General features: G+C 71.4%; 55 protein-coding genes and 1 pseudogene (1 of these 56 cut by a window edge). 34 read left to right on the top strand and 22 right to left on the bottom strand.

All coding sequences use genetic code 11. The features are described from left to right. Positions 1 to 968 (bottom strand): annotated as a pseudogene (coaA, locus tag ASG70_RS02715) (type I pantothenate kinase); the annotation flags it as partial. 99 nt (positions 969 to 1,067) lie between these two features. On the opposite strand from coaA, the gene glmS reads away from it, so the two are divergent. From glmS to tsaD, 9 genes are all read left to right on the top strand, one after another. Beyond that, positions 1,068 to 2,927 (top strand): glutamine--fructose-6-phosphate transaminase (isomerizing), encoded by a 1,860-nt coding sequence (gene glmS / locus ASG70_RS02720; RefSeq protein WP_056882327.1) that lies wholly within the window; start codon positions 1,068 to 1,070, stop codon positions 2,925 to 2,927. 10 nt (positions 2,928 to 2,937) lie between these two features. Then, positions 2,938 to 3,288: a holo-ACP synthase gene (locus tag ASG70_RS02725; protein WP_056882328.1), complete on the top strand. Its 351-nt coding sequence runs from the start codon at positions 2,938 to 2,940 to the stop codon at positions 3,286 to 3,288. 1 nt (position 3,289) lies between these two features. Continuing rightward, positions 3,290 to 4,780, top strand: a complete 1,491-nt coding sequence (locus ASG70_RS02730; protein WP_056882329.1) for a bifunctional ADP-dependent NAD(P)H-hydrate dehydratase/NAD(P)H-hydrate epimerase — start codon at positions 3,290 to 3,292, stop codon at positions 4,778 to 4,780. A gap of 64 nt (positions 4,781 to 4,844) precedes the next feature. Continuing rightward, positions 4,845 to 6,029: an alanine racemase gene (gene alr / locus ASG70_RS02735; RefSeq protein WP_056882330.1), complete on the top strand. Its 1,185-nt coding sequence runs from the start codon at positions 4,845 to 4,847 to the stop codon at positions 6,027 to 6,029. After that, a complete protein-coding gene (locus ASG70_RS02740) occupies positions 6,026 to 7,201 on the top strand; it encodes an alpha/beta fold hydrolase (RefSeq protein ID WP_056882331.1) in 1,176 nt (391 codons plus the stop codon). Before alr ends, ASG70_RS02740 begins: the two co-directional genes overlap by 4 nt. A 34-nt stretch (positions 7,202 to 7,235) precedes the next feature. Beyond that, positions 7,236 to 7,793, top strand: a complete 558-nt coding sequence (tsaE, locus tag ASG70_RS02745; RefSeq protein WP_200949189.1) for a tRNA (adenosine(37)-N6)-threonylcarbamoyltransferase complex ATPase subunit type 1 TsaE — start codon at positions 7,236 to 7,238, stop codon at positions 7,791 to 7,793. Further along, complete coding sequence (gene tsaB, locus ASG70_RS02750) at positions 7,793 to 8,467, top strand: tRNA (adenosine(37)-N6)-threonylcarbamoyltransferase complex dimerization subunit type 1 TsaB (RefSeq protein WP_056882332.1); 675 nt, start codon at positions 7,793 to 7,795, stop codon at positions 8,465 to 8,467. Before tsaE ends, tsaB begins: the two co-directional genes overlap by 1 nt. Beyond that, the gene (gene rimI, locus ASG70_RS02755; RefSeq protein ID WP_056882333.1) at positions 8,464 to 8,913 is read left to right on the top strand and encodes a ribosomal protein S18-alanine N-acetyltransferase; all 450 of its coding nucleotides are present in this window, start codon (positions 8,464 to 8,466) and stop codon (positions 8,911 to 8,913) included. The genes tsaB and rimI overlap by 4 nt, the downstream gene beginning before the upstream one ends. Beyond that, on the top strand, positions 8,910 to 9,959 hold the full coding sequence (gene tsaD, locus ASG70_RS02760; protein ID WP_056882334.1) for a tRNA (adenosine(37)-N6)-threonylcarbamoyltransferase complex transferase subunit TsaD: 1,050 nt from the start codon (positions 8,910 to 8,912) through the stop codon (positions 9,957 to 9,959). The genes rimI and tsaD overlap by 4 nt, the downstream gene beginning before the upstream one ends. A gap of 52 nt (positions 9,960 to 10,011) precedes the next feature. Here the strand turns inward: tsaD and ASG70_RS02765 are convergent, their stop codons facing one another. The 3 genes from ASG70_RS02765 to ASG70_RS02775 are packed head-to-tail and all read right to left on the bottom strand — an operon-like array spanning position 10,012 to position 12,596. Beyond that, positions 10,012 to 11,301, bottom strand: a complete 1,290-nt coding sequence (locus ASG70_RS02765) for a glycoside hydrolase family 3 N-terminal domain-containing protein (protein ID WP_235531309.1) — start codon at positions 11,299 to 11,301, stop codon at positions 10,012 to 10,014. 45 nt (positions 11,302 to 11,346) lie between these two features. Then, positions 11,347 to 11,730, bottom strand: a complete 384-nt coding sequence (locus tag ASG70_RS19795; RefSeq protein WP_056882335.1) for a GntR family transcriptional regulator — start codon at positions 11,728 to 11,730, stop codon at positions 11,347 to 11,349. After that, complete coding sequence (locus ASG70_RS02775; protein ID WP_156399788.1) at positions 11,727 to 12,596, bottom strand: hypothetical protein; 870 nt, start codon at positions 12,594 to 12,596, stop codon at positions 11,727 to 11,729. Before ASG70_RS02775 ends, ASG70_RS19795 begins: the two co-directional genes overlap by 4 nt. Positions 12,597 to 12,661: 65 nt before the next feature. Between ASG70_RS02775 and ASG70_RS02780 the strand changes: the two genes are divergently transcribed. From ASG70_RS02780 to ASG70_RS02795, 4 genes are all read left to right on the top strand, one after another. Beyond that, positions 12,662 to 13,279, top strand: coding sequence for a hypothetical protein (locus ASG70_RS02780; protein WP_156399789.1), 618 nt, complete (start codon positions 12,662 to 12,664; stop codon positions 13,277 to 13,279). A 67-nt stretch (positions 13,280 to 13,346) separates the two neighbouring features. Then, entirely contained in the window at positions 13,347 to 14,321 is a 975-nt protein-coding gene (locus tag ASG70_RS02785) for a nucleoside hydrolase (RefSeq protein ID WP_056882338.1), read from the top strand. Continuing rightward, positions 14,321 to 15,139 carry a PfkB family carbohydrate kinase gene (locus ASG70_RS02790; protein WP_056882339.1) on the top strand — a complete coding sequence of 273 codons (819 nt, stop codon included), beginning with the start codon at positions 14,321 to 14,323 and terminating at the stop codon, positions 15,137 to 15,139. The genes ASG70_RS02785 and ASG70_RS02790 overlap by 1 nt, the downstream gene beginning before the upstream one ends. Positions 15,140 to 15,255: 116 nt before the next feature. Next, entirely contained in the window at positions 15,256 to 16,746 is a 1,491-nt protein-coding gene (locus ASG70_RS02795) for an alkaline phosphatase PhoX (protein ID WP_056882340.1), read from the top strand. Between the two features lie 132 nt (positions 16,747 to 16,878). Here the strand turns inward: ASG70_RS02795 and ASG70_RS02800 are convergent, their stop codons facing one another. After that, positions 16,879 to 18,111 carry a hypothetical protein gene (locus tag ASG70_RS02800; RefSeq protein ID WP_056882703.1) on the bottom strand — a complete coding sequence of 411 codons (1,233 nt, stop codon included), beginning with the start codon at positions 18,109 to 18,111 and terminating at the stop codon, positions 16,879 to 16,881. 101 nt (positions 18,112 to 18,212) lie between these two features. Then, the gene (locus ASG70_RS02805) at positions 18,213 to 19,034 is read right to left on the bottom strand and encodes a GNAT family N-acetyltransferase (RefSeq protein WP_056882341.1); all 822 of its coding nucleotides are present in this window, start codon (positions 19,032 to 19,034) and stop codon (positions 18,213 to 18,215) included. A gap of 281 nt (positions 19,035 to 19,315) precedes the next feature. On the opposite strand from ASG70_RS02805, the gene groES reads away from it, so the two are divergent. The 3 genes from groES to ASG70_RS02820 all read left to right on the top strand — a co-directional run bounded on the left by groES (position 19,316) and on the right by ASG70_RS02820 (position 23,139). Then, positions 19,316 to 19,609, top strand: a complete 294-nt coding sequence (groES, locus tag ASG70_RS02810; protein ID WP_056882342.1) for a co-chaperone GroES — start codon at positions 19,316 to 19,318, stop codon at positions 19,607 to 19,609. A 101-nt stretch (positions 19,610 to 19,710) separates the two neighbouring features. Next, the gene (gene groL / locus ASG70_RS02815) at positions 19,711 to 21,327 is read left to right on the top strand and encodes a chaperonin GroEL (protein ID WP_056882343.1); all 1,617 of its coding nucleotides are present in this window, start codon (positions 19,711 to 19,713) and stop codon (positions 21,325 to 21,327) included. Positions 21,328 to 21,621: 294 nt separating this feature from the next. Beyond that, positions 21,622 to 23,139 carry a hypothetical protein gene (locus ASG70_RS02820; RefSeq protein ID WP_156399790.1) on the top strand — a complete coding sequence of 506 codons (1,518 nt, stop codon included), beginning with the start codon at positions 21,622 to 21,624 and terminating at the stop codon, positions 23,137 to 23,139. Positions 23,140 to 23,223: 84 nt separating this feature from the next. Here the strand turns inward: ASG70_RS02820 and ASG70_RS02825 are convergent, their stop codons facing one another. Further along, entirely contained in the window at positions 23,224 to 23,448 is a 225-nt protein-coding gene (locus tag ASG70_RS02825; protein ID WP_056882345.1) for an RNA-binding S4 domain-containing protein, read from the bottom strand. 19 nt (positions 23,449 to 23,467) lie between these two features. Beyond that, on the bottom strand, positions 23,468 to 23,770 hold the full coding sequence (locus tag ASG70_RS02830; protein ID WP_056882346.1) for a WhiB family transcriptional regulator: 303 nt from the start codon (positions 23,768 to 23,770) through the stop codon (positions 23,468 to 23,470). A 143-nt stretch (positions 23,771 to 23,913) separates the two neighbouring features. Between ASG70_RS02830 and guaB the strand changes: the two genes are divergently transcribed. The 4 genes from guaB (at position 23,914) to ASG70_RS02850 (ending at position 30,209) form a co-directional block, all read left to right on the top strand. Next, positions 23,914 to 25,470: an IMP dehydrogenase gene (guaB, locus tag ASG70_RS02835; protein ID WP_056882347.1), complete on the top strand. Its 1,557-nt coding sequence runs from the start codon at positions 23,914 to 23,916 to the stop codon at positions 25,468 to 25,470. Positions 25,471 to 25,727: 257 nt separating this feature from the next. Then, positions 25,728 to 26,849 (top strand): GuaB3 family IMP dehydrogenase-related protein, encoded by a 1,122-nt coding sequence (locus ASG70_RS02840; protein ID WP_056882348.1) that lies wholly within the window; start codon positions 25,728 to 25,730, stop codon positions 26,847 to 26,849. Positions 26,850 to 26,901: 52 nt separating this feature from the next. After that, positions 26,902 to 28,494 carry a succinic semialdehyde dehydrogenase gene (locus ASG70_RS02845; protein WP_056882349.1) on the top strand — a complete coding sequence of 531 codons (1,593 nt, stop codon included), beginning with the start codon at positions 26,902 to 26,904 and terminating at the stop codon, positions 28,492 to 28,494. Continuing rightward, positions 28,491 to 30,209, top strand: a complete 1,719-nt coding sequence (locus ASG70_RS02850; RefSeq protein ID WP_056882350.1) for a GMC oxidoreductase — start codon at positions 28,491 to 28,493, stop codon at positions 30,207 to 30,209. The genes ASG70_RS02845 and ASG70_RS02850 overlap by 4 nt, the downstream gene beginning before the upstream one ends. Before the next feature lie 161 nt (positions 30,210 to 30,370). On the opposite strand, the gene ASG70_RS02855 is transcribed toward ASG70_RS02850, so the two are convergent. Together ASG70_RS02855 and ASG70_RS02860 are read right to left on the bottom strand one after the other, a co-directional pair. Then, a complete protein-coding gene (locus ASG70_RS02855) occupies positions 30,371 to 32,104 on the bottom strand; it encodes an ABC transporter ATP-binding protein (RefSeq protein ID WP_056882704.1) in 1,734 nt (577 codons plus the stop codon). A 71-nt stretch (positions 32,105 to 32,175) separates the two neighbouring features. After that, entirely contained in the window at positions 32,176 to 33,939 is a 1,764-nt protein-coding gene (locus ASG70_RS02860; protein WP_056882351.1) for an ABC transporter ATP-binding protein, read from the bottom strand. A gap of 78 nt (positions 33,940 to 34,017) precedes the next feature. Between ASG70_RS02860 and ASG70_RS02865 the strand changes: the two genes are divergently transcribed. The 6 genes from ASG70_RS02865 to ASG70_RS02890 all read left to right on the top strand — a co-directional run bounded on the left by ASG70_RS02865 (position 34,018) and on the right by ASG70_RS02890 (position 40,289). After that, complete coding sequence (locus ASG70_RS02865) at positions 34,018 to 35,337, top strand: beta-propeller fold lactonase family protein (protein WP_056882352.1); 1,320 nt, start codon at positions 34,018 to 34,020, stop codon at positions 35,335 to 35,337. Between the two features lie 4 nt (positions 35,338 to 35,341). Then, positions 35,342 to 36,142 (top strand): SURF1 family protein, encoded by an 801-nt coding sequence (locus ASG70_RS02870; protein WP_056882353.1) that lies wholly within the window; start codon positions 35,342 to 35,344, stop codon positions 36,140 to 36,142. Then, a complete protein-coding gene (locus ASG70_RS02875; RefSeq protein ID WP_056882354.1) occupies positions 36,139 to 36,486 on the top strand; it encodes a DUF3817 domain-containing protein in 348 nt (115 codons plus the stop codon). The genes ASG70_RS02870 and ASG70_RS02875 overlap by 4 nt, the downstream gene beginning before the upstream one ends. 136 nt (positions 36,487 to 36,622) lie before the next feature. After that, entirely contained in the window at positions 36,623 to 38,203 is a 1,581-nt protein-coding gene (guaA, locus tag ASG70_RS02880) for a glutamine-hydrolyzing GMP synthase (protein ID WP_304437969.1), read from the top strand. Positions 38,204 to 38,210: 7 nt separating this feature from the next. Next, complete coding sequence (locus tag ASG70_RS02885) at positions 38,211 to 38,945, top strand: 1-acyl-sn-glycerol-3-phosphate acyltransferase (RefSeq protein ID WP_235531310.1); 735 nt, start codon at positions 38,211 to 38,213, stop codon at positions 38,943 to 38,945. Positions 38,946 to 39,188: 243 nt separating this feature from the next. Continuing rightward, positions 39,189 to 40,289 (top strand): serine hydrolase, encoded by a 1,101-nt coding sequence (locus tag ASG70_RS02890; protein WP_156399791.1) that lies wholly within the window; start codon positions 39,189 to 39,191, stop codon positions 40,287 to 40,289. A gap of 689 nt (positions 40,290 to 40,978) precedes the next feature. Here ASG70_RS02890 and ASG70_RS02895 read toward each other — a convergent pair. The 9 genes from ASG70_RS02895 to ASG70_RS02930 all read right to left on the bottom strand — a co-directional run bounded on the left by ASG70_RS02895 (position 40,979) and on the right by ASG70_RS02930 (position 49,008). Then, the gene (locus ASG70_RS02895; RefSeq protein ID WP_056882356.1) at positions 40,979 to 42,151 is read right to left on the bottom strand and encodes a serine hydrolase; all 1,173 of its coding nucleotides are present in this window, start codon (positions 42,149 to 42,151) and stop codon (positions 40,979 to 40,981) included. Between the two features lie 1,605 nt (positions 42,152 to 43,756). Further along, positions 43,757 to 43,987 carry a hypothetical protein gene (locus ASG70_RS02900; RefSeq protein WP_056882357.1) on the bottom strand — a complete coding sequence of 77 codons (231 nt, stop codon included), beginning with the start codon at positions 43,985 to 43,987 and terminating at the stop codon, positions 43,757 to 43,759. Positions 43,988 to 44,174: 187 nt separating this feature from the next. Next, a complete protein-coding gene (locus ASG70_RS18750; RefSeq protein ID WP_082590015.1) occupies positions 44,175 to 44,507 on the bottom strand; it encodes an HNH endonuclease signature motif containing protein in 333 nt (110 codons plus the stop codon). A gap of 202 nt (positions 44,508 to 44,709) precedes the next feature. Further along, the gene (locus tag ASG70_RS02905) at positions 44,710 to 45,294 is read right to left on the bottom strand and encodes a DapH/DapD/GlmU-related protein (protein ID WP_056882358.1); all 585 of its coding nucleotides are present in this window, start codon (positions 45,292 to 45,294) and stop codon (positions 44,710 to 44,712) included. Between the two features lie 34 nt (positions 45,295 to 45,328). Then, positions 45,329 to 46,366 carry an NAD(P)-dependent alcohol dehydrogenase gene (locus ASG70_RS02910; RefSeq protein WP_056882359.1) on the bottom strand — a complete coding sequence of 346 codons (1,038 nt, stop codon included), beginning with the start codon at positions 46,364 to 46,366 and terminating at the stop codon, positions 45,329 to 45,331. Between the two features lie 51 nt (positions 46,367 to 46,417). Further along, positions 46,418 to 46,813 carry a cupin domain-containing protein gene (locus ASG70_RS02915; RefSeq protein ID WP_056882360.1) on the bottom strand — a complete coding sequence of 132 codons (396 nt, stop codon included), beginning with the start codon at positions 46,811 to 46,813 and terminating at the stop codon, positions 46,418 to 46,420. Between the two features lie 116 nt (positions 46,814 to 46,929). Beyond that, positions 46,930 to 47,391 (bottom strand): MerR family transcriptional regulator, encoded by a 462-nt coding sequence (locus ASG70_RS02920; RefSeq protein WP_056882361.1) that lies wholly within the window; start codon positions 47,389 to 47,391, stop codon positions 46,930 to 46,932. Between the two features lie 387 nt (positions 47,392 to 47,778). Beyond that, positions 47,779 to 48,216: a VOC family protein gene (locus ASG70_RS02925; RefSeq protein WP_056882362.1), complete on the bottom strand. Its 438-nt coding sequence runs from the start codon at positions 48,214 to 48,216 to the stop codon at positions 47,779 to 47,781. A gap of 210 nt (positions 48,217 to 48,426) precedes the next feature. After that, on the bottom strand, positions 48,427 to 49,008 hold the full coding sequence (locus ASG70_RS02930) for a TetR/AcrR family transcriptional regulator (protein WP_056882363.1): 582 nt from the start codon (positions 49,006 to 49,008) through the stop codon (positions 48,427 to 48,429). 102 nt (positions 49,009 to 49,110) lie between these two features. Between ASG70_RS02930 and ASG70_RS02935 the strand changes: the two genes are divergently transcribed. From ASG70_RS02935 to ASG70_RS02965, 7 genes are all read left to right on the top strand, one after another. Next, positions 49,111 to 49,341, top strand: coding sequence for a tautomerase family protein (locus tag ASG70_RS02935; RefSeq protein ID WP_056882364.1), 231 nt, complete (start codon positions 49,111 to 49,113; stop codon positions 49,339 to 49,341). Between the two features lie 47 nt (positions 49,342 to 49,388). Then, entirely contained in the window at positions 49,389 to 50,624 is a 1,236-nt protein-coding gene (locus tag ASG70_RS02940) for a glycosyltransferase (RefSeq protein WP_056882365.1), read from the top strand. Further along, positions 50,621 to 51,001 carry a nuclear transport factor 2 family protein gene (locus ASG70_RS02945; RefSeq protein WP_056882366.1) on the top strand — a complete coding sequence of 127 codons (381 nt, stop codon included), beginning with the start codon at positions 50,621 to 50,623 and terminating at the stop codon, positions 50,999 to 51,001. Before ASG70_RS02940 ends, ASG70_RS02945 begins: the two co-directional genes overlap by 4 nt. Further along, a complete protein-coding gene (locus ASG70_RS02950; protein ID WP_056882367.1) occupies positions 50,998 to 51,891 on the top strand; it encodes an alpha/beta fold hydrolase in 894 nt (297 codons plus the stop codon). Before ASG70_RS02945 ends, ASG70_RS02950 begins: the two co-directional genes overlap by 4 nt. 187 nt (positions 51,892 to 52,078) lie before the next feature. Continuing rightward, entirely contained in the window at positions 52,079 to 52,417 is a 339-nt protein-coding gene (locus ASG70_RS02955; protein WP_056882368.1) for a hypothetical protein, read from the top strand. A gap of 363 nt (positions 52,418 to 52,780) precedes the next feature. Then, the gene (locus ASG70_RS02960) at positions 52,781 to 53,113 is read left to right on the top strand and encodes a hypothetical protein (protein WP_056882369.1); all 333 of its coding nucleotides are present in this window, start codon (positions 52,781 to 52,783) and stop codon (positions 53,111 to 53,113) included. A gap of 65 nt (positions 53,114 to 53,178) precedes the next feature. Next, on the top strand, positions 53,179 to 53,745 hold the full coding sequence (locus ASG70_RS02965; RefSeq protein WP_056882370.1) for a GNAT family N-acetyltransferase: 567 nt from the start codon (positions 53,179 to 53,181) through the stop codon (positions 53,743 to 53,745). A gap of 19 nt (positions 53,746 to 53,764) precedes the next feature. On the opposite strand, the gene ASG70_RS19800 is transcribed toward ASG70_RS02965, so the two are convergent. Continuing rightward, on the bottom strand, positions 53,765 to 54,139 hold the full coding sequence (locus ASG70_RS19800; RefSeq protein ID WP_056882371.1) for a DivIVA domain-containing protein: 375 nt from the start codon (positions 54,137 to 54,139) through the stop codon (positions 53,765 to 53,767). A 213-nt stretch (positions 54,140 to 54,352) separates the two neighbouring features. Between ASG70_RS19800 and ASG70_RS02975 the strand changes: the two genes are divergently transcribed. Further along, positions 54,353 to 54,778, top strand: coding sequence for a GNAT family N-acetyltransferase (locus tag ASG70_RS02975; RefSeq protein WP_235531311.1), 426 nt, complete (start codon positions 54,353 to 54,355; stop codon positions 54,776 to 54,778). Between the two features lie 33 nt (positions 54,779 to 54,811). Here the strand turns inward: ASG70_RS02975 and ASG70_RS02980 are convergent, their stop codons facing one another. Together ASG70_RS02980 and ASG70_RS02985 are read right to left on the bottom strand one after the other, a co-directional pair. Further along, positions 54,812 to 55,831, bottom strand: coding sequence for a serine hydrolase (locus tag ASG70_RS02980; RefSeq protein ID WP_056882373.1), 1,020 nt, complete (start codon positions 55,829 to 55,831; stop codon positions 54,812 to 54,814). 118 nt (positions 55,832 to 55,949) lie between these two features. Continuing rightward, a protein-coding gene (locus ASG70_RS02985) for an RNA polymerase sigma factor (RefSeq protein WP_056882374.1) crosses the window boundary here: on the bottom strand, positions 55,950 to 56,211 show its final stretch. Its footprint extends 983 nt past the window's final position; 262 of the gene's 1,245 nt are visible here — the last part of the coding sequence; the start codon falls outside the window, past its right edge; it ends in the stop codon at positions 55,950 to 55,952.

The following is a 56,211-nucleotide window of genomic DNA, read 5'->3' on the forward strand; positions in this document are numbered from 1 at the left end:
AGCTTGCGGAGGCGGAGCCTGCGGACGCTGTGGTCCCTGCCCTTGGACAGCACGAGGGTGGCGCGGCTGCGCGTGGGGAGGACGTTCTCGCGCAGGTTGACCTCGTTGATCTCGGCCCAGATCCGCGCGGCCCGTGCGCGGGCCTCGTCGTCGTAGAGTGCGGCGTAGCGGTGGAAGTAGGAGTCGGGGTCGGCGAAGGCGGTCTCGCGCAGGCGCAGGAACCGCTCGACGTACCAGTGGCGGATGTCGTCGAGGTGGGCGTCGACGTAGACCGAGAAGTCGAAGAAGTCGCTGACCGCCATGCCGGTGCGGCCGTCGTGCTGCAGGCGCGGCGCCTGGAGCACGTTGAGGCCCTCGACGATCAGGACGTCGGGCTGCCGCACCACGGCCTGCTCGCCGGCGACGATGTCGTAGGTGAGGTGGGAGTAGACGGGGGCGGTCACCTCTGCCTTGCCGGCCTTCACCTCGGCGACGAAGCGCAGCAGCGACCGTCGGTCGTAGGACTCGGGAAAGCCCTTGCGCTGCAACAGGTTGCGGCGTTCGAGCTCGGCGTTGGGCCAGAGGAACCCGTCGGTGGTGACGAGCTCGACCCGGGGCGTGCCGGGCCAGCGGGAGAGCAGCTCCTGCAGCAGGCGGGCGGTGGTCGACTTGCCGACCGCGACCGACCCGGCGACGCCGATGATGAACGGGGTCTTGGCCGGGCGCTCGCCGAGGAAGTCACCGGTGATGCGGTGCAGCCGGGCGGTGGCGGCGACGTAGAAGCTGAGCAGCCGCGACAGTGGCAGGTAGACCTCCTCGACCTCGGCGAGGTCGATCCGCTCGCCGAGGCCCTGCAGCCGCGCGAGGTCCGTGGCGTCGAGGCTCAGCGGCTGGTTCTCCCGCAGGCGGGCCCACGCGGCCCGGTCCAGCTCGACGTACGGCGAGGGGAGGGCGGTGTGGTTCGCGGCGGGATGCGTCACGCGCGACATTGTGGACCACGAGCCGTCCCGCCCCGCCGAGGTGCGACACCTCGGCCCGCCGCTCGCCGGATGCCGTGGCCGTGCTGGTGGGCCGTTAGGCTGCTCCGCATGTGTGGAATCGTGGGTTACGTCGGCCCCAACGCGGACGGCAAGGCACTGGACGTCGTCATGGAGGGCCTGGCCCGCCTCGAGTACCGGGGCTATGACTCCGCCGGTGTGGCCCTGGTCACCGAGACCGGCGTCGCGAGCGAGAAGCGGGCGGGCAAGCTGGTCAACCTCCAGGGCGCCCTCGACGCGGACCACCTCCCGGGCGCCACGACGGGCATCGGCCACACCCGCTGGGCCACGCACGGCGGCCCCACCGACCAGAACGCCCACCCGCACCGCGCGGGTGAGGACGGCAAACTGGCCCTGATCCACAACGGCATCATCGAGAACTTCCACTCCCTCAAGAAGAGCCTGCTCGCCGAGGGCGTCGCCTTCGAGAGCGAGACCGACACCGAGGTGGCTGCCCACCTCGTGGCCCAGGCGTATGCCGAGACCGGTGACCTCACCGAGGCGATGAAGGCGGTCGTCAACCGGCTCGAGGGCGCGTTCACCCTGCTGGCCGTCCACGCCGACAGCCCGGGCGTCGTCGTCGGGGCCCGTCGCAACAGCCCGCTCGTCGTCGGCCTCGGCGAGGGCGAGAACTTCCTCGGCTCCGACGTGGCGGCCTTCATCGGCCACACCCGTCAGGCCCTGGAGCTCGGCCAGGACCAGATCGTCACGATCACCCCGGACTCCCACACGGTCATCAACTTCGACGGCACCCCGGCGGAGGGCAAGCCGTACGAGGTGACCTGGGACGCCGCGGCCGCCGAGAAGGGCGGCTACGCCACGTTCATGGAGAAGGAGATCCACGAGCAGCCGCACGCCGTGGGCGACACGCTCCTCGGTCGCACCGACATCGAGGGCCGGCTCGTGCTCGACGACATGTCGATCACCGAGGACCAGCTCAAGGACGTCGACCGCATCATCATCGTCGCCTGTGGCACCGCCGCCTACGCGGGCATGGTCGCGAAGTACGCCATCGAGCACTGGACCCGCATCCCGGTCGAGGTGTCGCTGGCGCACGAGTTCCGCTACAGCGACCCGATCGCCAGCGAGCGCACCCTCGTGGTCAGCATCAGCCAGTCCGGCGAGACCATGGACACGCTGATGGCCGTCAAGCACGCCCGGGAGCTGGGCGCGCTCACCCTCAGCATCTGCAACACCCACGGCTCGACCATCCCGCGAGAGTCCGACGCGGTCCTCTACACCCACGCCGGTCCCGAGATCGCCGTCGCGTCGACCAAGGCCTTCCTGGCGCAGATCACCGCCTGCTACGTCCTCGGCCTCTACCTCGCGCAGCTGCGCGGCGGCACGTTCGCCGACGACGCGCAGTCGGTGATGAAGGAGCTGCACGAGATCCCGGCCAAGCTCGAGGAGCTCCTCGGCCGCATGGACCGCGTCAAGGAGATCGCGCGGTTCATGGCCGACACCCGCTCGGTGCTGTTCCTCGGCCGCAACGTCGGCTACCCGGTGGCGATGGAGGGCGCACTCAAGCTCAAGGAGCTCGCCTACATCCACGCCGAGGGCTTCGCCGCGGGCGAGCTCAAGCACGGCCCGATCGCCCTCATCGACGCCGGCCAGCCGGTCTTCATCGTGGTGCCCGGGCCGGGTACGCCCCACGACCTGCACAAGAAGGTCGTCTCCAACATCCAGGAGATCCGCGCCCGCGGCGCCCGCACCATCGTGGTCGCCGAGGACGGCGACGAGGACGTGGTGCCGTTCGCCGACGAGGTGATCCGCGTGCCCGCGACGTCGCCGCTGCTCGCCCCGCTGCTGACCGTCGTGCCGCTGCAGGTCTTCGCGCTGCACCTGTCGAGCGCCAAGGGCCTCGACGTCGACCAGCCGCGCAACCTGGCCAAGAGCGTCACGGTCGAGTGAGCGTCCGCCGGTGATCGTGGGCGTGGGCATCGACGTCGTCGACGTCGAGCGCTTCGGGCAGAGCCTGGAGCGGACCCCCGGGCTGCTCGAGCGCCTGTTCACCGAGGAGGAGCGCTCACTGCCCCTCAACTCGCTCGCCGCGAGGTTCGCCGCCAAGGAGGCCCTCGCCAAGGCGCTGGGGGCACCGGTCGGCCTGAACTGGCAGGACGCCACCGTGCGCCGGGGCGAGGACGGCCGGCCGCACCTGCACATCACGGGCACCGTCGAGGCACGCGCCGACGACCTCGGGGTCCACGCCTGGCACGTCTCCCTCTCCCACGACGCGGGCATCGCCTCCGCAGTCGTCGTCGCGGAGGGCTGAGGTGCTGCGCGCCTGGTCCGCCGACCGCGTCCGGTCCGCCGAGCAGGAGCTCATGGCGGGGCTCGAGGAGGGCGAGCTCATGGCCCGGGCCGCGCGGGGCCTCGCGGAGGTCTGCTCCGCGCGGCTGCACCAGGGCGGCTGCACCCGCGTGGTGGTGCTCGCCGGACCGGGCAACAACGGCGCCGACGCCCTGTATGCCGCGGCGCACCTCGCCGACGAGGGCTTCGCCTGCGTCGCCGTACGAGGCGACTGGCCCCTGGCCATCGGCGACTCCGACTCGTGGCTCGCAGCCGGGGTGCAGGTGCTCTCCGGCGACGACGACTGGGCGGCCCCGCTCGCGGAGGCCGACCTGGTGCTCGACGGGATCCTCGGGATCGGGGGCCGCCCCGGGCTGCCCGACGAGGCCGTCGCCTGGGTGGATGCCGTGCCGGCCGACGCCTACGTCGTGGCCGTCGACCTGCCCTCGGGACAGGACCCGGCAGGCGAGCAGGCCCGGGACGAGGCGGTGTTCGCGGACGAGACGGTCACCTTCGCCGTCGCCAAGCCTGTCCACGTCCTGCCCGCGACCGAGCCGGCCGTGGGCCGGCTGACGGTCGTCGACATCGGGCTGGAGCTCGAGGGCGCGGCCGACGTGGAGCGGCTCGACTTCGCCGACGTGGCCGAGCTGTGGCCGGTGCCCCGCGCCAGCGACGACAAGTACTCCCGTGGGGTGCTCGGGGTCGTCGCCGGGGGAGAGGACTACACGGGTGCGCCCGTGCTGTGCTGCACCGCCGCGGTGGGCGCCGGCGTCGGCATGCTGCGCTACGTCGGGACCCCGGCACCGACGGGCCTCGTCCGGGCCGCGGTGCCCGAGGTCGTCATCGGCGACGGACGGGTGCAGGCCTGGGTCGTGGGCCCCGGTCTCGACACGACCTCCCGCGCGAAGGGCAGCAAGGCCCAGCTCGACGTCGCCCGCGCCGCCCTTGCCTCCGACCTGCCGGTGCTCGTGGACGCCGGCGGCCTCGACCTCGTGACCGGGCGCCGTGAGGCCCCCACCCTGCTGACGCCCCACGCCGGTGAGCTCGCGCGGCTGCTGAGCCGCCTCGAGGGTGGCGGCGACCGGTGCGCCGGCAGCACCAGTCCCGCCGGCGACGACGAGGTCACCCGCGAGCAGGTCCAGGCCTCTCCACTCGCGCACGCCCGCCGGGCCGCGACGCTGACCGGCGCCACGGTGCTGCTCAAGGGCGCGACGACCCTCGTGGTCCCGCCGGAGGGCACGGTCCGCTCGCAGGCCGACGCTCCTGCCTGGACCGCGACCGCCGGCGCAGGCGACGTCCTCGCCGGTGTCTGCGGGGCCCTGCTGGCCGCCGGACTCTCCCCGCTGGACGCCGGCTCCCTCGGCGCGCTGGTCCACGGGGTGGCCGCCGACCGAGCCAACCCCGGTGGTCCCGTCCGCGCACTGGCGCTGGCTCACGCCGTACCCGGCACGGTCGCCCACCTGCTCACCCGCTGACCTTCGCCGGCGCCACGGACGCCCTCCGAGACCGGCCGGAGCACCCGTGGAAGACTGGAGGGCGATGACCACCGACACGGCGTCCAGCAGCCCCCTCGCCCCGGCCCCGCCGGGGTTTCCCGCGTGCGCCCAGGTCGACCTCGGCGCCATCAGCGCCAACGTCGCCGCCCTGCGCCGCCACGCGCCCACCGCCGAGCTCATGGCCGTGGTCAAGGCCGACGCCTACGGCCACGGGCTCGTCCCCAGTGCCCGCGCGGCGCTGCGCGGCGGCGCGACCTGGCTCGGCGTCGCCCAGCTCGGCGAGGCGCTGGAGCTGCGTCGTGCGGGCGTGACGGCCCCCCTCCTGTCGTGGCTGCACGTGCCGGGACAGGACTTCGCCGGGGCGCTCGAGCAGGACGTCCAGCTCGGGATCTCCACGACCTGGGCGCTCGACCAGGCGGTCGACGCCGCCCGGTCCACCGGCCGCACGGCGCGCATCCACCTCAAGGTCGACACCGGGCTGGGGCGCAACGGTGCCTGGGACGCCGACCTGGTGGCGATCCTCGAGCGGGTCGCGGCGCTGGAGTCCGAGCAGCTCCTCGACGTCGTCGGGATCTTCTCCCACTTCGCCTACGCCGACGCCCCGCAGCACCCCACCGTGCGGGCGCAGCAGGAGCGGTTCGAGGGCATCGTCGAGCAGGCGGCCCGCGCGGGGGTGCGACCCCCGGTGCGCCACCTGGCCAACTCCGCGGCGACCCTGACCAACGCCTCGGCCCACTACGACCTCGTGCGCCCCGGCCTCGCGGTCTACGGCCTCTCCCCGGTGCCCGACCTCGGGTCGCCGGAGGACTTCGGGCTGCGCGAGGCGATGCGCCTGCTGTCGCACCTGTCCAGCGTCAAGGACTGCCCCGCCGGGCAGGGCATCTCCTACGGCCACGTCTACACCACGAGCGAGCAGACCCGGCTCGGCCTCGTGCCCATGGGCTACTCCGACGGCGTACCGCGCCACGCCACCAACGTGGGTCCGGTCCAGGTGGCCGGGCGCCGGCACACGGTGGCCGGCCGCGTCTGCATGGACCAGTTCGTCCTCGACCTCGGCCCCGAGAGCCCGGCCCGGGCCGGTGACGAGGTGGTGCTGTTCGGTGTCGGTGCCGCAGGCGAGCCCACCGCGCAGGACTGGGCGGCGGCCGTCGACACCATCAACTACGAGGTCGTCACCCGGGTGGGTGCCAAGGTGCCGCGGGTCCACCTCGACGAGGTGGCTCCGTGACGCCTCCTCCCAGTCGGGGCCTGGTCGGTCTCGGTATCGGGCTCGCCGCTGCCGGCGTCGCGACCGCGGCCGGTGTCGCGGCGGGCCGGGTCAACCGCGAGCGCACCGCCCGCCTGTCCGTCCTCGCCCCCGCCGGAGCCTACGGCCACGTCGCCGGCCGTGAGCTGGTTGTGGTCGCGGACGACGGCGTGCCGCTGCACGTCGAGGTCGACGAGCCCGCCGACGACGCCGCCCGCGACGGGGCGCCCACCGTCGTGCTCAGCCACGGCTACACGCTGAGCCTGCGCAGCTGGGTGCTCCAGCGCAAGGCGCTCACCCGCGCCGGGTACCGCGTCGTGCTGTGGGACCAGCGCAGCCACGGCCGCTCGGAGGTGGCTGACAGCGAGTCCTGCACCATCGACCAGCTCGGCCGCGACCTGCACCGCGTCATCGAGGAGGTCGTCCCCGAGGGGCCGCTCGCCCTGGTCGGCCACTCCATGGGCGGCATGACGATGATGTCGATGGCGGAGCAGTTCCCCGAGGTGGTGCGCGAGCGCGTGGTCGCCGCGGCGTTCGTCGCCACCAGCGCCGGCGGGACCAACATGATGACGCTGGGGTTCGGGCAGTTCGTGGGCCGGTTCCTGGGCCGGCTGGGGCCCCGGTTCCTCGCCCGCATGAGCACCCAGCAGAAGCTCGTGGACACCGCGCGCCGCCTGGGTCGTGACGTCGAGGACCTCATCGTCGACCACTACAGCTTCGCCTCGCCGGTGGCCCAGCACACCGTCCGCTACACCGGCGACATGATCATGGGGACGCCGCTGCAGGTGATGGCCGACTTCCTGCCGTCGATCAACGTGCACGACAAGCAGGCGGCCCTCGCGCAGTTCCACGGGATCGAGACCCTCGTCGTCAACGGCCAGCAGGACCTGCTCACGCCGCCGGACCACTCCGAGGCGATCGTGCGCCTCGTCCCCGGTGCCGAGCACGTGGTCGTCGAGGACGCCGGGCACATCATCATGCTCGAGCACCCCGAGGTCGTCACCGAGCAGCTGCTCGAGCTCATCGACCGCGGCATGCGGGCGGCCACCGCTCACGTCGACATCGAGCGCAAGCCACGCGTACGCCGCACCGTCACCGACCTGTCGAAGCGCCGACGGGTCGCGAAGGCGCGAAGGAGTGGACGCAGTGCCTGACACCACCCCCGACCCCCGGGAGGTCGCCGGCCCCCTGCTGACGACCTCGGGCCAGACCCGCGCCTGGGGTGCCCGGCTGGCGGCCCTCCTGCGCGCCGGCGACCTCGTCGTGCTGACCGGAGGGCTGGGTGCCGGCAAGACGACGCTCACCCAGGGCATCGGCCAGGGCCTGGGCATCCGCGGGCCCGTCACGTCTCCGACGTTCGTCATCGCCCGGGTCCACCCGTCGCTGGTCGACGGCCCGCCGCTCGTCCACGTCGACGCCTACCGGCTGGGCGGGTTCGCCGAGCTCGACGACCTCGACCTCGATGCCACCCTCGACGACTCGGTCACCATCGTCGAGTGGGGCCACGGCCTCGCCGAGGACCTCACCGACGACCGCCTCGAGGTGCTCCTCGACGGTGAGGACACCCGTACCGTCCGCGTCGTCCCGCACGGCGCCCGGTGGGTGGACGTCGACCTCACGACCCTGACCGAGCCGGTGCCCCTGCCGGTGCTCAGCCCCTTCGACGACGCTCCGGCCGACGACGAACTCTCCGACGACGCTCCGGCCGACGACGCGCCCGCCCACGACTCCACGGAAGAGGCCTGATGCTGATCCTGGCCATCGACACCTCGACCTCCGCGATCACCGTCGCCCTGCGTGGTGACGGGATCGCTTCCAGCGCAACGGTCCTCGACGCCCGAGGCCACTCCGAGCACGTCGCCCCCCTCGTGCGGCGCTGCCTCGAGACGGCCCACCGCGAGCCGTCCGACGTGACCGACGTGGTCGTCGGCAACGGCCCCGGCCCGTTCACCGGGCTGCGCGTCGGCATCGTGACGGGCACGGTCTTCGCCCACGCCCGCGACATACCGGTCCACGGCGTGTGCAGCCTCGACGCCCTGGCCGTCGACGCGGCGGCCCAGGTCGGCGCGGGCGAGTTCCTCGTGGCGACCGACGCCCGCCGCAAGGAGGTGTACTGGGCGCGGTACACCGTCGGCGACGGTGACCTCGCCGGGGCGCCGCGGCCCCGGCGACTCACCGACCCCGCCGTCGACCGCCCGGCCGACCTGCCCGAGGACGTGCGGTCGCTGCCCACCGCGGGCCGCGGGCCGGCGCTGTACCCCGAGCTCTTCCCCCATGCCCTCGGCGCGCACGACGTGCAGGCCGCCTCCCTCGCCCTGCTGGGTGAGGTGCTCCTGGGTGAGGGCGAGTCGCTGCCGGTCGAGCCCCTCTACCTGCGGCGCCCCGACGCGCTCACCACGGCCGAGCGGGCCCGCGCATGAGGGACGTCCACTGGACCGACATCCCCCAGCTGGCTGCCCTGGAGGCCGAGCTGTTCCCCGACGACGCCTGGAGCGAGCCCACGTGGTGGGCCGAGCTGGCCGGCCGTCCCCGACGCGCCTACGTCGTCGAGGAGGAGGCCGGGCAGGTGCTCGGGTACGCCGGGATCGACCTCGGTGGTGAGGTGGCCGACGTCATGACCATGGCTGTCGCTCCCGCCGCGCGCGGACGTGGCCTCGGCCGGCGGCTGCTCGACGAGCTCGTCGCCCGGGCCCGCGAGGACCGCGCCGAGCACCTCATGCTGGAGGTCCGCGCCGACAACGACGTGGCTCGAAACCTGTACGACAGCAACGGCTTCGAGGTGCTGACCGTTCGCCGCCGCTACTACCAGCCGGGCGACGTCGACGCCCACGTCATGCGACTCACCCTCGAAGGAGCACACTCGTGAGTGCCGACCAGCCGCTCGTCCTCGGGCTCGAGACGTCCTGCGACGAGACCGGTGTCGGGATCGTGCGCGGCGAGGAGCTGCTCGTCGACGCGATCGCGAGCAGTGTCGACGAGCACGCGCGGTTCGGCGGCGTCGTGCCCGAGGTGGCCAGCCGTGCGCACCTCGAGGCGATGATCCCCACGATCGAACGGGCCACCCGGCAGGCCGGGGTGCGACTCGACGACCTCGACGCGATCGCCGTCACCTCCGGGCCCGGCCTCGCCGGCACGCTCATGGTCGGCGTGGCCGCTGCCAAGTCGCTGGCCGTGGCGCTCGGCAAGCCCCTGTACGGCGTGAACCACCTCGCCTCCCACGTCGCCGTCGACATCGTCGAGCACGGGCCGCTGCCCGAGCCGACCCTGGCGATGCTCGTCTCGGGCGGCCACTCCTCGCTGCTGCTGGTGCCGGACGTCACCCACGACGTGCGGTCGCTCGGCTCCACCATCGACGACGCCGCGGGCGAGGCGTTCGACAAGGTGGCCCGCGTGCTGGGGCTGCCGTTCCCCGGGGGGCCGCACATCGACCGCGTGGCCCGCGAGGGCGACCGGGTGGCCATCGACTTCCCGCGTGGCCTCACCGCCGGCCGGGACATGGACCGGCACCGGTTCGACTTCTCGTTCTCAGGCCTCAAGACCGCGGTGTCGCGGTGGGTGCAGGCCCGGGAGGCGTCCGGCGAGCCCGTGCCGGTCGCTGACGTCGCCGCGTCGTTCCAGGAGGCGGTCACCGACGTGCTGACGCGCAAGGCGGTCCTCGCCTGCCGCGAGCACGGCGTCGAGCACCTCCAGATCGGGGGCGGCGTGGCCGCGAACTCCCGTCTCCGGGCCATGGCCCAGGAGCGCTGCGACGCCGCGGGCATCACGCTGCGCGTGCCGCGCCCCGGTCTGTGCACCGACAACGGCGCCATGGTGGCAGCCCTCGGCGCGCAGATGGTGCTCAAGGGTCGCGCGCCGTCCGACCTGTCCCTGCCCGCCGACTCCTCGATGCCGGTCACCCTGGTCCAGTCCTGACCGGACCTGACCCGGATGGCTCACCGCCCGGCGGGCAGTCAGAGGTCGGAGGTCAGCCGCAGCGGACGAGGCCGAACGTGGCCTTGAGGTCGAGCACCCGGGCCGCCGCGGCGTCGACCTGGGCCGCGAAGGCCCTGCTCTGGGCGCGCTTCGCCGCGATGGCCGAGAGCATGGTCGAGGCCTGGCCGGCGTCGGCAGTCAGGACGATGTCGCCGCCGGCAGAGATGAACCGGGTCGCCCGCTGGCCCACCGGCACGGCGGCCACCGCGCGGGCGGCACCCACGTCGTCGGTGATGACGACGCCACGGAAGCGAAGGCTGCCGCGCAGCAGGTCGGTCACCACCGCCCTGGAGAACATCGCCTGGTGGTTCGGGTCGATCCGCGGGTACCAGGCCGACGACACCATGACGACCGGGGCTCCGGCGGCGATGCCCGCCTGGAACGGCGCGAGGTAGGGGTCGCCTGCCCTGGTCGTGGGGTCGGTGATGCCGGAGGTGGTGACGTCGGTGTTGCCGGTCACCCTTCCCAGGCCGGGGAAGTGCTTGAGCGTGGGCACCACGCCGCCGGCGACGGAGCCGCGCACGAACGCGGCGACGTACCGGGCGTTGGTGCTCGGTGAGCCGGGCGCGAAGTCTCGGTGGTAGCGCCCGATGGGCTGGTTGGCCGAGCCCAGCGAGGTGGGGACGGTGTCGGCCACCGGGGCGAGGTTGATGGTGACGCCGGCGCGGGCGAGCTGGTGCGACCAGGTGCGGACCGCGGCCTGCTCGGACGTCGTACCCAGCGTGGCCTGGGTGCGCGCGGAGGGCATGGTGTCGAAGCCCGGGCCCTTCAGCTGCTGGACCTCGCCACCCTCCTGGTCGGCGGCCACGAGCAGGCTGCCGTGGGCGGCGTCCTGCAGCCGCGCCGAGATCCGCGCCATCGAGGCGGTGCCGCCGGACCACCCGCCGAGGTAGATGACGCCGCCGAGGTGCTGTGCCCGCACCTGGGCCGCGAGCTGGGTAGAGCTGCCGCTGGGCTGCAGCCCGACCATGAGCAGCTGCCCGGCCCGCTGCGACGGCGTCATGGCGGCCGCGAGCCGCTGGCCGCAGGTGCGTGACGGGGTGGTGGTCGACGAGGTGGAGGTCCTCGAGGAGGTCGCGGGGCGTGACGTCGTGGTCGTCGTCGTCCCCTGCGTCGACGAGCTCGTCGAGGTGCTCGGGGCCGTGCCCGTCCGGGTGCCGGCGCCACCACCCGTCGACGTCGCGGACGGCGCAGGCGAGCCGGTCGAACAGCTGGTGGCGAGCAGGGCCGCGGCGCCGAGGGTGCTGAGCGTCCGCAGGGGTCGCAGGGCTCGTGCACTCACCCGACGAACCTATCCCGCCGGCTCGCGCAGCCGCAGACGTGCAGGTCAGGAGGTGAGCGGCGGGAAGCGTCCCAGCTGCGTGCGCACGGCCCGCAGCGCGTCGTCGTCGGAGAGGCCGAGGTGCCGGGCGACCAGGGCGAAGCTGCGCGCTGCCTCCTCGACCTGGTCGCGGGTGTGGCCCGCGGTGCCGCGTACCGGGGCCACGAGGGTGCCGTGTCGCACGCGGCTGGTGACCAGCCCTTCGCCCTCGAGCTCCCGAAAGGCCCGCGCCACCGTCCCGGGGGCCAGGGCCAGGTCGCTGGCGAGCTGGCGGATGCTCGGCAGCCTGGTGCCGGTCGCGAGCGCGCCCGACCGGATGAGGTCGGCGAGCTGCGCCCGGAGCTGTTCGTACGCCGGGACGGCGCTGTCGGGGTCGACGTCGATGTTCACGGGACTGCCGGGGCGCGGGTGGGCCCGGGCCGGACGGCCCGGCGGGCCGGGCTGGGGCGGACGGCCACGAGCCAGCCGACCACCACAGTGAGGAGGAGGGCCGCGACGCTCGTCCCCGCCCAGGCGCCGGAGCTCCTCTCGAACGTCGTGCCCAGGAGCCCCAGGAGGCTCGCTGCGGGGTACCCGGCGGCGACGACCGCCGAACCCGCGAGGACGTTGGCGCTCCGGGCGCGCAGGGCGTCGTCGGCGGCGAGCAGGTCGCCGTCGACGGCCGGCTGGGGGCGCGAGGCCACGCGGCGCAGGGTGGCGGTGACGGCGGCCAGCCCCGCGGCGGCGGCGGCCAGCCAGAGCGTGGCCTCCCCGCGCAGCCCGGGCGCCCCGGATCCCACGGACCCGGCCCGGGTCACGACGGCGACGTACAGGACCACCAGCGCCAGGCAGGCCAGCCCGAGCAGCACCGCGGCGCCACGCCGCAGGTAGGCGGTGACCGTCCGCCGCGCCAGCGAGGCGGTGCGCCGGCCGGACTCGACCACGAGGCCCGCGAGCCGCCACTCGGCGACCACGGCCCCGACGAACCACCCCAGGAAAGCAGCCGTGAAGTTGAGGGTGAGCCGGTCGTCGCGCAGCGCCCACAGCAGGCCGAGCAGCACGCCGGTGGTGAGCCCGAGCGCGCGCCAGCGTCGCGTGACCGCCAGGGCCCGCACCACGAGCGGACCGTTGGCCTCGGTGACGAGCAGCTCCTGACGGGCAGCAAAGCGGCGCAGGCGGGGCAGCGAGACCGGCGCGGTCGAGACGCCGGCGACGAGCACCATGACCCCCACACCGAGCAGGGCGACGACGAGGAGGACGACGAAGCGGACGGTCATGGCGCCACCCTGCACCTCGAGCAACCCTTGTGTCAATGTAGCAACACAGTGATACATTCACGGCCATGGACGAGCAGCGGGGGAGTGGGGCGCCGACAGCCGAGGGCCCTTCGCAGGTGGCGCGCGGGGCCGGGTACGGCGTGAGCGACGAGGTGTGGCGCGCCATCGAGCCCGAGGCCCGCGCAGCCGCCGTCCGTGAGCGCAGGGCCCTGCTGCGTACGGCGCTCGTCACCGCCCTCGTGGTGCTCCTCGGCGTCGGGGTGGCGTGGTCCGGTGTGTTCTCCCCGCGCCTGTCCGGCGGCGACAACTCCGGCTACGGCAGCGGGACGCCGGGCAGCCGCGGGCACCTGTCGTTCGACCTGCACAACGACGGCGTGGTCACCGAGCACGTGACCCGGTGGGCCATTCCGGTGCCCGGCGTCGAGGTGCAGCCGGTGGCCCCGCAGTCGCTCGACCTGGCGCCGCGGTCGAAGCAGACCGTGCGCCTGGAGTTCCAGGTCACCGACTGCACCGCGGCCACCCGGGTCGCCCGCGCCCTGGCCCGGCAGCACCCGGTCGACGGGCTCGGCGTCCGCATCTGGGCGAGCCGACCCTGGGGCTCCGTCGAGACGACCGTCACCCCACCCGGGTCGGTGACGGACATGGTGCTCATGTCCTGCGGGGTGGACCTCTCCGACGAGTAGCCGCGCGCCGGCCGGACGCTCGACGGGGGCCGGGTCCTGCGGCCACTGCTCTGGCAGGATCGCGGGCATGGCCATCCCCGTCGTGCTCGACGTCGACACCGGCGTGGACGACGCCTGTGCCCTGCTCCTCGCCGCGCTGCACCCTGGTCTCGACCTGCGCGCCGTGACCTGTGTCGGCGGCAATGCGCCGGTGGACGACGTCGTCGCCAACACGCTGACCGTCCTCGACGCGGCCGGGCGCGCGGACGTCGTCGTCGCCCGCGGTGCGGAAAGGCCCCTGCTCGAGGAGGCCGTCGACGCGCGCCACGTCCACGGGGCCGACGGCATGGGCGACCTCGACTGGCCGAAGTCGTCCCGGCAGCCGGACCCGCGGCACGCCGTCGAGGTGCTGCGGGACGTCCTGCGCGAGGCGGCTGCGACCGACGAACCCGTCACCCTCATACCCCTCGCACCCCTGACCAACATCGCCCTGCTGCTGCGCACCTACCCCGAGGTCGCGCGGGGCCTGCGTGAGGTCGTCTTCATGGGTGGGGCGGCCGACGTCGGCAACGCCACCGCGTCGGCCGAGTTCAACGTCTTCCACGACCCGGAGGCGGCGGCCGTCGTCCTCGACGCGTGCGCCGACCTCGGCATCGCCGTGACCATGTACGGCCTCGACGTCTTCTACGCCCCGCACATCGGCCTCGCGCAGGCCGACGCGCTCGTGGCGGTCGGTGGCCGGGGCGCGGCCGAGCTCGCCGGGCGGCTCGTCCGGTTCCAGGCGGAGCGGTTCGGGGCGGGGTCAGCCACGATCGGCGACGCGGGCGCCGTCTGCGCGGTCCTCGACCCGGGGGGCGTGCAGCGCGAGAAGCTCCCGGTCCGCGTCGAGCTCGCGGGCACCTGGTCGCGGGGGCGCACCATCGTCGACCGCCGTGACTGGACCGGCGACCTGTCGCACGACCCGCACGGCCTCGCCCCGACGACCATCGACGTGTGCCTCGAGGTCGACGCCGACCGCTACGCCCGCCTCTGGCTCGACACCGTCGGCGGGGGTTCGCTCTGATGGGCCGCGTCGTCGTCCTCGGGTCGCTCAACGTCGACCTCGTCGCCCATGTCGAGCGGCACCCGCGCCCGGGGGAGACGGTCCTGGCCGACGCCGCCGTGGAGCGGTTCGCCGGCGGCAAGGGCGGCAACCAGGCCGTGGCCGCCGCCGCAGCCGGTGCCGAGGTCGTCATGGTCGGAGCCGTGGGCGACGACGACGGCGGCGCCGCCTACCGCGCCCGCCTCGAGCGGCTCGGTGTCGACGTGTCCGCCGTGGCCGTCGCACCCGCCGCCACCGGCCAGGCGTGGATCGTGGTCGACGACGAGGGGGAGAACTCCATCGTGGTCGTCGCCGGAGCCAACGGCCACGTCACCGCCGACCTGCCGCCGCTCGGGGAGGGGGACGTCCTGCTCGTCCAGCTCGAGGTCCCCGTATCGGTCGTGGCCCGGGCCGCCCGCGCGGCGCACTCCAGGGGAGCGCGCGTGGTGGTCAACGCCGCGCCGTACGCGGCCCTGCCGCACGACGTCGCGCAGCTCGCCGACCCGGTGGTCGTCAACGAGCACGAGGCCATGCAGCTGGCCGACTCCGACGTCGTCGCAGGCTCCCTGCTGGTGACCTTCGGGGCGGCGGGGTGCAGCTGGGACGGTGAGCGGTTCGAGGCGGCGCCGGTCGCAGCGGAGGACGTGGTCGACACCACGGGCGCCGGCGACGCCTTCTGCGGCGCCCTCGCGGCGGCCCTGGCCGGCGGCGCGGACCGGGCTGAGGCCGTGCGCCGGGCAGCGGCGGCGGGGGCGGCTGCGGTCCGCCACCACGGCGCCCAGCCCGACCCGGCCCTGTAGTCGACCGCTCGACGGCGAACCCTCGCCGCGAGTTCGCGTGGAGTTCACCCGGAGCCGGTCGGATGGGGCTGCTGCGCCCCGTGGCGCACCCTTCCTGCTCGAGAACGGACCTGCGCATGCCTCTGTCCCGTCGTTCCCTCCTGACCTCCGGCGCCGCCACCGGCGCCGGCCTCGTCGTCGCCGGCGCCCTGCAGCCGGCCGCCGCCCTCGCAGCCCCGGCCACGCCCGCCCACGGTGGCTCGCGGACCCGGCTCTTCCCGCCGCTCACCCACACCGAGGGTGACCTGCTGGCGCTGCCCCGTGGCTTCTCCGCCACCCCCGTCGCAGTGTCCGGCAGCACCGAGGTGCACGACGGCACCGGCAAGGTCGTCGGCGCCACCCCCGAGCGACCCGACGGCACGCTCGTCGTGGCCGGCCCGCGCGGCTACCGGCTGGTGCAGAACCACGAGGCGTCGCCGGGCAGCGCCGCCCCGGTGCCGTTCGTCGAGGGCACGGTCTACGACCGCGGCGCGCTCGGCGGCGGGTGCACCGTCATCGAGACCACCCGCCAGGGCGCTCGCGTCTCAGAGTGGGTCGGCCTGTCGGGCACCATCAGCAACTGCGCCGGCGGCCCGACGCCGTGGGGCAGCTGGCTCACCTGCGAGGAGACCGAGGCCAAGGCCGGCACCGGTGGCCTCGAGAAGGACCACGGTTACGTCTTCGAGGTGTTCGCCGGCGCCCCGACCGACCAGGTGCCGCGGCCCATCGCCGCCTGGGGCCGTGCGCCCCACGAGGCCGTCGTCGTCGAGCCGAGCCGCCAGCGGGTCTACCTGACCGAGGACGCCAGCAAGCCGACCGGCCTGCTCTACCGCTGGACGGCACCCGCGGGCTACAAGCTCCGCGCCGGCATCGCCGACCACCTCGGCCCGGACGACGGCACGCTCGAGGCGCTCGCCGTGGTGGGTCCCGACGGCGGCATCCTCCCGGACCTCGCCTACGTGACCGCGGGCCAGATCGGCCGTCCCTTCGCGACCCGCTGGGTACGGGTGCCCGACCGCCACGCGCGCGACACCTCCCTGCGCAAGCAGTTCGCCGACGGTGCCGTCACCCACTCCAAGAAGCTCGAGGGCGCGTGGGGTGACCGCCGCGGCATGTACTTCGTGGCCAGCTTCGCCTTCGCGGCCGGTGACCTGCCCGCCGACGCGACGCCGCACGACGGACAGCTCTGGTACTACGAGTACGCCACCTCGACGCTCACGCTGGTCGCCTACTACCCGTACAACCCGCTCCTGCACAGCGAGACGCTGGACCCGGAGACGGGTCTGGGCCGCAGCCTCGACCTGGCCTTCGACGGCCCCGACGGCTGCCACGTCTCGCCCTACGGCAGCCTGGTCCTGTCCGAGGACGGCAACACCGCCAACCACCTGCTCTCGTGGAGCCGCGAGACCGGCGCCCAGGCGATCGCGCGCAACCTCGTCGTCCAGGAGCGCACGGCGGCCGGGGTCCCGGTCTACAGCGAGATGACGGGCCCGTGCTTCTCGCCCGACGGGCGCGTGCTGTTCGGCAACGTCCAGGAGCCCGGGCACGTCTTCGCGATCAACGGCCCCTGGCGCACCTACCTGGGCTGAGGCCCTTCCCGGCCACGGTGACCGACGCGCGCCGCCCCTGGCGCCGTCGTCGAGCCCGTGGCCGACACCGGCCGGCCGCGACCTCGGGGGAGAGTCGCGGCCGGCCGCGTTGTGCCGCGCCGTGTCGTGCTGTCAGCTGGGGCGCACGACGAGGACGACCTGGTTGCTGCGCACCCGGGTCAGGACGATGACGGCCTCGGTGTGCCCCTTCGCGGGCAGGCGCAGCTGGCGGCGCAGGAGGTCGGCGTCGATGCTGACGCCGCGCTTCTTGATGGTGAGGCGGTCGACGCCGTGGTCGCGCAGCCAGCCGCGCAGGGCCTTGACGTTGAAGGGCATCGCCTCGACGACGGCATACCGGCGCGCGTAGGGGACTTCGACGGAGCGGGAGGACCCGACGTAGCCGACTCCGGTGTCGAGCTCCGAGCCGTCAGTGGCCGCGGTGAGGGCTGGTACGAGGCCTGCACGCAGCACCGCGCGGTCGGGCTCGTAGAGCCACGGCCCGACGTCGGCGAGGTTGACCAGGGTGGGCGCCGTGGAGTCGCCGTCGTGCTCGGTGACGTGGACCGGCGACGCGCCCTCGTGCAGCAGCACCGCGGTGCGCCCCGGCGTGCGGGCCAGCGGCCCGAACCACACGGCGCACTCGACGACCTCGCCGTCTACCGAGGTCCACTGCGCCTCTGCGCCGGTGGGGAGGGCCGCGTGGGGGAAGGCCGGGCTCAGCTTCGCCCCGGTCGCAGGCAGGTCGCGGGCGAGCGCCTGCACCGTGTCCCACGAGGGTGACATCTCGTCGAGCCGGAAGAGTCGGCGCGTGCGTCCGCTGACGTCGGCGACCCCGGGGGTGCGCCGCGCCGGGTCCAGCCAGGCGCCGACGCCCCGGGCACCCTCGCCCGCAGGCGGCGTGAACTCCTCGGCCAGCCCCTGCTGGGCCGAGGACTCGGGCCAGTGGCGGAGGTTGACGCCCGCGATCGCGGCGGTCACCTCGTCGGCGTCGACGGCCCGCACCCGCAGGTCGAGGCCGGCCATGGCCATGGCGTCGGCGCCGATGCCACACCCGAGGTCGTGCACGGTGTGGATGTCCGCGGCCCGGAAGCGCTGCGCGTGCTGCGCGGCGACGTTGAGCCGGGTCGCCTGCTCGAGCCCGTCGGAGGTGAAGAGCATGCCCTGGGCGAACTCGCCGAACTTCGCGGTCGCCCGCGCCCGCAGCCGGGCCTGGTTGAGGGCGGCGGCGACGAGGTCGGGCTCGAACCCGGCGTCGCGCAGCCGCTGCTGGAGGCCGAGGGCCCGCGACTCGTCGTAGGGCGGAAGGGACTGCAGCAGCCCCCACCCCTCACCGGTCGTGAGCCGGCGGAGCAGGGGGAGGTCCATGGCGAGCATTCTGGCGTATCCCGCCCGGCCGGTCCGTGGGCCGGTCGGGCGGGATGCGCGGGGGCGTCTGGCCCGGACGGCGTGTGCCTCCCGGTGGTGGGTCAGGCGGGGCGCTTCCACTCGTACGGCGTGGTGGTGGAGACCTTGACCAGCCCGGCCCGCTCGAGGATGGGGCGGGAGAACTCGGTCGAGTCGCTGTTGAGGTAGCGCTTGCCGTGGGCGAGGGCCGAACGGGCGCGAGCGGCCGTCAGCGCGCGGTAGATGCCTCTGCCGCGCCACTGCGGCAGCGTGGCGCCGCCCCAGAGCCCGGCGAACTCGGTGCCCGCGACCGGCTCGAGCCGCCCGGCGCTGACGACCTCGTCATCCGCCTCCGCGACCCACATCTCCATGTCGTCCCGGGTCCGCAGCCGGTGCAGGATCTGCTCGGCCATCTCCGCCTCGCGCTCGGGGGAGTCGCCGAAGACCTCCGCCTGCATCCTCAGCATCGCGCGGACGTCGGCCTCGTCGGTGACCTGTCGCACCCGCACGCCGTCCGGCAGGTCGACGTCGCCGGCGAGCAGGTGCGCGTCGCCGACCATGACCGACTCCGGTTCGTCCGGCACGAACCCGTGGTCGACGAGCGCCTCGTGCAGGCCCGGCGCGTGGTCGTGGCCGCGGGTCTTCCACTCGACCCGGACGATGTCCGGCAGCGCCTCGTAGTGGGCCAGCGCGCCGCGGACGAGCTCACGCACCGAGGCCTCGTCCGCCGGCCGGCCGTCGACGTCAAGGCTGCGGTAGCTGATGAAGCCGCGACCGCCGAGGAAGGTGGCCAGGACCAGCGGGCCGAGCCGGTCGACCACGACCGCGGACGGCACCTCCGCCTCCTCCCTCAGCTGGGAGTCGTAGGCGTGGAGCAGGGCGGCGGCACTGGCGGCATCGGTCACGGCGACGACCCTGCCGGGGTGCGTGGTCCCGTGGCAATCGGGTTTCGCCGACGGCCGCCGCATCCGCCCTCGGCGAACATGGCGTGAACCGTTGGCACTCGAGTTGACCGAGTGCCAACTCCGTCTCTAGATTTGCCGTTGGCACTCAGGTTCGTCGAGTGCTAACGAGCCACCCGGTCGACCCCCGCGACGGCGACCGGACGGCAAGCACTCGGCACCACCCGGCAGTACCCGCACCATCCACCTGTCACTCCGACATTCCCGAAGGGGAGGTCCTCATCGTGTCGGTTTCCATCAAGCCGCTCGAAGACCGCATCGTCGTCAAGTCCGTCGAGGCCGAGCAGACCACTGCGTCCGGTCTCGTCATCCCGGACACCGCGAAGGAGAAGCCCCAGGAGGGCGAGGTCCTCGCGATCGGTCCCGGCCGCATCGACGACAACGGCAACCGTGTCCCGCTCGACGTCACCGTCGGCGACCGGGTCATCTACAGCAAGTACGGCGGCACCGAGATCAAGCACGGCGGCGAGGAGTACCTCATCCTCTCCGCGCGCGACGTCCTCGCCATCGTCGGCTGAGCATTCGCACCTGATGAGTGACGTGCCCTGTATGCCGACTGGTCGGCATACAGGGCACGTTGCCTTCGTTCCCTGATTTTCGCTGCTAGAGAAGGACTTTCATGGCTAAGACGCTGGAGTTCAACGACTCCGCTCGCAAGTCGCTCGAGCGTGGTGTCGACGCGCTCGCGAACGCGGTCAAGGTGACGCTCGGCCCCAAGGGCCGCAACGTCGTCATCGACAAGAAGTGGGGCGCCCCCACGATCACCAACGACGGCGTGACCATCGCCCGTGAGGTGGAGCTCGAGGACCCGTACGAGAACCTCGGCGCCCAGCTCGCCAAGGAGGTCGCGACCAAGACCAACGACGTCGCCGGCGACGGCACCACCACCGCCACCGTGCTCGCCCAGGCCATGGTCAAGGAGGGCCTGCGCAATGTTGCCGCGGGTGCTGCTCCGGCCGGGCTCAAGCGCGGCATCGACCAGGCCGTCGAGGCCGTCTCCGAGCGCCTGCTCGCGACCGCCCGCGAGATCGAGGGCAAGGACGAGATCGCCCAGGTCGCCGCGCTGTCCGCGCAGGACCAGGTCATCGGCTCCACCATCGCCGACGCGTTCGACAAGGTCGGCAAGGACGGCGTCATCACCGTCGAGGAGTCCTCGACCGCGACGACCGAGCTCGAGTTCACCGAGGGCATGCAGTTCGACAAGGGCTACATCTCGCCCTACTTCATCTCCGACGCCGAGCGCATGGAGGCTGTCGTCGAGGACGCCTACATCCTCATCAACCAGGGCAAGATCTCGGCCATCGCCGACGTCCTCCCGGTGCTGGAGAAGGTCGTCAAGAGCGGCAAGCCGCTGCTGATCATCGCCGAGGACATCGACGGCGAGGCGCTGTCGACCCTGGTGGTCAACAAGATCCGCGGCACGTTCAACGTCGTGGCCGTCAAGGCCCCCGGCTTCGGCGACCGCCGCAAGGCGATGCTGCAGGACATGGCCACCCTCACCGGCGGCCAGGTCATCTCCGAGGAGGTCGGGCTCAAGCTCGACCAGGCCGACCTCGACGTGCTGGGCCAGGCCCGCCGCATCGTCGTCACCAAGGACACCACCACGATCATCGACGGCGCCGGCTCGACCGACGACGTCACCGGCCGGGTCAACCAGATCAAGGCCGAGATCGAGCGTACCGACTCCGACTGGGACCGCGAGAAGCTCCAGGAGCGCCTCGCCAAGCTCGCCGGTGGCGTCTGCGTCATCAAGGTCGGTGCCCACACCGAGGTGGAGCTCAAGGAGAAGAAGCACCGCATCGAGGACGCCATCTCGGCGACCCGCGCGGCCATCGAGGAGGGCATCGTCGCCGGCGGCGGCTCCGCCCTCGTCCACGCTGCCTCCGTCATCGACGACCTCGGCCTCGAGGGCGACGAGGCGACCGGCTCGCTGATCGTCAAGAAGGCCGCGGCCGAGCCGCTGCGCTGGATCGCCGAGAACGCCGGCCTCGAGGGCTACGTCGCCGTCTCCAAGGTCTCCGAGCTCGAGCCCGGCAACGGCCTCAACGCGGCGACCGGCGAGTACGTCAACCTGATCAAGGCCGGCGTCATCGACCCGGTCAAGGTCACCCGCTCCGCCCTGCGCAACGCCGCCTCGATCGCGTCGATGGTCCTGACCACCGACACGCTCGTCGTGGAGAAGAAGGAAGAGGAGCCGGAGGCCGTCGGCGGCCACGGCCACGGCCACGGTCACTGACCTCACGCCCAGCCGGGGCTGAGTGCGGTTCGTCCGCGCCGTACCTCGCGAAGGCCCGTCCCCACACCGGGGGCGGGCCTTCGTCGCGTGCTTGGACGCCGCTACCGCGCGGTGGCGCCGCGCCGCGGTCCAGGTCCATTCGCGCCGGATCTGTCCCGAACCGCCCCTGGTGGGCGGTCACGAGGGCGATTGGTGACTGATCCGGCGTGTGTCGCCCCGGCGGCACGACCGGTATGGCGCCTGCGGTGATGCCGGTGCGACGCTGGGGTGGTCGTCCGGCAGAGCGAGGTGGTCGTGGCGCGACAGTGGGCCGAGGCGCCGGGCTTCGACGAGTACGTCATCGCCCGGGGGAGCGACCTGCTGCGGACGGCCTGGCTCCTCACGGGTGACGAGCGGGGCGCGGAGGGACTGGCCCGCGCGACGCTCGACGCGGCCTACCCGCAGTGGTCGCAGCTCGTGGCCCGCGGAGCGGGGTCGTACGACGCCGAGCTGCGCCGCGCCCTCGTCACCACTTACCTGCACCGGTCGCGTCGCCGACGCCCCGACGCGCTGCCGACCTCGTCGCGCACCCCACGACCACCGACCGGCTCGGGTCTGCGGTCGGCGGACGTGTGGCACGCCCTCGACGAGCTGCCGCGCCAGCAGCGGGTCGTCGTCGCCCTCGCGGTCCTCGACGGGCTCGGGGACACCCAGGTCGCGCAGGCGCTCGACGCGGCGACCGGGGACGTGCGGCGGCTCAGGGAGCACGCCGTGTCCGCCCTCGCGCACCGCCTCCACGTCAGGGAGGACCGCGTGGCCGACCTGCTGGACGCGCTCGTCCCCGCCGACCCCCCGGTCGACGCGCTGCTGGCGCGACCGCCGCGCCGCGCCACGTCATGGCGAGCCGTGCGCGACTGGGTCGCCGTGCTCGCGGGCCTGGCGGTCGTGGCCGTGGTCGTGGGGCTCGTCGGACCCCGTGGCGGTGGGGGCGACGTGATACCGCCGCCTCCCCCGCAGACGTTGGAGCCTTTGTCCTGTCGTACCAACGCGCCGCCGCCCTCACCACCCGCGGCCAGCGCGGTCCCGTTGCACACGCGGTACGTCGCGGTCCTGGTCTGCGCCCAGACCGACGAGGGCTCGGTGTGGGAGAACTCCCTGCCGCCCGACGAACCGGTGACCGCGCCGCAGGCGCTCGACGCCCTCGTGCTCGACCAGCGCGGCACGCTCCGGAGCTGCCCGGTCCTCCCCGAGGGTCCTGCGTTCCGGGTGCTCCTGCGTAGCGCCGACGGCAGCCTGACGACGTGGGCCAACGAGGGGCTGGCCTGCAACGGCTGGCCGGCGCTCGCCTTCTACTACCGAGCCCTCGCCGAGCAGGACGCCGGGCCGGCAGTCGACGCCGACGGGTTCCTCGGGTGTCCCTCCACGCTCGGCAGCCCGGGTCGCGCTCGGTCGGCGCCCACGACCAGCGTCGGCGCGAGCCTGGCCCGGGGGACCGTGCTCACCTCGGCGACCGCCTGCCTGCACCCGGCCGTCCTGCTCAAGACCGCGACGCCGCCCAGCTTCCGGGCGGTGCGGGGGGCCGTGCTCGGTGCGCCGGGCCTGGCCCAGCTCAACGCCGACCTCGCGGCGAGCGGATCTCGACGGGGTCCGCGCCTCGCGTGCGGGGCAGGTCCGTGGACCTTTGTGCTGCGGGCCCGCACCAGCAGCGGACGCGTCGTGGAGCTCACGAGTGGCTGTGCCCGGGAGTTCGCGGTCGACGGGCGCTCGCGCGACACCTGGCCGGTGAGCCGGGAGACGACGAGCATGCTGCGCGCCCTCCTCGTGGCCAACTAGGCAAGCCGGGCCCGGCTGGTGAAGAGCGCCCAGCGACGCCCGAACAGGGACGTCCGACCAGCGGGTGCCGACCGCCGTGGGTCCTCAGCCGCCGGCGACGACCCTGATCGCCTGGCCGGCGAAGGTGACGGTCTGCCCGGGGCGGACCTGGGCTCCGCGGCGTACCTCCACCGTGCTGTCGACCGTGACCTCGCCGAGCTCGATCACCGAGCGCGCCATCGCGCCGTCGTCGACGACGCCGGCGAGCTTGAGCAGCTGGCCGAGCCGGATGGACTCGTCGCGGATGGGGACCTCGTGCTCGGCGCTCACCCCGCGAGTCTACGGAGCGTCAGCTGGCGGCCGGCACGGTGTCGGGGCCGCGGCCGGCGTAGTGGGCCTCGCGCTCGTCCTCGGTCATGGCGCCCCACACGCCGTACGGCTCACGCACCCGTAGGGCGTGCTCGCGGCACCGGCGCAGCACGGGGCAGGCGAGGCAGACCTCCTTCGCCTCGGCGTCGCGCGACCGGCGGGCAGGCCCGCGCTCACCCTCGGGGTGGAAGAAGACCTCGGGGTTGACCCGGCGGCAGGAGCCCTCGAGCTGCCAGTCCCACAGGTCTGCGACGGGTCCAGGAAGTCGCGACAGCTCGGCCATGTCCGTCCCCGCTCCTGCGGCACCGTGCCGCTTGACCGCGACGCTACCCGCGCTGACCTGCACCGATACCAACGCGCGGTATGGACTTGTTCAAGCGCAGGCCACGTTCTGGGCGGCGTCGACGGCTGCCTTACGATTGGGCAATGAGCCTTGGGTTTGACGACCGACTCCCCGCCCTCGCCGAGCAGCCGGCCGAGGTCGAGGAGCACGACCCGTTCGGCAAGCTCGGCCTCACCTACGACGACGTCCTCCTGCTGCCGGGTGAGACCGACGTCATCCCCTCCGACGTCGACACGACGGCCAGGCTCACACGGGAGATCTCGCTGCGGATCCCATTGGTGTCGGCCGCGATGGACACCGTGACCGAGTCGCGGATGGCGATCGCCATGGCCCGCCAGGGCGGCCTCGGCGTGCTGCACCGCAACCTCTCGATCGAGGACCAGGCCTACCAGGTCGACCTCGTGAAGCGGACCCAGACGGGGATGATCAGCAACCCCATCACCATCGGCCCCGACGCGACGCTCGAGGAGCTCGACCGCATCTGCGGCGAGTACCGCGTCTCCGGCCTGCCGGTCGTGGCGCCCGACAACACCCTGATCGGCATGATCACCAACCGCGACCTGCGCTTCACCCCCGTTGCGGAGTGGGCGGGCACCCGGGTGCGCGACGTCATGACCCCCATGCCGCTGGTCACCGGCGGCGTCGGTATCTCGCGCGACGACGCGACGGCCCTGCTGCGCCAGCACAAGCGCGAGCGCCTGCCGCTCGTCGACGACCAGGGCCGCCTCGCCGGCCTCATCACCGTCAAGGACTTCGTGAAGTCCGAGCAGTTCCCCCACGCGAGCAAGGACGACCACGGGCGCCTGCTCGTCGGCGCGGCCATCGGGTTCTTCGGCGACGCGTGGGAGCGCGCGACCACGCTCGTCGAGGCCGGCGTCGACGTCCTCGTCGCCGACACCGCCAACGGCCACGCCCGTCTCCTGCTCGACATGATCCGCCGGCTCAAGGCCGACCCGGCCACCCGCCACGTGCAGGTCATCGGCGGCAACGTCGCCACCCGCGCCGGGGCCCAGGCCCTCGTCGACGCAGGGGCTGACGGCGTCAAGGTCGGGGTGGGCCCGGGCTCGATCTGCACCACCCGCGTCGTCGCCGGCGTCGGTGTGCCGCAGGTGACCGCGATCCACGACGCGTCGCTGGCGTGCCGCCGGGCCGGGGTGCCGGTCATCGGCGACGGTGGCCTGCAGTACTCCGGCGACATCGCCAAGGCCCTGGTGGCCGGCGCCGACACCGTCATGCTCGGGTCGCTGCTGGCCGGCTGCGAGGAGTCGCCCGGCGACCTCATCTTCGTCAACGGCAAGCAGTTCAAGTCCTACCGCGGCATGGGCTCGCTCGGCGCGATGGCCTCTCGCGGAAAGAAGTCCTACTCCAAGGACCGCTACTTCCAGGCCGATGTCGCCAGCGACGACAAGATCGTCCCGGAGGGCATCGAGGGCCAGGTCGCCTACCGCGGCCCGCTCGGCAACGTCGTCCACCAGCTCGTGGGCGGCCTCGCGCAGTCCATGTTCTACGTCGGGGCCAACACCGTCCCGGAGTTGCAGACCCGGGGCAAGTTCGTCCGCATCACCTCGGCGGGCCTCAAGGAGAGCCACCCGCACGACATCCAGATGACCGTCGAGGCGCCCAACTACGGCAGCCGCTGACCGACCGACGGCGCAGCGGCGTCGAGAGTCGGTACCAGTCCGGGATACGCAATCTGGGTGAGCCGCCCGGAGCGAGGCGGACCCTAGGCTGACGGCACGACCCAAGCAGAGTCGCAGCAGGGGATGGTCCACACAGATGTCGTCGCGCCGTGCCCTCGGTGGGGAGCGACGATCCCCAGACGCCCCGTCGGCGGTCGCCCCCCTCACCCGTCGACGGGGCGTCGCGGCGCCCGCGGCCGGACCGATAGCCTTGCGCGGTGACTGAGATCGAGATCGGCCGAGGCAAGCGCGGCCGCCGGGCCTACTCCTTCGACGACATCGCCGTCGTCCCCTCGCGTCGCACCCGCGACCCCGAGGAGGTCTCGGTCGGCTGGCAGATCGACGCCTACCACTTCGACATCCCGGTCATCGCGGCGCCGATGGACTCGGTCATGTCGCCGGAGTCGGCCATCGCGTTCGGGCGCCTCGGCGGCCTGCCGGTGCTCGACCTCGAGGGCCTGTGGACCCGCTACGAGGACCCCACGCCGCAGCTCGCGGAGATCGCCACGCTCGACCCGGCGACGGCGACCGCGCGGATGCAGGAGATCTACGCCCCCGAGATCCAGCCCGAGCTCATCGTCGAGCGGCTGCGCCAGGTCCGTGAGGCCGGCGTCACCGTCGCCGGTGCCCTGAGCCCGCAGCGCACGCAGCAGTTCTGGAAGCACGTCGTCGACGCCGGGGTCGACCTGTTCGTCATCCGCGGCACCACGGTCAGCGCCGAGCACGTCTCCGGCCGCGCCGAGCCGCTCAACCTCAAGCGCTTCATCTACGAGCTCGACGTCCCCGTCATCGTCGGCGGCGCCGCGTCGTACACCGCTGCGCTGCACCTCATGCGCACCGGTGCCGCAGGGGTCCTCGTCGGGTTCGGCGGGGGAGCGGCGCACACCACCCGGCGCACCCTCGGCATCCACGCCCCGATGGCCAGCGCCATCGCCGACGTCGCCGCCGCGCGCCGCGACTACCTCGACGAGTCCGGCGGCCGCTACGTGCACGTCATCGCCGACGGCGGCATGGGCGACAGCGGCGACATCGTCAAGGCCGTCGCGTGCGGTGCCGACGCCGTGATGCTCGGGGCGGCGCTCGCCCGCGCCACCGACGCGCCCGGCCGGGGCCTGCACTGGGGCCCCGAGGCCCACCACCAGGAGCTGCCGCGCGGCTCGCGGGTCGAGGTCGGCGCGGTCGCGCCCCTCGAGCAGATCCTCTTCGGGCCGGGCAAGCGGGCCGACGGCACCACCAACCTCGTCGGCGCCCTGCGCCGGGCGATGGCCACGACCGGCTACTCCGACGTCAAGGAGTTCCAGCGCGTCGAGGTCGTCGTCGCGCCCTACCAGGCGACCTGACTCACCTAACTTACTACTGGTAATGACGGGGGCGCCGACCTACGCTGCCCTTATGGCCCCGGACCTCATCGCCGACCCCGAGACCGACCCCACCGCGACGTATGCCGTGGACCCGGCGCTCGTGCGCCGGCTGGTCAGGCGGGTGGTCGCCGCACCGCGGGCAGCACAGCACGTGAGCCACACCCCCATGACCGGCGCGCCGTTGGCATCCCTCCCGTTGTCCACGCGCGAGGACGTCGTGGTCGCCGTCGAGGCGGCTCGCGCGGCCCAGCGGGCCTGGGCGCGCACCCCGATGGAGCTGCGCGAGCGGATCCTGCTGCGCTACCACGACCTCGTGCTCGAACGGCAGGTCGAGCTGCTCGACGTCGTGCAGCTCGAGTCCGGCAAGACGCGGCTCCAGGCGTTCGAGGAGGTCGCCGACGTCGCGCTCGTGGCGCGGCACTATGCCCGCAACGCGGCGTCCTACCTGCGACCGCGGCGACGGGCCGGGCTGTTCCCGGTCCTCACCCAGAGCACCGAGCACCACCACCCCCGCGGCGTCGTCGGCATCGTCAGCCCGTGGAACTACCCGCTGTCGCTGTCGGTCACCGATGCCCTGCCGGCCCTGATGGCGGGCAACGCCGTCGTCCTGCGCCCCGACCTTCAGGCGTCGCTCACCGCGCTGCAGGCCGTGCAGCTGCTCACCGAGGCCGGTCTGCCCGAGTCGGTGCTGCAGGTCTTGCTCGGCGACGGCCCCACCGTCGGGCAGGCGGTCGTCGACCTCACCGACTACGTCTGCTTCACCGGCTCCACCGAGACGGGGCGGCGGGTGGCGGGTTCGGTCGCCACACGCCTCGCCGGGTACTCCCTCGAGCTCGGCGGCAAGAACTCGATGTACGTCGCGGACGACGCCGACCTCGACAAGGCGGTGCAGGGCGCGGTCCGGGCCTGCTTCTCCTCGGCCGGTCAGCTGTGCATCTCGGTCGAGCGGGTGCTGGTCCACGCCTCCGTCGCCGACGAGTTCCGCCGGCGGTTCGTCGCCGCGGTCGAGGCGATGACCCTGGGCCCGGCACTGGCCTATGGCACCGACATGGGCTCGCTCGTGTCGGCGGCCCAGCTCACCAGGGTGGGTGACCACGTCGACGACGCGCGCGCGAAGGGCGCCACGGTCCTCACCGGCGGCCGCGCCCGCCCCGACCTCGGGCCGTACTTCTACGAGCCCACCGTCCTGGAGGGCGTCACGGCGGCGATGGACGTCCGCGACGACGAGACGTTCGGGCCGGTGGTGAGCCTCTACACGGTGCGCGACGACGACGAGGCCGTGCGCGTCGCCAACGACACCGACTACGGGCTCAACGCCAGCGTGTGGACCCGCGACACGGCCCGGGGGCGGAGGGTCGCGACGGCCATCCACGCCGGGACGGTCAACGTCAACGAGGGGTATGCCGCGGCCTGGGGTTCGGTCGCCGCGCCGATGGGCGGCATGAAGCAGTCCGGGGTCGGGCGACGACACGGCAGCGAGGGCATCCTCAAGTACACCGAGTCCCAGAACGTCACGGTGCAGCACGTCCTGCCCATCGCGCCCGTGGCAGGCCTGTCCGACGAGTCGTACGCCCGCGTGATGACCGCCGCGCTGCGCACCCTCAAGGCGGTCGGTCGCCGATGACCGCTAACGCCCCGGTCGACTCCGGCCTGCCCGCAGGCAGCCACGTCGACGTCATCGTCGTCGGCTCTGGCTTCGGCGGCTCGGTCGCCGCCCTTCGACTGGCCGAGAAGGGCTACCGGGTCCACGTCGTCGAGTCCGGCCGCAGGTTCCGCGACGAGGACTTCGCCAGGACGTCGTGGAACGTGCGCCGCTACCTGTGGGCGCCGCGGCTGAAATGCTTTGGGGTGCAACGGATCCACCGCCTGCCCGACGTCGTGGTCCTGGCCGGCGCCGGCGTCGGCGGAGGCTCGCTCAACTACGCCAACACCCTCTACGTCCCGCCGGAGTCGTTCTTCCGCGACCCGCAGTGGAGCGACATCACCGACTGGAAGGCCGAGCTCGAGCAGCACTACGCGACGGCCTCGACCATGCTCGGCGTCGTCACCAACCCGTGCGATGGCATCGTCGAGGAGGTCATGCGCCGCACCGCCGAGGACCTCGGCGTCGGCGACACCTTCCGCAAGACCCCGACCGGCGTCTTCTACGGCATGCCCGGCAAGCGGGTCCCCGACCCGTACTTCGGCGGAGCAGGCCCCGAGCGCACGGGCTGCACCGAGTGCGGCAACTGCATGGTGGGCTGCCGCGTCGGCGCCAAGAACACGCTCGTCAAGAACTACCTCGCCCTCGCCGAGCGGCTCGGGGCCACGGTCGAGCCGCTGCGCACCGTCGTGCGGGTCGCCCCGCGCCGCGGCGGTGGGTATGCAGTGACGCACGAGGCCACCGGCGCGTGGGTCCGCCGCGACCGGCGGACCGTCACGGCCGACCAGGTCGTGTTCGCCGGCGGCACCTGGGGCACCCAGAAGCTGCTGCACACCCTGCGGCAGGGCGGCGTCCTGCCCCGGCTCTCCTCGCGGCTGGGCCACCTGACGCGCACCAACTCCGAGGCGCTGCAGGGCGTGATGCTCGAGAAGGTCCCGCCGGGCGACAACCTCTCGCGCGGGGTCGCCATCACCTCCTCGTTCCACCCCGACGCCGACACCCACGTGGAGAACTGCCGCTACGGTCCCGGCTCCAACCTCATGGGCGCGCTCGCGACGATCATGGTGCCCGGCGACAAGCTGCCCCGGCCGCTGCAGTTCGTCGTCGAGGCCGTCAAGCACCCGGTCGTGTTCGCGCGGTCGCTGTCGCAGTACCGCTGGAGCGAGCGCACCATCATCGGCCTGGTCATGCAGACCCGGGACAACTCGCTGCACGTCAACGGCAAGGCAGGGCTGTTCGGCGGCCGCAGCCTCACCTCGCGGCAGGGGCACGGCGAGCCCAACCCGACATACATCCCAGCCGGGCAGCGCGCGATGAAGGCGCTTGCCGTGCGGCTGTCCGCGGCCACGGGGTTGCGCGCCTTCGCGGGCGGCAGCCTCGGCGAGGTCGCCGACATCCCCATGACCGCGCATTTCCTCGGGGGAGTCGCCATCGGCTCGAGCCCCGAGCGCGGCGTCATCGACGCCTACCACCGCGTCTGGCACTATCCGGGGCTGCACGTCGTCGACGGCTCGGCCATCTCGGCCAACCTCGGCGTGAACCCCTCGCTGTCGATCACGGCCCAGGCCGAGCGCGCGATCGCCCTGTGGCCCAACAAGGGCGACCAGGACCCGCGACCGGAGCAGGGCGACGCCTACGTCGTGCTCGAGCCGGTCAAGGCCGCGAACCCGGCCGTCACGCGGTACGGCGCCGCCTGACGACGACGCTCCCTACGCTGCCCCCCTCAACGGTCGAGGGCGGCAGCTGAGGAAAGCCCCTGCGCCCCCTCAGCTACCGTCCCCGTGGTGCGGCTGGAGATGAGCCGGGGAATGGAACCTCCAGCCGCACCACCCGGACAACGAGGCGGGATGGGGCGGGGTTACGCGTCGTCGAGCGATTTGTCCCGCGAGCCGCCGCCGGTGACGGTGGTGGGGGACTCGTCACGCCACGACGCCCACAGCGCTGCATACGCGCCACCCGCGGCGACCAGCTCGTGGTGGGTGCCGATCTCGCTCACCAGGCCGTCCTCGACCACGGCGACGCGGTCGGCGTCGTGGGCCGTGTGCAGGCGGTGGGCGATGGCCACGACGGTGCGGCCCTGGACGACCGCCGCGAGCGACCGTTCGAGGTGCCGAGCGGCGCGCGGGTCGAGCAGCGACGTGGCCTCGTCGAGCACGAGCGTGTGCGGGTCGGCGAGGACGAGGCGCGCCAGGGCGAGCTGCTGCGACTGCGCCTCGTTGAGGGCGTGCCCACCGCTGCCGACGACGGTGTCGAGGCCGTCGGGGAGGCCGGCGGCCCACCCGAGCGCGTCAACGGCGTCGAGCGCCTGCTCGAGGTCGTCCCGTGACGCGCCCGGGCGGGCGAGCAACAGGTTGTCGGCGAGGGTGCCGACGAACACGTGGTGCTCCTGCGTCACCAGGGCCACCTCGCCGCGCAGCTCGGCGAGCTCGAGGTCGACGAGCGGCACGCCACCGACGTCGATGCGTCCCTCGCGGGGGCCGTCGACACCGGCCATCAGCCGGCCCAGGGTGGACTTGCCCGCGCCCGACGGCCCGACCACGGCCAGGCGCTCCCCGGGACGCAGCCCGAGGCTGACGCCGTGGAGCACGTCGTGGCCGGCGCGGTAGGCGTAGCGGACCTCGTCGACGGTCAGGTCGGAGCCGTCGGGGTGCTCGCCGGTCGCGCTGCGGTCCGGCGGGACCGACCCGACGCCGATGACTCGGGCCAGGGAGGTCGCGCCCACCTGGATCTCGTCGAGCCAGCTGAGCACCTCGTCCAGCGGGCCCACCATCTGGTGCACGTAGAGCGTGACCGCGGTTGCCGCGCCGGCCGTGATGGAGCCGTTGACCGCCAGCCAGCCACCCCAGAGCACCGCGGCCGCGGTCGGCACCGAGTAGCCGAAGACGACCGACGGGAACCACCGCAGGCGCAGGCCGAGGGTGTAGCGCTCGGCGCGGTAGCACTCGGCCAGCGCCTCGTGGAACCTGTTGCGCCGCACCGGGGCCAGCGACAGCGCGTCGATGGTGCGCGCCCCGTCGACCGTCTCCGCGACGACGCCGTTGAGCTCGGCGTAGGTCGCGCGCTCCCAGAGGTAGCCGTCGCCGGCGTAGCGCAGGTAGCGGCGAGTCGAGAACCAGTAGAACGGCAGCCCGGCAAGGATCGCGAGGCTCGCCAGCGGTGAGGTGAGCAACGAGGCGACGCCGGTCATCGCGATCGTCATGCTCGCCACGAACAGCGACGGGATCCCGAACCGCACGACGTGCGACAGGGCCTCCACGTCGTTGGTCGTCCGGGCCACGAGGTCACCGGTGCCGGCGCGCTCGACCGTGGACAGCGGCAGGTTGACCGCGCGCGCCACGAACTGCTCACGCAGCTCGGCGAAGACGGTCTCGCCGAGGATGAACGACAGCCGGCGCGCAGCCCAGGTCAGCCCGGTCTGGGCCACGACCGCGACGGCGAGGCCGACGGCGAGGCGGTCGACGGCGCCGCGGGTGCCGTGCCCGCTGACCTCGTCGACGAGCCGGCCCACGAGCCACGGCCCGGCCAGCGCTGCGAGCGCCGCGAGCGCGTGCAGGCCGAGCACCTGGCCGAGCAGGCGGCGGTGGGTGCCCATCAGCTGGCGCGTGTGCGCCCAGACCGCACGCGAGTCCGCGACGGGAAGGGTCCGCCGGGTGGGGTCGGTGTTCACGTCTCGTCCTCCTCTGCGCGCAGTACGACGTGGCGGTAGCCGGGGTGGTGGTCGATGAGGTCGCGGTGCGTGCCCCGTGCGCTGACCAGGCCGTCCTCAAGCAGGACGACCTCGTCGGCCCGCCCGAGCAGGAGCGGGCTGACCGTGGTGACCACGGTGGTGCGCCCGCGACGGTGCTCGGCGAGCCGGTCGGCCACTCGCGCCTCGGTGTGCGCGTCGACCGCGCTCGTGGGCTCGACCAGCACGAGGACCGGGGCGTCGGTGAGCAGTGCCCGCGCCAGCGCGAGCCGCTGCCGCTGGCCGCCGGAGTAGGAGCGCCCGCGCTCCTCCACGGTGCCGTCCAGGCCGCCGGGCAGGGCGTCGAGCACGTCGAGCGCGCTGGCTGTCTCCAGGGCGGCCAGCACCCGGGCGTCGGCGTCGGCGGAGCGGTCGACGTCGGCGTTGGTGCCGGCGCGGTCGTCACCACGCCGGCCGAGGAGCTGGTCGCGCAGGACCCCGGTGAACAGCCGCGGATCGGGCTCGCTGACGACGACGTGGCGGCGCACGTCGCGGATGGGCAGGTCCTCGAGCCGCGTGCCACCCCAGGTCGTCTGGTGCGGGCCGGGGCCGTGCCTCCCGAGGCGGTCGGCCACGGCGGCCGACTCCTCCGGCCGGGCCGACACCAGGGCGGTGAGCCGCCCACCGCGGACGACGGTCCCGGACAGCGGGTCGACGAGGTCGGCGTCCGCGTCGGGCAGCGGCGCCATCGCGGGCCGTGCCTCGTCGTGGTCCGGCTGGACGGCCAGGACGCGCAGGATCTTGCCCGCGGCGATGTGCGCGCGGATGCCGCGGTCGACGACCTCGATGGCGGTCTGCAGCGGCATGGTGAGGAACGCGGTGTAGCCGTAGAACGCCACCAGCTGTCCCGCGCTCAGCCGTCCGTCGACTGCCTGCCGCGCGCCGAGCCAGGTGACGAGCACGACGAAGACGCCGGGCAGCAGCACCTGGGCCGAGTCGAGCGCGGCCTGGATGCCGGCCACGTGGACGCCGCGGTGACGCACGCGCTGCGACTGCTCCTCGTAACGGCGCAGGAAGGTCTGCTCGCCGCCGATGCCGCGCAGCACCCGCAGCCCCGCGACGGTGTCGGCGCCCAGGGTCGTCAGGCGGCCGGCCTCCTCGCGCTGCAGGGCCTGGCGACGCTGCAGCGGGCGGACGATGAGCGTGAGCCCGGCGAGCATGACCGGGCCGCCACCGAGGACCAGCAGGCCCAGCGGCGGTGACGCGGCGAGCAGGATCGCGCCGACGACGATGTAGCTGACGACCGCCCCCGCCAGCCGGCCCATCGCGTCGTACACCCCACCGAGCCGCATGATGTCGTTGGCGAACACGGTGACGACCTCGCCCGACGGCATGACGCGGGTCAGCGCCGGGCCCGAGCGCTCGACGCCGTCGGCGGCGAGCTGGGCGCCACGGTAGGACGCGTAGAGCCAGTTGTGGACGGCGAAGAAGTGGCGCGCCGCAGCGGTGCCGGCAGCCACGGCGCCGAGGCCGAGCAGCACGAGTGCCCAGCGCACCAGCCCGCCGACGTCACCGGGGACGATGCCCTCGTCGACGCCCCGGCCGAGCGCCGCGGGGATCAGGGCCAGCGACACCATCCACACCATCCCGGCGAGCATCCCCAGCACCTGGGTGCGCCACTGCTCCCGGGCGCCCCAAACCATGAAGCGCAGCGTGCTGCGGGTGTCGGGGCGGCCGGGGTCCGGGAACGGGATCTGGCGCATCAGGGATCCACGGTATGGCGCGGCCGCCCACCGCCGACACCGGTTTTCCCGCGGTGCGCCTCCGCCGAGGACCCGGCCATGGCTGCCTACCATGACGGCGTGTCAGCTCCGGCGCCCACGCGCAAGGCCCGCCTGGAGGCCAAGTACGTGCGCCGCCGCATCGTCGCGGGCACGCTCGCGGTCGGCCTGCTGGGTGCCGCGTCGTTCGGGGTGAGCCAGCTGGCCGGGCTCCTCGGCGGCGACCGGGCGGAGGCAGCATCCACCTCGGCCAAGCCGGCGGCCGCGTCGCACACCACCGCGCCGGACCCCCACGCCGCCCCGCTCGTCAAGGCTCCGCGGCCGAGCCCGGCGACACCGCAGGGCGCGCTGGGGTCGAACTCGGGTGAGACCGCCCTGGTCCGCACGATGCGCCTCACCGGCGACCTGACCCCCAAGTCGGTCGTGGCGTCGCCGAAGGGCGTCGTCGTGGCGCAGAACATGATGTACCGCCACACCGTCTCGGCGTTCCGCGCCGACGGCGCCCTGCTGGCGACCATCGACGACGCCGTCGACCTCGGGTCGTTCGGGATCAAGGGCCACCCCGGCACGACGAAGGGCGCGCCGGTGGAGGCGGCGTTCACGGCCGACGGCCGCCATGCCTGGGTGTCCAACTACTCGATGTTCGGCTCCGGCTACGGGCCCGAGGGGCTCGACAGCTGCGCGGCCGGCGACGGCACCTCGACCAGCACCGTCTACCGCATCGACACCGGCACCTTCGCCATCGACCGCGTGGTCGAGGTGGGTGCCGTGCCCAAGTACGTCGCCGTCACCCCGGACGACAGGACCGTCCTGGTCACCAACTGGTGCAGCTGGGACCTGTCGGTCATCGACGTCGCGAGCAACCGACAGGTCGCGCGCATCCCGCTCGGCGGCCACTACCCGCGTGGCATCGTCGTCTCCCCGGACAGCCGCACCGCGTACGTCGCGCTCATGGGCTCCGACCGCATCGTCACCGTCGACCTGCGCACCCGTCAGGTGCGGCCGTATTCCACCACGGGCGACGGCCCGCGCCACCTCGTCCTCAGCCCGGACGCGAGGTACCTGTACGTCACCAACAACGGGGCCGGCACGGTGAGCAAGCTGGACCGCGCCACCGGCCGCGTGCTCGCCACGACCCGCGTGGGCCAGCAGCCGCGCTCGCTGGCCATCGCGCGCGACGGGCAGGCCCTGTACTCGGTGAACTACGAGTCGTCGTCGGTGAGCAAGCTGCGCACCTCCGACCTGAAGGTGGTGCAGACGGTGCCGACCGACCAGCACCCCATCGGCATCACCTACGAGCCGACCCGCAAGGCGGTCTGGGTCGCCTGCTACGGCGGGAGCATCCTCGTCTTCGACGACTCGAGGCGTCCCGTAACCTGACGAGGTGCTGCGAACCGCCCTCAAGCCTCGCTGGCTGGGCCTGTTCGCCCTGCTGGTGCTCCTGGTCGTGACGTTCGTGCAGCTCGGGTTCTGGCAGCTCCACGTCGCCCAGGACAAGGGCCTCGCCGACGCCCTGCGCCACGCGCGCGACGCCCGGCCCACGGCCATCGACACCGTCGTGGGACCGCACCAGAAGTTCCCCAACCCGCAGTCCAACCGCGCGGTCACCGCCGTCGGCACGTATGCCGCGTCGGAGCAGTTCCTGGTCGGCCCGCGCCGCCTCGACGGCCGCACCGGCTGGTGGGTCGTCACGCCGATCGTGGTCGAGGAGACCGGGGCGCGGCTGGCAGTGGTGCGCGGGTTCGCGACCGACCCTGCCGCCGCGGCCGCCATCCCGGCGGGACGCATCGAGGTCGAGGGCAGCCTGGCGCCGGGGGAGTCGCCCACGCCGGCACCGTCGGGCTCGGCCGCCCGCGCGGGCGGCCTCGAGGTGCTCGGCTCGTTGGACCTGTCGATCCTGGTCAACAGGTGGCCTGGGGACCTCTACAACGCGTTCGTCTTTGCCCAGACCGAGCGCACGCCGACCGGTGCCGGGGTGCCTGCGACTGCGGGCCTGCAGCACGTGCCGCCGCCGGAGGTGACGGGCGGGCTGAAGTGGCGCAACGCGACCTACGCGCTGCAGTGGTGGGTCTTCGCCGGCTTCGCCGTGTTCATGTGGTTCAGGATGGTGCGCGATGATGCGCACCGGGAGCGAGAGGCCCGCGAGCAGCGCGAGCCGACCCGAGTCGAGGAGAGCACCGCGTGAGCGAAACCGTGGGTCAGGTCAAGGACGTCGAGGCGGCTGAGAAGGCGCTGAAGTTCTTCAAGGTGATGGCCTTCGTCGTCGGCATCGGGCTGCTGCTGCTCGTCCTTGAGATCGTGCTGCACTACGGCTTCAGCAACGACGCGCTGGCCTGGTGGCCGCAGCCGCATGGGTTCATCTACATGGTCTACCTCGTGGCGACGGCCAACCTGGGGTTCAAGATGGGCTGGTCGCTGGGACGCATGGTGCTGGTGATGCTCGCCGGCGTCGTGCCGTTCCTGTCGTTCTGGGCCGAGCGCAAGGTCGCCGCCGAGGTCGAGGGTCAGCTCGCCACCGCCCGCCGGTAGCCTTGCCACCGTGAGCGACACCCCTGCCGACAACACGACCGACCTCGTCGTCGATGGCGTCGCCGACCAGGCGACCGACATCACGCAGGCCCAGGACGACGACCGGGTCGAGGCCCCCGAGGGCGACCGCGTGGAGGTGCCGGCGACCCCGCTGCAGGCCAAGCCGGTCCTCGTCGTCGACTTCGGCGCGCAGTACGCGCAGCTCATCGCGCGGCGGGTGCGCGAGGCCAACATCTACAGCGAGGTCGTCCCGCACACCATGGCCGTCGACGAGATGCTCGCCAAGGAGCCGGCCGCGATCGTGCTCTCCGGCGGCCCCTCGTCGGTCTACGCCGAGGGCGCCCCGTCGCTCGACCCGGCGGTGCTCGAGGCAGGCGTTCCCGTGTTCGGCATGTGCTACGGCTTCCAGGCCATGGCGCAGGCGCTCGGCGGCACCGTGGCACACACCGGGCTCGGCGAGTACGGCTCGACCCCGGCCTCCGTCACCGACACCGTCTCAACGCTCTTCAACGGCCAGCCGGGCGACCAGTCGGTGTGGATGAGCCACGGCGACTCCGTCACCGAGGCACCGTCCGGAATGCGGGTCACGGCCTCCACGGCGGGCGCGCCCGTGGCTGCGTTCGAGGACGACGAGCGCCACCTGTACGGCGTGCAGTGGCACCCCGAGGTCATGCACTCGACGTTCGGCCAGCGGGTGCTCGAGAACTTCCTCTACAAGGGCGCCGGGCTCTCCGGCGACTGGACCGCTGCGAACGTCGTCGACGAGCTCGTCGACGCGATCCGCGCCAAGGTCGGCGACTCCCGCGTGCTGTGCGCCCTGTCCGGCGGCGTCGACTCCTCGGTCGCGGCGGCCCTGGTGCAGAAGGCCGTCGGCGACCAGCTCACCTGTGTCTTCGTCGACCACGGCCTGCTGCGCAGCGGTGAGGCCGAGCAGGTGGAGAAGGAGTTCGTCGCGGCGACCGGCGTCGACCTCGTCGTCGTGGACGCTCGCGAGCAGTTCCTGGGCGCGCTCGCCGGGGTGTCCGACCCCGAGGAGAAGCGCAAGATCATCGGGCGCGAGTTCATCCGCGTCTTCGAGCAGGCTGCCCGTGATGTCGTCGGCTCACGCGGGGACTCCGACCACCCGGTGGAGTTCCTCGTCCAGGGCACGCTCTACCCCGACGTGGTGGAGTCCGGTGGCGGCACCGGCGCGGCCAACATCAAGAGCCACCACAACGTCGGCGGCCTGCCCGACGACCTGCAGTTCAAGCTCGTCGAGCCGCTGCGGTCGCTCTTCAAGGACGAGGTCCGCCAGGTCGGGCTCGAGCTCGGGGTGCCCGAGGCCATCGTGTGGCGCCAGCCGTTCCCGGGTCCCGGCCTCGGCATCCGGATCGTGGGGTCGGTGACTGCAGAACGGCTCGAGATCCTGCGGGCCGCCGACGCGATCGCCCGCCACGAGCTGTCGGCAGCCGGTCTCGACCGCGACATCTGGCAGTGCCCTGTGGTGCTGCTCGCCGACGTGCGCTCGGTGGGCGTCCAGGGCGACGGCCGCACCTACGGCCACCCCGTGGTCCTGCGCCCGGTGTCGTCCGAGGACGCCATGACCGCTGACTGGACCCGCGTCCCGTACGACGTGCTCGCCAAGATCTCCACGCGCATCACCAACGAGGTGCGCGAGGTCAACCGCGTCGTCCTCGACGTGACGAGCAAGCCCCCGGGCACCATCGAGTGGGAGTGACGACGGCGTGCGCCTGAGGGGTGACGCCCTCGCGGCGCTGGAGGACAAGGCGAGCCGTGCGGTCATGCGGCACGTCCTGATCGGGCCGCCCCTCAAGCTGTTCACCGGGCTGCACGTCGAGGGACGGTCGAACGTCCCCCGAGAAGGGGCGCTGATCGTCGCCTCCAACCACCTGTCGTTCATCGACTCGATCGTCATCCCGCTCGCCGCCAGGCGGCAGGTGCACTTCCTCGGCAAGGCCGAGTACTTCCAGGGCAGCGGTCTCCGCGGGGCCGCCGTGCGCTGGTTCCACTCGACCGCCGGCACGATCCCGGTGGACCGGTCCGACCCGCGTGCTGCTGCCGCCTCGCTGGAGCTCGCCGAGGAGGTGCTGCGGAGCGGGGAGGGGTTCGGGGTCTACCCCGAAGGCACCCGCTCGCCCGACGGTCGCCTCCACCGCGGCCGGACCGGCGTCGCCCGTATGGCGCTCAGCACCGGGGCTGTCCTGCTTCCGTGTGCGGTCACGGGGACCGACAAGGTGCAGCCGGCGGGGTCGAACGGGTTCCGTCCGGGCAAGGTGACGGTGCGGTTCGGTCGGCCGGTTGATGTGGCTGGGCTGGCTGTCCGCTACCAGAAGGCAGCGCTGCTCCGGGCGGTCACGGACGCGACCATGGACGCCATCGCGGAGTTGTCGGGACAGGAGCGGTCGGGGTTGTACGCCTCAGACGTCAAGGCCGCGCTCGAGTCGACGCAGCAGGACTAGCCGAGTCGAGCTACATCCGGCCCGTGCGGGTGCGCCCACACCGCCGCAAGAACCACCTTTGGTCCTCTCACCATGACGACGTCAGTACTTGGTCCTTCAGTGAGCTGCTCTGGGCAGCACCGGCCCCCAAGCCCCTTGTGCCTCGTTCACGCCGGGGAGGACAGTTGATAAGTGATTTCGGTGCGAGGCCGTCCTCGTTGGGGGTGGTCGGGTGGCCGTAGGGGCCGTCGGTGGGTGGTGTTGGTGGCCGTTCTGGCTCTAGCGATGCCTGGTTGTGACCAGCATCGGCGATCGGGTCAGGCAACCTCATCGATCTCGGCTTCCGCTCGGGTTGCCGCGGCGGTCGAAGCCGACTTCAGCAGGTACGTCGGCGACAACGAGATCAGCGCCATCGTCGTGACGGTCGACGGCCGCCCACTCTTCGAGCGCTACTACGACACAACGGCCGAGGAGTCGCGAAGCGTCTTCGGGATCACTTCTTGCGTTATGGGCACCCTGATCGGTCAAGCGATAGGCGAAGGCCGCCTGCGCCTAGAGGATCGGCTGTCGGACCTGCTGCCCAAGTACGCCACCCAGATGACACCACGGGTGGCCGGCGTGACCCTACGCCAGCTGTTGACGATGACCGGCGGCTTCCCCATCACCAACGATGTGAGCGCATACGCACAGATGGTCCGCTCGAAGGACTGGATCCGGTTCATCCTCGCCCATCAGGACGGGGTGCCCGGCAAAGAGTTCATCTACTCCGACTTTGCCGCGCACCTGCTGTCACCGATCCTGGAGCAGGCCACCGGCCAGCGCGTGCTGGAGTACGCCCGATCGCATCTGTTCGACCCCTTGGGCATACCAAGTAGGCCCGCCGTCCAGCCCGTCGCGACCGGCCGGTACGTGGGTGAGTTCAATCGTGCCCGCTTCGCCTGGCCAACGGACCCGCAAGGGTTCACGTTGGGCTTCACCCACCTGAAGATCACCCCCCGCGACATGGCCAAGCTCGGACAGTTGTATCTGCAACAAGGGCAATGGCGCGGCAAGCAGATCGTTCCCGCAGAGTGGATCCATCAGGCCACCATGGTCCAGGGTTCTGCCGCCCCCACGGGGTACGGCTACTTATGGTCCGTCCGCCTCACCGACGGAACACCCGCCTTCGACGCCAAGGCTCTGGGCGGTCAGATGATCCAAGTCATCCCCCAACGCCGCCTCGTGGTCGTCATCTCGAGCCGTGTCGACCTGACCACATACACATCCGATCTGAGCGCAGGAGACCTGCAACGGCTCGCCGTCACGATCTTTCGAGCGGTCGGGACCTCTACCCGCTCTGCCCGACCCCTGCCCACCACTAGATAGCGACGTGCCTAAGCCAAGCGCTGCAGGCGAAGTCGCCCTACCATCTGCGACCAGCTGACCGAGACATGTCTTTCCAGTCCTCCAGTTTCGAGCGCTACCCAGGCACGCTGACAGCCTGGACACTTCCTCACGAGGGCCGTCGCGCTTCTCTTTGCTTCTGCTTGTCAACGGGCTTGCGCCGCACACCAACGATCGCGCAGGGAGCACGCAGAAGGTGAATGACGCGCTGCGGGACGGCTGCAGTTGCGTGCGCGGACAGCCGAGACTCAACTCGCCCGACAGGTTAAAGGCCGTGCGGTCCTACCGAAGGGGTTCGCCAACCTGACCAGCGTCATCGGCGTCCTCGGCGCACTCGGCGCACTCGGCAACGCCGGCATCCCCCCGGCGGCCGGTGACCTACCGGCCGCGGCTCGCATGGCGCTGAAGGCCTTTGCACCCTTACCGGAGTCGTCTCGTCGCGCCGATGGGCGTAGGCCGCGCCAGTTGGTTCACCGGGATATGTGGCGCGTCAGCGGTTGAGCACCTGGGGGTCCTGCGTGAGGTCGGTCGCGCAGGGCCCGACGCACAGGGGTAGCGACGCCTCTGCCTTTCCTGGGGGGAGGCGTCGCTCTGCCCCGGGCAGCGGGGACGTTCCCGTGCTGTCGAGGCAGAGCAAGGTCGAGCAGACCGAGCATCTGGTCGACGCCGCCCTATGGCTGGGTGAGACCCCCGGCCTTGACGAGGTACTGCACGTACGGAAGCGGTTCGGTTCCGGAGGGCGTCAGGATGGCTACTGAGACGTGCGCATCCCGGAAGACAGCCATGACCGTTTGGTATCCGAGCATCGAGCCGATGTGGCCCACGGCGTCTATGTTCCATCTGGCGAAATACCCGGCGCTGAAGTCAATGGTGCCGAGGCCGTATGGCGCGTCGTCGGGAAAGTCGGTCATCTGTTCAACGGATTTCTTGCGCAGGACGCGGGAGCCGTACAAGTCGTATCCCCAATGTGCGACCGCCTCCGCATCTCCGGCTACAGCCCCAGCCGCGCCAACGACGGTGGCCAGGGCGCGGCAGGGAAGCCACGGTCCCGCGGTTGCGCAGCTCTTGATGTCGCTGCTCGCTGCTGGGTCCGGCGCTGCAGCGGCAAGTGGTGGAGGAAGACTGTGCGCGTCCTGGTAGGCGAGGCGGTCCAGGCCCAGCGGCCCCCACAGGTCAGTCTTGAACGCGTCGGCGAGCGTTCGACCGCTCGCCTTTTCGATGATGAGGCCCAAGAGGATGTAGTTCGTGTTGTCGTCGGCGAAGGTCTTGCCCGGAGGATCCTTCGCCGCCGGGACGTACTTCAGGTACTTCTGGGTCGTCCACCGGGCGTCGCGGTCACCCAGTGGCGCATCCACGGATGCTGCGACACCGCTGCGCTGTGCCAGCAACTGTCGGACCGTGACACCGTTCGACACCTGGGGGAGGTCGATGTACGCCGAGGCGGATCGGTCCAGATCGATCTTGCCCCGCTCGGCGAGCAGCATTACCTCGGCCGCCGTGAACGTCTTGGTGATGCTGCCCAGCGCGAGTCCGGATCCAGGTACCAGCGCGACCCCACGCGCATCGACCCCTGCCGCACCGCCCCACACCCCTTGAGGGGTGGCAACTGCGGCAGTCACCCCTTTCAGCAGCCCCGTCGCCACCCACCGGTTGATCTCGTGTTGCAGCTTGGTGATCCGGTCAGCCGGGAGCGCCGATGTCGGAAGCTGCGACCAGACCGCGCCGGTCGCCGCCGTTGAGGTGGTAGGGGTGCCCGTGACGCTGCCAGCGCCATGCCCCGGGGAGCAGGCCATCAGCAGCCATGACAGCCCGACGACCGCGCCGGCGCGACCCCATGACCTCATGCCGGGACCTCATGAGCGGGTCGCCCGGACACGGGGTAGCTCGGGCACACCACTCTCAGGCACTGGCGTGGGCGCCAAGGCGTCCGAAGGTTCGGGGCCATGTCGCGCTCTTCGTTATGCATCTCGTACCAGCCGTCGTGGCCATCTTCCGCTACAGCGAGCGCAACCGCGCCGCCGCTCTTCCTGTCCGTCCGGGCAGCGCCCCCGGGCGGCCCATCCAGTCTTCACCCCTCAATCTCAGAACTATCAAGCACTTCGACTGTCCTCCGAGCCGCGCCGACGGGCCTCCGCCCAATGGCGTAATGGGAACACCGCGGCCGGGGGGCGAGGAGGCGATCAAGGCTTGGCCGCCTGCAAGAGCCAGGCGTTGCAGGCCCGGTATACGGGACTGGCGCACTCCGAGATCCTTCTCAAACCCAGCCCCTGCCGGCGAGGCGCTCCAATGGGTCCTCAGCGGTCGGTGGATCCTCAACCGACAGCGCGCCGACTCCAGCGGAATGAATACCCCCGGAGGCGGCGGCCCGGGCCCGGACGGCGGCGGCGGGTAACCCGCCGCGCGGCCGCAGCAGGTAGGACAACAATAGAGCGGCGAACGATCCTTGGCGGTGCACGGAAGCGCGATCAGACCTGCACACCGTCATTGCTGACACCTCATGTCACTCACTGCAGGGGGATACTGGCGGTGAACGGGCCCGCGCCCCGGCCCGCCCGGAAGGTAGCGCCCCATGTGGATTTGGTTCTGGATCATCGCAGGAGCGCTACTCGTGGTCCTACTGACTTGGGCCGCGCTCTGGGATCGGCGACACACCCTCGATCGTGACAGGCTGCCCGATCACACGAATGACCCGCCAACGCCCAAGAACGAAGGATGGTAGCTCCGCCATCACGGCCCATAACCGCCTCGCCCGCCGCGTCTTGACACAGGAGGGAGCCACGAGTGGTCGGCCGATCCGCCCTGCTGGCGCACGGCGGGAAGCGCTAGATCTGGCCTCAGGGCGACGAACTATCTGGGACGTCGTGTAGGTCCTGCGTCGCAACATGATGACCCTTGGCATCCCGGCGACCCGATGGGACGATACGGGGAGAGTGGTTGCATGCGCGGCCGGAAGGACCATCGCTATGTGGTTCGGGATCATCGCGGGCATCTTCGTGGTCTTGCTTGTGATTGGCGCTTGGTTGTGGGATCGGGGCCACGGCACGAGCGGAACCAGAATAGAAATCGCTGATCGACGCCCGGACTCAGATCGACCCGGCGTCGGGTGATTGGGCCAGGAGTCCTATTGCCGAACACTTGCGCCACGGCAACAGGGCCACGCCTGGTATGGCCGCTCGGGCGCTGGTGCTGGCTTCCAAGAAGGGCCCTGAGGTTTGCAGGCCGCTCAGATTGAGGGTCGAGACCTCAGGTCCATGAGAAAGGGAGGGCACAGGAGACCCGCTTCGGCGGCGGCTTGTCGGGTGCGTCATTCTGTCGCGAGCCGGGCGGGTGGCACCCGCCGCCTCGTCCTGAGGACACTCCCACATCGCGACCGAGAAGTGTTCGCGGTGATCATCGGTCGGCCCAGCTGCCAAAGCCGTGGTCCCCGGTGCCGGCGGGCTCGCTGCAGGCTATGTCATGAAGTCCTTGAGCCACGCCGGTTGGACGACGGCAAGCGTGATGAGTGCGCAGTCGATCGCCAGCCCCAGCATCAACCGCGCGTCCCAGTACGCGACGATCAGGACAAGCGAGATGGCTCCCGCGAGGACAGCCAGCACCGGCCACGCTGTTGCCAGCCCCGGTGCGCCCCACACGGCCAGAGCCAGCGCTGCGGACGCCACGATCGTGGCCGCAATGAGCACCCCAGCGTGTGCACCAAGCCGTGGGCCAGAAGCAGGATTCCCGCAACGATCCGCACTGCGACCATCATTGACCCTTCATCCCATTCGCTAAGTCCGGTTCACTATCCATCTGACCCGAGGTTCGCCACGCTTATCAGGGTCAAGGGGCCCAGTGAGGGCGCAGGAGGATGGCTGCATCGACCCAGCCTCATCCCACGTTGGTATTTGGTGTCTCGCACGAGGGCACCGCAAACCGAGGTGCGAGCTCGGTTCGGATCTCCACGTGGCGCGCCAGGAAGGCTCGCTCGTCCATCCGCTTCCTTCGAAGCCAGCTGGTGACCTCGGTGTTGCACTTGCTCGCGTTGCACGAGCGACAGGCCGGCACCACGTTGTCGAGCGTGTACCGCCCACCACGGGATATCGGCAGGACGCAGTCACGCTGAAGCGGCTCACCGGTGGCGCCGCAGTAGGCGCATCCTCCCCACTGAGCCTGCAGTATCGTCCACTGGGCCTCGGTCAGATCGTGGCTGGCAAGGCTCATGCGGCGCGTCCGCCTACGGGCCGCCCGAGCCTTGCGAGTTCTGCTCACCGTCACCTCGCCAGCGTAGGCATCAAGGGCTGAATCCTCGGTTACGCATTCCCTGCAGGACGCATGTCGTGGCAGATCGAGTGCGTCACATCGCCGCCTGAGGGCGACGGCTCTTGGCTGCACGAACTGTCGGCTTCGCGACTAGTCGTGCCGACTACTTGGTCTCGGGTCCGAAGCCGGTCATGCGGATCAGCTTGGCCGGTACACCGCCGACGATCGCTCCGGCCGCGACATCCTTGGTGACGACGGCCCCGGCGCCGACGATGGCACCGTCGCCGATGGTCACGCCCGGCACGACTGTCACTGCGGCGCCGAGCCAGACCTGACGGCCGATGACGATGGGAGCTGGCGTCATGTCGGCGCGCTGGCCCGGGTCGACGCTGTGGTTCAGCGTCGTGAGCGTGCTGCCGTGGCCGATGAGGCTGCCGTCGCCGATCGTGATGCCGCCAGTGTCCTGAAAGCGGCAGCCCATGTTGATGAAGACGTCCTTGCCGAGGGCGAGGTTCTTGCCGAACTCGCTGTAGAACGGTGGGAACACGGTCACGGACTCGTCCACCGGCTTGCTGGTGAGCTCTGCCAACAGGAGCCGGACCTCGTCCGGGGTGCGGTAGGCGCCATTCAGCTCGGCCAGGATGCGCAGCGCGTCCTGGGAGGCGGCGTGCATGAACCGGTGGGCAGCCGAGCCGCCCTCGATGAGCGCGCCGCTGTTGACGTGCTCGAGGAACTCGTGCAGCTCCATGGTCAGGCTCCTGTCAGTTGTGGGAGAAGGGTGGTCAGAGCGTCGCGGTGTCAATGACGAACCGGTAGCGGACGTCGGAGGCGAGCACGCGCTCATACGCCTCGTTGATCTCGTCGGCAGCGATGACCTCGATCTCCGCCCCGATCCGGTGCTCGGCGCAGAAGTCGAGCATCTCCTGGGTCAGGGCGATGCCGCCGATCATCGAGCCGGCGAACGAGCGACGCCCGCCGATCAACGAGAACACGTTGACGCTCAACGGGTCTGCGGGCGCACCGACGTTGACCAACGTGCCGTCGACGGCGAGCAGGCCGAGATAGGCGTCGAGGTCGATGGCGGCGCTGACCGTGTTGACGATGAGGTCGAACTGGCCGGGCAGCTGCTCGAAGGTCGACGGGTCGGAGGTGGCGAAGTAGTGGTCCGCGCCGAGGCGCAGCCCGTCCTTCTGCTTCTTCAGCGACTGCGAGAGCACGGTGACCTCTGCGCCGAGGGCGTGGGCGATCTTGACGCCCATGTGGCCGAGGCCCCCGAGCCCCACGATGGCGACCTTCTTCCCGGGGCCGGCGTTCCAGTGCCGGAGCGGGGCGTAGGTGGTGATGCCGGCGCACAGCAGCGGAGCGGCGGCAGCCGGGTCGAGGCCCTCGGGCACGCTCAGGACGAAGTCGGCGTCGACGACGACGTGGGTCGAGTACCCGCCCTGGGTGGTGGTCCCGTCCCGATCGGTCGCGGCGTACGTGCCGACCATGCCCTCGAGGCAGTACTGCTCCTCGCCGCGCGTGCAGCTGGCGCACTCGCCGCACGAGTTGACCATGCAGCCGACACCGACGCGGTCGCCGACCTGGTGGCGGGTGACGTCGGCGCCGACCTCGGTGACGAGGCCGACGATCTCGTGGCCCGGCACGACGGGGAAGGGCTGCGGGCCCCAGTCTCCGTTGACGGTGTGGATGTCGGAGTGGCAGATGCCGGCGTACTCGATCTGGATGAGGACGTCGTTCGCGCCGACCTCACGGCGCTCGATGGTGGTGGGGGCCAGGGGCTGGCCGGCGGACGGTGCTGCATAGGCGTTGACGCGCAAGGGGTTTCCTTTGTGAAGAGTGGTACGGGTGAAAGGGAGGGAGGGTGGGGCTCAGGCGCCGTACTCGGTGTCGGTGACGTGGTCGAGCCAGGTCACGACCTGGCCCTGGTCGTCGGCCTCCTGGATGGCGACGTGCGCCATGAACCGGTCGGCGGTGGCACCGTGCCAGTGCTCCTCGTTCGGCTCGATGTAGACGACGTCGCCGGGACGGATCTCCTGCGGCTCGCCGCCGCGTCGCGCGACGTACCCGATGCCGTCGGTGACATAGAGGGTCTGCCCCTTCGGGTGGCTGTGCCACGCGGTCCGCGCGCCCGGCGTGAACCGGACGTGCGCGCAGCCCACGGTCGACTGCTCGTCGGGGTTGCGGATGCCGTCGATGAAGACGGTGCCGGTGAACCAGTCCGCGGGGCCGGTGGCGCTCTGGCCACCGCTCTTCGTGAACTTCATGGTGGGCTCCTTCGTGGTGCGACGAATGGTCGAAGGCATGCTCGCGCAGCCCGGACCTCGTCCTGGGTAGTGCATGGATGGGTACAGCGCGGGCGCCGGTCGGCGCCCGGGTGCGGCTAGGGCTTACCTGTCCGCTTGAGCTCGTCGGCGAGCGTCCGGGCCTCACCAGAGATGAGCTCGGCGCGGGCGTCGTCACCTGCGGCGACGGCGCTCCAGTAGTCGATCTTCAGCGCGACATACCGCTGTCGCAGGACCAGTTGCTCCGCCTCGCAAACGAGGCGGCGCTGCTGGTGGGTGAGCAGCTCAACCTGCTCACCGGCGGCGGCCGGGCCGACACGGCCGTTCTTGACGTACTGGCGCATGTCGCTCACGGACATGCCAGTCGCAGCGAGGCAGGCGACCCACATGATCTGGTCGAGGTCCTCCTCGTCGTAGACGCGGTGACCGCTGGTCGCGCCCCGACCCACCGGGGCGATGACGCCGATGGACTCGTAGTAGCGCAGCGTGCTGGCCGACAGCCCCGTCAGGGCCGCGGCCTCCTTGATCGTGTACTCGCGCCGGGCGACCAGAGAACTCATGTCAACCACGCTAGGAACTTCAAGTACTTGAAGTCAAAGCCTCTTCCGCGGGGAGAGCGCACTTCGCCAAACACCTCATCAGCGCCCCCGCAAGAGGTGCGTCACTTCGCCGCGAGCCGATCAACGAGTCTTCAGGACCTCGAATAGGGACGGCCTGAGCCCACCCGTCTCCGTCTTCCGGAGTGGCCAGCCCACCACGCCGGTTCGCGCATCGACCGGCGTATCGACCGCTCCGGCATCGTCCCCTTGGGGTCGCGCAGCGGCCATCTCATGAGCCGGGCTCCCGGGACCGCTTGCGGGGACGCAGCGATGCTCAACAGGACGGCTCCGGCGTCGAGGTGTCGGAGAGCGTGCAGGCGCTGATGTCCCCCCGCTCCAGCCCCGGACTCAGCTGTTGTCGAGTTGTTGGGCGAACATCACCAAGATGCCGCTGGGTCCGCGGAGATAGGTGAGCTTGTAGACGTCCTCGTAAGTCGCGACCCCACGGAGCGGGTGGCAACCGTGCCGCGCGGCGATCGCCACCGCCTCGTCGACGTCGTCCACCGTGAACGCGACGCGGTGCATCCCGATCTCGTGGGGTCGGGTGGGTTCCGTCGGGATGGCGTCGGGGTGGATGTACTCGAAGAGCTCAAGGCAGTTGTTGCCGTCCGGCGTCTGGAGCACAGCGATCTTCGCGTGGTTGCCGTCCAGCCCGACGGCGGTGTCGGCCCACTCGCCACTGACGGTGTCGCGGCCGAGGACGCTCAAGCCCAGGTCGGTGAAGAAGGCGATGGTCTCGTCGAGATCGCGCACAGCGATGCCGACGTTCTCGAACTTGATGGGCATGGTTTCTCCTTGAGGTGTTTGGTGCGGACTGGGCACGGCTTGGTAGCGCCCGAAGTGGACGGTTCAGTCGCCTGGGGTTAGCAGGACCAAGGGGATCTGGCGGTCTGTCTTGCGCGCGTAGTCGTCACACAGCGGGAAGATGCGCGCCATCATCGGCCACAGGGTGTCGCGCTCGCGTCGGTCGCGACGCGGGCGCGGGCAGTGAACCGCTCAAGCGTCCCGATGTCGAAGCTCGAGCGCGTCGCCGATGCTGCCGAGGGCCGCGAAGACGTCGTCGGACCAGGAGTCCTCCAGTAGCAGCATCGACTCTCCACCCATGAAGCCCAGGCCGATCAGTGTCGCGACGGTGCGTGGCGTGAACGGGCCGAGGTCCCCGAGCTCGTCGGCTGCTTCGATGACCACCTGCTCGAGGAGCTCGAACCAGGAGCGGAGCAACCGGGTGACCTCGGCGCCGATCGCTTTGTCGCTCCAGCCGGCCGCGATCATCTCCTGCAGCATCCGCACGTAGCCGGAGGCGAGGTCGTCCCTGAGGAAGTCGCAGGCCTGCCCATATCGCAGGTGCAGCGGGACGTCCGCGCCGTACATCGTCTGCTGGCGTTGAAGCAGCTGAGCGTTCTCCTGGGCGAGCAGGGCAAGGATCAGGCCTTGCCGACCGCCAAAGTGGTAATGGATCTGGCTCAACGGCACGCCCGCGCGCTCGGCGACCCTTCGCGTGGAGAGGTTGGCGTGTCCGTCGGCGAGCAGGCATTCCCTTGCCGCGGCGATGAGCTTGTCGCGGGTGTCGGCGGCCATGGAAGGCTCCTCCAAGGTCTTGTCGGTCGGTCGACCGAATGCTAGCCTACCTTGATTCGGTCGATCGACCGAATCAAGGTAGGAGCACACAAGGAGGACGCCATGCCGCTGATCGAGGTCAATGTCATCGAGAACGTGTTCACGCCGGAACAGAAGCGGCAGATCATCACCCGACTCACCGACGCCATGGTCGAGGTCGAGGGCGAGAACATGCGCCCGGTCACCTGGTGTGTCGTCCGTGAGGTGGCCAGCGGGGACTGGGGCATCGCCGGCAACCCCCTGACCACTGCTGACGTGCGCGCCCTGGCGGCCGGCGCCCCCGCCACCGTCTGACGCCTCTGGACGATGACTGCCGGACCCGCCGGGAGGGAGCATGGACCATGACCGTGAAGTGGGCGAGGGCGGCCGGTCGACGGCCACGGGTGCTCTACCTGTCCTCGCCGATCGGTCTGGGACATGCCCGGCGGGACCTGGCCATCGCCCAACAGCTCAGGGTGCTGCGACCTGATGTGCAGTTGGACTGGCTGACGCAACACCCGGTCACCCGGGTCCTGCATGACGCCGGTGAGCGGGTTCACCCGGCCTGCACCTGGCTCGCCAGCGAGTCCGCACACATCGAGGCTGCGTCCGGCGAACACGACCTGCACGTCTTCCAGGCGATCCGCGAGATGGACGAGGTCCTGGTCAACAACTTCATGGTGTTCAACGATGTGGTGGAGCAGACGCCGTACGACCTGGTGGTGGGTGACGAGTCGTGGGACGTGGACTACTTCCTGCACGAGAACCCGGAGCTGAAGCGCTTTTCCTACGTATGGCTGACCGACTTCGTGGGATGGCTGCCGATGCCGGACCGGGGGGAGCGCGAGCCGCTGCTGACGGCGGACTACAACGCGGAGATGTTGGAGCAGCGGGCTCGCCATCGCCGGGTGCGGGACCGGCAGATCTTCGTCGGCAACCCCGAGGATGTGGTCGACCTGCCCTTCGGTCCTGGCCTGCCCAACATCCGGCGGTGGACCGCCGAGAACTACGAGTTCGCCGGATACGTCACGGGCTTCGAACCGCCCACCGACCACGAGATCGCGCGGTCACGCCGTGAGCTGGGGTACGCCGTCGAAGACGTCCTCTGTATCGTCGCCGTAGGCGGTTCGGGGGTCGGGGAAGCCTTGGTACGGCGCGTGCTCGACGCTGTGCCCCTCGCTCGGGCCCAGGTCCCGAACCTGCAGTTCCTGATCGTCACCGGACCACGGATGGAACCAACGTCCCTGCCGTCGGTGGACGGCGCCACCCTGCGGGGTTACGTGCCGGACCTGTACCTCCGCATGGCCGCCGCAGATGTCGCGGTCGTCCAAGGTGGTCTCACCACCACGATGGAGCTCGCTGCGGCGCGGGTGCCGTTCATCTACGTTCCCCTGCGTCACCACTTCGAGCAGAGCATCCACGTCCACCACCGACTGCAGAACTACCGCGCTGGTCGACGCGCGGACTACGACGACGTCAGCAGCCCGCAGTGGCTGGCCGAGGCGATCGTCGAAAAGATCGGTAGTGAGGTCACCTCATTACCGGTGGAGTCCGGCGGCGCCCAGCGCGTGGCCACCATGTTGGAGGAGCTGCTGTGAACGACTCGGATGCGATCGTGGCCACCGCGCTGGACTACTTCGAGGGCTGGTACGACGCAGACCTCGCACGCGTGGACCGCGCACTACACCCTCAGCTCGCCAAACGTCACGCAGCCCGTGTGAGCGGCCACGACCCAGGCGTGACCACGAAGGAGCGCCTCCTCGAGCTCGTCCGCGGAGGTGGCGGAGCCGAGGACAAGACGCAGGACCCGATCGAGGTCGCCGTGGTCGACATCCACCACGACATCGCGGCAGCGGTGGTGCGCTCGGCGCAGTACCGCGAGTACCTGCACCTGCTGCGGACCGCCGACGGGCGATGGGAGATCGTCAACGCGTTCTGGCAGTTCACCGACCCTGACCAAGCGCTGCCGGAATGAAGCCCCTGGCGCCCGACATCTCAGGGTTCGTCGACAGCGAGGGCGTGCGGATCCACTACGAGGTGAGCGGTAGCGCGTCCGCCACCATCCTCCTGCTTCCGACCTGGACCATCGTGCACAAGCGCATGTGGAAGGCGCAGGTGCCTTACCTCTCGCGACACTTCCGCGTCGTGTCGTACGACGGACCCGGCAACGGACTCTCCGACCGCCCTGCAAAGGGCGCCGCCTATCACCACGACGTGCAGGTCCGCCACGCACTGGCCGTCCTCGATGCCACGGGCACCGACAGCGCCGTGCTCATCGGCCTCTCCCAGGGGGCCGCTTGGGCACTGCAGCTCGCCGCACAACACCGCGACCGCACCTTGGGTGCCATCTTCATCGCCGCCTCCCTCGCCATCACCGAGGGGCACCCCGCCCGCGCCGCCACATTGCGGCCGGCAGACCTACCACCCTCGCGTGTGCCAGCCCTCGAGTGCGACCCGCCGCAGCACTGGGGCAAGTACGACCCGGCCTACTGGCGCAACCACTACGAGGACTTCCTCTGGTTCTTCTTCGGCATGTGCTTCCCCGAACCCCACTCGACCAAGCAGATCGAGGACTGCATCCGATGGGGTCTCGACACCACTCCCGAGGTACTCGTCGCGGAGGCCGACGCTGCGCGTCCGACCAAGGAGGCCATCGAGGACTGGTGCCGCACCGTGTCGAGTCCCTCGCTGGCGATCCACGGCGACCACGACCTCATCAGCCCAATTTCCCGCGGGCGACGCCTCGCGGAGCTGACCGGCGGCGACCTCATCGTCCTGGAGGGAGCTGGCCACCTTCCCATCGCGCGGGACCCGGTGAAGCTGAACCTGCTCATCCGGGACTTCGCGCTGAGTGTCAGCCGGTGACGGACATGGCGGCTTAGGGCGCGCGGCCCGCCACACCCGTCTGTCGTAGTGCGAATGCGGCTTCTGCGGCCCCTCCTTGGGGTGAGACCTTTTGCGCACCACAGGCCTTCGGGAGAACGCCTTCAGGGTGCAAGGCGCTACCTGTGGGAACCGTGAGCGAATCGGGACAGGCAGAGGAGAGGGCGACATGGCGAGTCGCGAAGATGCCGCGCTGCTCGTGCAGCTGGCGCAATGGGGCGCCGCCATGGGTCTCGAGGAGGCCCAGCAGGCGGTGTGGGCGGACGAGTTCGACCCGGAAACGGCCTCCGTCGACGATGTGCTGGTGTCGCGGGTCCTCGTCTGGGGCGAGACCATCGGGACGCTGACCAAGAACGAGATCTTGGACGCGGACCTCGTGTTGGACTGGATCTGGGTCGCGGGAATGTGGTCCCGCGTCGGCCCGGCGGCCATCAAGCTTCGCGAAAAGCACGGTGTGCCGGAGCTCTACGAGAACTTTGAGGCTCTGGCAAGCAAGCAAGGCAGCTGACCAAAGCCTCCGGCTGGACGCGATCTCGCCCGCCGAGATTCACATGCGGTGCCACTGTTGTCACGGGTTCAGTGCAGGTTGGCGCTCCACGTCATGAGACGAGATTGATACGCGGTGCCGAGGTCAGGACGAAGCCTGCCCTTGCGTAGATCTGGTGGCCCTCGGATGGTCCTCGTGACGGGCCGCCCCGATCGGCCCCTCCGTGGCGACTGGGGTGCGACTTCCAGCCCTCCCTCAGGCGTCACGCGGCCACGATGTCCCGGATCCCGGCGTGCCCATGGCCGCCGTCCACATGGCCCGTGGAGGGTGACACGGGGCGCGAATTCGGTTGCCCGTCAACTGTGGCCATGTCACGCTCGCGAGATGTCCAGCAGCATCGCCGACGAGCTCTTCCACCGATTCGGCGAGACTGCCCTCGCCGTGACGAAGGAGCGTCCCCAGGTGGACCCGGCGATGGTCCAGGACATCTTCGACGAAGCGGCGACCATGCTGCACAACGGACTTGCCCTCGACCACCTGGATGACCACGACGCCGACATCGTCATCTCAGAGCTGTGCGTGGCCCTTGCAGAGGCGGATGTGACGACCGCGCTGTTGACCCGGTTCTACGCCGCCACCGACAAGACCGAAGGCCTGCACGACCCGACAGGGGTTGCCCTGGCCTACGAGAACGTCCTGAGGATCTTGCAGCTCTGACGCCTTCGGTCTGACCCCGCCGAAAGTCGTTTGGCGATGTGAGTCGATGTCGTCATGCTTCCACCATGAGCGACTACCTCGAGAGCGAGCGCCTGGTCCTTCGCCAGTTCACAGCCCAGGACGCGGACCTGCTGATCGAGCTGGACAGTGACCCCGCAGTGATGCGGTTCCTCACCGGTGGCGAGCCGTCGATGTCCGACGATGTCGTGCGGGACCAGGTCATCCCGGGCCTCCTCGCCGCCTATGACCGGTGGGACGGTCGGTTCGGACTGTTCGCGGCCCACGAGAAGGAGACGGGCGCCTTCATCGGTTGGTTCTGCCTGCGCCCGGAGCGGTCGGGGCCGCTGGACGAGGTCGAGCTCGGCTACCGGCTCCGTCGGGACGCCTGGGGGAAGGGGTATGCGACCGAGGGCTCGACGGCATTGGTGGACAAAGGCTTCTCGGAGCTCGGTGTCAACACTGTCTGGGGCGAGACCATGGCGCTCAACGTCTCCTCCCAGCGGGTGATGGAGAAGGTGGGCATGTCTGTCGTCGAGTCGATCCCCACTCCCGACGACATGCTGGGCGTCGAGGGCTCGGAGCGTGGTGGCTTCCGGTTCGAGATGACGAGAGAGCAGTGGGCTCGACGATGACAGGCTCGTGCGCGCCGGACTAGGACCTCGCGTCTCCACGCAGCCAGCGAAGGGCCCGCTGACCGAGCGCTTCCGGCTCTGGACCAACCGCGGGCGCAATGGCCTGCGGATCGGGCCGACCGCCCTGCTCATAGTGGCGCAAGGTCTCGATCACCTGGTCGAGGAAGTCGTCGACCTCCCGCTCGTCGTACCCGCGACGAAGCTTCGTTGACCTGAAACGGTGACTTCGGGCCGGCGAGGGCGGCGCCTGCGGCCCCGGTCGACCGCCCTGCTCGTAGTAGCGCAAGGCCGCCACGACCCTGTCGAACATGTCATCGACCTCGCGCTCGTCATACCCGTCCCGGAACTGCGTCGAGGTGAGCGTCTTGTTCAGGACGTCCTTCGAGGTCAGCATTCGACCATCATGCGCCCAACCAGGGCTCTGGCCGGGACGTTGGCGACGACCCACCGGCTGAACAACAGCCGGCTAGCCACTGCGGACGCCCCTGATGCTGGTGGGTAGCCGGGTCCTCGTGAGCCGGCGGATGATGTTGGTATGCCGTCCGAGTCGCAACCGCTGGTCACACCGATTGGCCCGGATGACCGGGAGTGGGTCGCCAACATACTCGTGCAGGAGTGGACCTCGACGGCCGTGGCGCGACGGGGCGAGCTCGTCGAGGCGGCTGGTCTGCCGGGCTACGTGGCCAGGTTGGGTGGCCGGCCTGTCGGGTTGGTACTGGTCGACGTACGGGACCGGGAGTACGAGGTCGTGGCCATCAGCACCACTGCGCAGCGGCGTGGCATCGGGCGGGCGCTGATGGAGCGGTGTTTCGCTGAGGCGCGCGCGACAGCGTGCCGGCGCGTGTGGCTCGTGACGACGAACAACAACATCGCCGCCATCGCGTTCTACCAGCACGTGGGCATGGACCTGCAGGCACTGCACCGGCATGCGGTACGCATGTCGAGGAGCCTCAAGCCGACGATCCCACTTCGTGGTGCCACCGGAGTCGCGATCGACCACGAGCTCGAGTTCGAGCTGCTCCTCCCCAGCTAGCCTCGTGGCCGGTGTGAAGCGCGGAAACCCGTGTCAGTTCGCCCCGAGCTCGGCGTCGATCGCCCGAGCGAGCTCAGCGACGACCGGCCACGCCCCGTGCGAGCTGTTCCCGAGCACAGTCACCGTCGTTCGCGCCTCGACGAGGTGCGTGGACCGGAACGACACCCCGGCGTCGAACCCCTCCAGGATGAGCGCCGGGTGCGTACGGTGGATCCAGAACCCCATTCCGTAGCGCTTGTTCTCCTGTGGCACGTCGTTCCGTGGGCGGGTCATCTCCTCCACGCCCTCCCGAGTGACGATGCGCCCATCGAGCATGGCCAGCCAGAACTGATGTACGTCCTCCGCGGTGGTGAACGCGCCTCCGTCGCCGTTCCCGAGGACCGGCAGGTGCAGGGTGTTCGCCAGGTTCCCCTCGTTGAACACGTAGCCCAGCGCAGCGTCGGCCGGTAGGTCGTTGAGCGGGAGGAAACCGGTGCGCCGCAGACCTGCCGGCTCGATCACCAGCCGCCGCACCGCGTCGTGGTACGTGCTCCCCGTGGCGCGCTCGAGCAGGATCGCGAGCACCATGAAACCGCCGTTGCAGTAGGCGAACCGCTCGCCCGCGGGAAACTTGTGGGGGTGACCGTCAAGCATCGGTAGAAACGCCTCGGCCGTCCTGAGCTCGTGCACCGGAACGGAGAGGACGAAGTCGGAGACCTTCCAGTCGCTCGCCTCGTCGAGGTAGTCGCCGATACCCGAGGTGTGCGTGAGCAGGTGCTCGATCGTGACGTCGTCGTCGACCAGCGGCAGGTCGTCGCCGAGCAGGCCACGCACCGGGTCATCCAGCCGCAGCACTCCTTCCTCGACGAGCCGCATGACGGCCAGTGCAGTGAACCCCTTACTGCCGCTCGCGATCGCGAGCCGAGCCCCGGGCGTCATCGGCGCCTGCAGGGCGCGGTGGACGAACCCTTCACATCGCTCCAGGACGCGTTGGTCGCCGACATCCACGGTCACCACGCCGGTGAACCCTTCGGCGTCGACTGCTTCGTCGAGTGCTCGAGGATCGATCTGCATACCGCCCCCTCATGAGCCATCGCGCTCAACGCTTGTCACTGTTCACTCTGCACGCTCGCCCCGAGACGGCGAAAGCGATTTGTACCCTGCGTCTCACCGCAGTGAGTGGTGCGAACGGTCAGACGAGCTCGCCGCGCTTCCTGGACAGGTACGCACGCTCAGCGGAGTTCTGGGTCCCAGCGAGGGCAGCGCCATACGCGTCCCGGGCCTCGGTGCTGCGGCCGAGCCGGCGGAGCAGGTCGGCTCGCACGACGTGCCACGGGTGGTAGCTCTGGAGCGGGAGGCGGTCCACCAGCGCCAGGGCGACTGAGGGGCCGTCGAGCTCGGCGACGGCGACCGCGCGGTTGAGAGCGACGATGGGTGAGGGATCGAGCCGGACC

This window comes from Phycicoccus sp. Soil748 (assembly GCF_001428025.1).
Classification (GTDB): Bacteria; Actinomycetota; Actinomycetes; order Actinomycetales; family Dermatophilaceae; genus Pedococcus.

What these genes read in the sequence shown, in the direction of transcription:
- glmS (WP_056882327.1), top strand. Translation starts at nt 1,068, where the DNA reads ATGTGTGGAATCGTGGGTTACGTCGGCCCCAACGCGGACGGCAAGGCA.
- alr (WP_056882330.1), top strand. Translation starts at nt 4,845, where the DNA reads ATGACCACCGACACGGCGTCCAGCAGCCCCCTCGCCCCGGCCCCGCCG.
- tsaB (WP_056882332.1), top strand. Translation starts at nt 7,793, where the DNA reads ATGCTGATCCTGGCCATCGACACCTCGACCTCCGCGATCACCGTCGCC.
- rimI (WP_056882333.1), top strand. Translation starts at nt 8,464, where the DNA reads ATGAGGGACGTCCACTGGACCGACATCCCCCAGCTGGCTGCCCTGGAG.
- ASG70_RS02775 (WP_156399788.1), bottom strand. Translation starts at nt 12,596, where the DNA reads ATGACCGTCCGCTTCGTCGTCCTCCTCGTCGTCGCCCTGCTCGGTGTG.
- ASG70_RS02780 (WP_156399789.1), top strand. Translation starts at nt 12,662, where the DNA reads ATGGACGAGCAGCGGGGGAGTGGGGCGCCGACAGCCGAGGGCCCTTCG.
- ASG70_RS02785 (WP_056882338.1), top strand. Translation starts at nt 13,347, where the DNA reads ATGGCCATCCCCGTCGTGCTCGACGTCGACACCGGCGTGGACGACGCC.
- ASG70_RS02790 (WP_056882339.1), top strand. Translation starts at nt 14,321, where the DNA reads ATGGGCCGCGTCGTCGTCCTCGGGTCGCTCAACGTCGACCTCGTCGCC.
- ASG70_RS02795 (WP_056882340.1), top strand. Translation starts at nt 15,256, where the DNA reads ATGCCTCTGTCCCGTCGTTCCCTCCTGACCTCCGGCGCCGCCACCGGC.
- ASG70_RS02800 (WP_056882703.1), bottom strand. Translation starts at nt 18,111, where the DNA reads ATGGACCTCCCCCTGCTCCGCCGGCTCACGACCGGTGAGGGGTGGGGG.
- groL (WP_056882343.1), top strand. Translation starts at nt 19,711, where the DNA reads ATGGCTAAGACGCTGGAGTTCAACGACTCCGCTCGCAAGTCGCTCGAG.
- ASG70_RS02830 (WP_056882346.1), bottom strand. Translation starts at nt 23,770, where the DNA reads ATGGCCGAGCTGTCGCGACTTCCTGGACCCGTCGCAGACCTGTGGGAC.
- guaB (WP_056882347.1), top strand. Translation starts at nt 23,914, where the DNA reads ATGAGCCTTGGGTTTGACGACCGACTCCCCGCCCTCGCCGAGCAGCCG.
- ASG70_RS02845 (WP_056882349.1), top strand. Translation starts at nt 26,902, where the DNA reads ATGGCCCCGGACCTCATCGCCGACCCCGAGACCGACCCCACCGCGACG.
- ASG70_RS02850 (WP_056882350.1), top strand. Translation starts at nt 28,491, where the DNA reads ATGACCGCTAACGCCCCGGTCGACTCCGGCCTGCCCGCAGGCAGCCAC.
- ASG70_RS02855 (WP_056882704.1), bottom strand. Translation starts at nt 32,104, where the DNA reads ATGGGCACCCACCGCCGCCTGCTCGGCCAGGTGCTCGGCCTGCACGCG.
- ASG70_RS02860 (WP_056882351.1), bottom strand. Translation starts at nt 33,939, where the DNA reads ATGCGCCAGATCCCGTTCCCGGACCCCGGCCGCCCCGACACCCGCAGC.
- ASG70_RS02865 (WP_056882352.1), top strand. Translation starts at nt 34,018, where the DNA reads ATGGCTGCCTACCATGACGGCGTGTCAGCTCCGGCGCCCACGCGCAAG.
- ASG70_RS02895 (WP_056882356.1), bottom strand. Translation starts at nt 42,151, where the DNA reads ATGAGGTCATGGGGTCGCGCCGGCGCGGTCGTCGGGCTGTCATGGCTG.
- ASG70_RS18750 (WP_082590015.1), bottom strand. Translation starts at nt 44,507, where the DNA reads ATGAGCCTTGCCAGCCACGATCTGACCGAGGCCCAGTGGACGATACTG.
- ASG70_RS02905 (WP_056882358.1), bottom strand. Translation starts at nt 45,294, where the DNA reads ATGGAGCTGCACGAGTTCCTCGAGCACGTCAACAGCGGCGCGCTCATC.
- ASG70_RS02915 (WP_056882360.1), bottom strand. Translation starts at nt 46,813, where the DNA reads ATGAAGTTCACGAAGAGCGGTGGCCAGAGCGCCACCGGCCCCGCGGAC.
- ASG70_RS02920 (WP_056882361.1), bottom strand. Translation starts at nt 47,391, where the DNA reads ATGAGTTCTCTGGTCGCCCGGCGCGAGTACACGATCAAGGAGGCCGCG.
- ASG70_RS02925 (WP_056882362.1), bottom strand. Translation starts at nt 48,216, where the DNA reads ATGCCCATCAAGTTCGAGAACGTCGGCATCGCTGTGCGCGATCTCGAC.
- ASG70_RS02930 (WP_056882363.1), bottom strand. Translation starts at nt 49,008, where the DNA reads ATGGCCGCCGACACCCGCGACAAGCTCATCGCCGCGGCAAGGGAATGC.
- ASG70_RS02935 (WP_056882364.1), top strand. Translation starts at nt 49,111, where the DNA reads ATGCCGCTGATCGAGGTCAATGTCATCGAGAACGTGTTCACGCCGGAA.
- ASG70_RS02940 (WP_056882365.1), top strand. Translation starts at nt 49,389, where the DNA reads ATGACCGTGAAGTGGGCGAGGGCGGCCGGTCGACGGCCACGGGTGCTC.
- ASG70_RS02950 (WP_056882367.1), top strand. Translation starts at nt 50,998, where the DNA reads ATGAAGCCCCTGGCGCCCGACATCTCAGGGTTCGTCGACAGCGAGGGC.
- ASG70_RS02955 (WP_056882368.1), top strand. Translation starts at nt 52,079, where the DNA reads ATGGCGAGTCGCGAAGATGCCGCGCTGCTCGTGCAGCTGGCGCAATGG.
- ASG70_RS02960 (WP_056882369.1), top strand. Translation starts at nt 52,781, where the DNA reads ATGTCCAGCAGCATCGCCGACGAGCTCTTCCACCGATTCGGCGAGACT.
- ASG70_RS02965 (WP_056882370.1), top strand. Translation starts at nt 53,179, where the DNA reads ATGAGCGACTACCTCGAGAGCGAGCGCCTGGTCCTTCGCCAGTTCACA.
- ASG70_RS19800 (WP_056882371.1), bottom strand. Translation starts at nt 54,139, where the DNA reads ATGCTGACCTCGAAGGACGTCCTGAACAAGACGCTCACCTCGACGCAG.
- ASG70_RS02980 (WP_056882373.1), bottom strand. Translation starts at nt 55,831, where the DNA reads ATGCAGATCGATCCTCGAGCACTCGACGAAGCAGTCGACGCCGAAGGG.